Raw genomic sequence first — 57671 nt, forward strand, 5'->3', positions numbered from 1 at the left:
TCCATGATTAACGCACCAACGAAGCCAAGTTTCAGACACAAACGTAAGTGTTACAGTGACAGCAATTGCGTCGTTAACGTTTCTTTAGCTGCCACGACTTGTTTCGGGTTATACACATCATAAAACACGCAGTTTTGAAACCGCGCCTGTTGTTCAATCCCTACATAGCGAAAAGTGACCGTTAATGGCTGGAGTAAATCGTCAACTGTCAGTCCTTGCGTCAGCGAATTCCCGGGACGGTAAGTATCTTCAACCGCTGCCAACGTGGTCACGTAGCCGAAAGATTTGCCAGTCATCAGCGGTACCGGACGGCCCTGCGCATCGGCATCGTAGAACCGGTGTTTTTCGAAAACGTCATCGAGGTAGCGTTTGAGGCCCCAAGGCACAGCGTACCAGTAGAGTGGAAAATACAGTAAAATCAAATCCGCCCACTGAAACTTATGGTATTCCTCGATTAAATCGTAATCGAGCACGTTCGATTGTTTAACTTGGTGCTGCGGACTCAGCATTGTGGCACTGAGATCAACCAGCGCCTGCGTTAATTTACCACGGGCGTCTGGATGGGGTGTATAACCGTTAATCAGTAGAATTTTCACTAAAATCAGTCCTTTAGATAGGTTACTTCCATCATACTCGAAGACCGGTTTTGAGCTCAACTCATTCGACGCCTAACTTTGACTTTTAGGGATCGTCAGGCCTAAAATAAGGCATCATAACTTGGAACGAAAGCGGGGCAAGACGATGAGGATCAACGTGCTACAACATACGCCAAATGAAGGACCGGGGGCCATCAAAGCCTGGTCACAAGCGCATGGTCATCAGATGTATGTGTACCATCCATATCAGTTTAACGGGGTACTCCCTAGTGCGGCTGAAACTGACTTACTGATCATCTTGGGTGGGCCGATGAGCCTAACGATGACTTAACGTGGATCAAACAGGAGCGGCAATTGATTCAGCAATTGCTAGACCGTAACGTCCCGATGTTTGGGGCTTGCTACGGCGCTCAGCAAATTGCGAAAGTCTTAGGCGCACCAGTGACTACAGCGCCCGCAAAGGAAGTGGGCTGGGCACCAGTTTACCTGCAAAGTCACGTGATCCCACAACTCCCAGAGAAGTTAACGGCGCTACACTGGCATCAAGAGATGTTTGGCATTCCGGATGGCGCAGAACTATTATTTAGTAGCGATTTAGTCCGTAATCAGGGCTTTGTGTTCGGTCATGAAGCAATCGGGCTGCAGTTCCACTTTGAACCTGAAGCGGATGACGTGCGAGAAATTGTGGTCAATGACGGCCAGTATGCGGCGGATTCCGCGTTGCACCAGACGCCCGCTGATATTTTAGCTGCGCCAGTGCCGGCAGAAAATCGGCAGGTGATGTTTCAACTGTTAGATTATTTGACGGCGGAATAAGACTAAAAACGAGACGCCTACTGATGTTAAATCAGTTAGGGGTCTCGTTTTTAGTATGGCTAGGTTATGGTCGATAACGATTCATTAATGTTGTGAAGCACCCGTTACAACGTCGGCTGGTAATTCAGCGACCGCCGTTTTCGCCGCAATTGGGCCAAAGGTAAAGATGTCCGCAAGGGAGTTACCGCCCAACCGGTTACCGGCATGCAGGCCACCGGCAACTTCACCCGCAGCGTAAAGGCCACTGATGGCAGTGCCAGATTCATTTAACACGTGAGCTTTGGCATCAATCGTCAAACCACCCATGGTATGGTGAATGGCTGGCATCCGTGGTGTGGCGTAGAACGGCCCAACTTCAACCTTCAAGTCGAAGACGTTCTTGCCGAATTCCGGATCTTCACCGGCGTCAACGTAGCGGTTATAGTTAGCGATGGTGGTTTCTAACGTGGCCGCGTCAACGTGAATCTGATCAGCTAGTTCAGCTAAGGTGTCAGCCTTAAACAAGCGACCATCTTTCACCTGTTGTTCAAGCTGAGCATCGCTAGTGTTGTAAGCCGTGTCCTTAATTTTAGCATCGGCAATCAAGTAGAACAGCCCGCCGTTGTCAAATGCCGCTTGGGCTAAGACGTCCCGTTCAGCGTACTCGTTAACGAATCGCTTACCCTGTTGGTTGACCATCACAAAGTTAGCTGGCGGGCATTGGATGCCGGAGAAGAGTTCGCCGGTTTCTGGGTCAGCGACTGGCATCATTTGGATAAAGCCCATGCCCGTTAAGTCAGCGCCAACGCTTTGGCCTAAGCGAATGCCGTCGCCGGTTTCGGTTGGTGTGTTGGTGGTGGCGATATTATCGGCAACGCTTGACCAGTAGGTGTTGTATTGTTGCACCATCTTGGTGTTGGCACCGAAGCCGCCGGAAGCCAAGATGACTGCTTTGGCGTTAATGGTGATCGTTTGACCGTTGGCTTTCGTCACGATAACGCCGGTTACACGGCCGTCAGCATGTTGCAGGGCAGTGACGGGACTATCAGTGAAAATCTTACCACCGTGAGCCTTAACGTAATCGCTCAAGACGGAGATGTAGGCGAAGCCAGCTTCTTCAACTGGTTTGTGACCCCGGCGCCAGAGCGCGCCAACGGGCATTGTGACTTGGGAGTTATCAAAGGCCACGCCAATTTTAGCTAACCATCTTTGAGAAGCCAGTACGTTATCGGTCAACGTTTTGACCAAATCGTATTTACCGTGAATTCGGTAGCCGTTACGGTCGGTCCGGGTCCCACCTAAGTAGGTCATGATTCGGTGCAGTTCAACGGAATCAAACAGGTAGGCGGGGGTGCCGTTAGCGACTTCCGCTAAGTAAGCCTTGATTTGAGATTGAAGCACTTTAAAGTCAGCTTGGAATTCAGCGTCGATATGATCAATTGGCATGTTGAGGATGTCGGTCAACGTTTGGTCCTCTCCGGGAAGGGCTGCGAACTGTTTTTGCCAGTCGGGGTCAGCGGCGTTCATGGGGCCCCCCGCCCGGACCGTGTTACCGCCAAGTGCGGGGGCCTTTTCAACGAGGACGACTTGTTGACCTTGATCTAAGGCAGTTGCGGCTGCGGACAAACCAGCGCCACCACCGCCGACGACAACGAGGTCGGTGCTGAAGGTTTTATCTTCGGTGTTCGCAGGCGCCACGTATTTATCACGAGCCTTTAATTCGGCTGGGTCGGCACCTGCTAAAGCGGCAGCTTGGGCGACCCCGTCGATGATCCCGTGACTGGTATCGGAAGCCCCGGTAACAGCGTCAACGTTCAAGGTTTGGCCGGCAATTACTTGGTGAGGGAGCCGTTCATAAACGACATCACTGATCCCCTTCGTTTCGCTCTTAGCTTGAATGTCGATGTTTTCGATGCGGTCTTCAGAGAAAGTAACGCTCATGGGGAAGGTGCCGTTGTGCCCCTTGGCGTTAACGGTGTAGGTGCCTGGTTTGAAAGTATTGGTCATATCAATTATCCTTTTCTAGTTAATGTTTGTAGTAAAATAAGGTTAATCATAAATAAAAAGTTTGCTCAACTAATTTCAAATTAAGCATAGCATCGTTAATTAACGGCGGACACTATCGCTTTGGTTGAGGGTCTAACTTTTAGTTGGGGGTGGATTGATGAACACGGATAAATTAAAATACTTCGTTGATAGTGCTGAATTAGAAAGCTTTTCAGCAGCTGCCAATAAAAATTACATTTCGCAAACGGCCATTAGCAAACAGATCCACGCCCTAGAAAAGGAACTGGATGTTCAGTTATTCAACATTGAGCATAACAATATTAAACTCACGCCGGCGGGGACGCTGTTCTATCATAAGCCAAGTCATTACTCAGTGATTTAGCAATTGCCATCGACCAAACTAAGCAATTGAGTCAGTCGACATCGGCGACCCTGCGCATCGGCTTTACCACTAGTTTTGAGTCGATCGTAGCGGATGAGCTATTGACGCCGTTTCAAAAGCAGTTTCCGCAGACCAACCTTTTTCCGGTGCAGCAGACCTACCAACAGAGTCGCGAAGGGCTGTTGAACCAGACCGTTGACGTGGTGATTGCGGTGGACTACGGTATCGGGCACTTGTTATCGGAGGCCTTTATCAAGCAGACGGTGTACGTGAGGGTGAGATGATGATTGGCATCAGTCGCAATCACCCGTTAGCGCAAAAGCAAGTGCTGGACGGTCAGGAGCTAGCCACCGAAACGATTGGCTTTTACAATTTCGATGGCGCAACGCCCGCACCAAACGGGATGATTCCCAACGCCCAGCGAGACGGGTACGCGATTGAAAAAACGAAACGCTTTGATCGACTAGAGGAATTGTTACTCAACGTTTCGTTGAACAACTGTATCACCTTTGTGCCGGAGGGCTTTAGCTACCCCAGCAACCCGAATATCGTGTACCGCAAAATTAAAAATACCAGTCACCGGTACCAAATTTGTGTGGTGGTCAACGAATTAAACACCAACCCCGCCATGCTTAACTTTGAAAAGCAACTCCAACAGACAAGCAACCAAGGAGGAAACGCGTGATGGCAAATACAACGCTGAAACAGCAAATCATCGCCGCCAGTCAACGAGTCGGCATCGATAAAATCGGCTTTACGACAGCAGCCGACTTTGAGCATTTGAGAGCTGGGTTGGTCAAACAAAAGGCCGATGGTCACATCACCGGTTTTGAACACCAGAATCTTGATGAGCGCTTGAATCCAGACCTGATTTTCGATAATCCGAAAACGCTGATTTCAATTGCACTAGCGTATCCGGCACGGTTGAAAAACCAGCCACCACGGACCGGTTTGAAGCGCGGCCAGTTCGCGCGGGCCTCGTGGGGTGAGGACTACCACTTCATCTTGGACGACCACCTAGAAGCGTTGATTGCAGCTATCAAGGCGTTATTACCAGCGGATAGCGACGTTCGGTTCAAACCAATGGTGGACACTGGCGAGTTGATCGACGTTGCGGTGGCACAACGGGCAGGGGTCGGCTTTATTGGTAAGAACGGGTTACTGATTACACCGGAATTTGGCTCATTTGTGTATTTAGGCGAAATCGTCACGAACCTAGAACTGGAACCAGATGAGCCAATGGCCTGCCGGTGTGGCGACTGCACCCGCTGCATCGATGCCTGCCCGCCACGGGCGTTAATGGGCAACGGCCAGTTGAACGGCCAACGCTGTTTGTCCTACCAGACACAAACTAAGGGGCAAATGCCGGATGAGTTTCGGCCGCTGATTCGCAACGTCATTTACGGTTGTGATATTTGTCAGGTTGTGTGTCCGTTTAATCGGGGCGTTGATAATCATCTGCATGAGCGGATGGAACCAGACGTTGAGCTGGTTCGGCCAGAGTTAACCCCGATGTTGACGCAAACCAACCGCGAATTCAAAGAAAGTTTTGGTCCAATGGCTGGGTCGTGGCGAGGTAAAAAGCCGCTGCAACGAAATGCCATTATTGCGATCGCCAACCTGAATGACACCAGCTCACTACCGAAATTATTAGAAGTCATCGAAAACGATCCACGGCCACTAATTCGTGCAACTGCCGCGTATGCGGTGGGGCGGTTGAGTCAACCTGGCAATACCGCTGTGGCTGAGTTCTTACAGGCGGCTTATGAGACGGAGCGGGATAACGGAACGGATGAATCGTTGTTGCAGGAATATGTTCGAGCGATTGAGCAAGTTACGGTGAATGACTGACGTTTGTGTCCAGCATAAGTGTGCGGAGCGAGACGGGTTGAGAGCGTAATGTAAGGGGATTCGGTGAAAGCGCCCGGGCCTGGCGGTTTTATCGAAGCCCCTTACATGCAGCTCTCAGTCTCGCGCAGCACCATTCGGCTTGGTGGCCAGAAAGCGCGTGGTTGACAAGCTCCAGTTACTTCAGGAACCCCGGAAATAGCAGCCTAAGTGGCGCCGAATTTTGTAGCCTGAGAGCGCCGGTTTTCGTGCGGCTTTGGCGAGCGAAGCGATGACAAACAGCCTTCACCCCAATCGTACCCAACGCTTACGCTGGACACAAACGATAGCAAACAAAAAAGCATCACCATTTCGAATTGAATGGCGGTGCTTTTAAATTACGCAACCTGATGATTCAGCGTTTCGCCTTCGACCGTGATGCAGTCTCGGCCAGCATGTTTGGACTGGTAGAGGTAGTGGTCGGCGCGCTTGAAGACGGCGGTTGAGTTGCCGTCTTTTGTTGTCGCCATGGCGAGGCCGAAGGAGGCGGTGATGTTGAATTCACCGCCGTTGAAGCGAACATCCATGTCGCTGAGTAACTGGTGACAAATTAGCGTAATGACCTTCGCCCGGGCTAAATCAGCGCCGGGAAGGATCATGCGAATTCTTCGCCACCGGTTCGGTAGAATTTGTAATTCGGATCTTGACGTTTGAGATAGCTTTGAATCTGAGTGGCCACCATCATGAGAACTTGGTTACCGACTAAGTGCCCGTACGTATCGTTGATGTGTTTAAAATGATCAATGTCCATCACGACTAGGGCTAACTGAGGCGTCTCACTTAACTGCCCATAGTTGTGGGTGAAGTCTTGCCGAAACATCGCCCAGTTACGAACCCGGGTAAGACCATCGTACTGCACTTCGTGGGTGAGTTTGGCAACGACTTGTTGGTCCCGCTGCAAGGATTGATCGTAAACCCAAAGGGCGTAATAGGCCCAGGCAAAACCGATGTAGTTCACGATGGTATCGGTCAACGTTAGACTGGGCGAAATAACGTAAACTCGAGCCCAGAAAACGACGCCAATGATGAGTGGTGGCATCAAAAAGAAGTAGGGGCGGTGCACTAGGTATTTGGAATACCAGTGCTCGCTGTAAACAACGAGGCAGGAGACCAGAAAAATCAGCCAGGTAACCCAGTTAAGGGCATCGCCTGCTAGAAAGAACATTAGCGCGCCCATGCCTTGAATAATCAAAAATTCACTAAGGGTTGGTAGGAGCAGGTTACTGTAAAGCATCAAAATTGCCTGCAGGTTAATGAGCACCCAAAACAGTTGGTGACTGGCAGTCGTACTCAAAAAACCAAGTAGTAGTAATACCAAGCAAACGAAGACGACCAGCGGATAGTCCGCTTTAAGTCGCCCTAAATCACGTTGCTTAGCCACTCGTTGACGGGTAACGGCATCGACTTGAAAGTAAGCCGACATGATACCGAGGGTGCATGCAACCACCAAAAAAACGCTTTCGATATAGTTACCGATCAGCATCTAGTTAACCTCCTAACGCGAGTGCTAATGTCGGATGATGAGAAAATAGCATTCTTGATCTCATCACTACTACTATAGGGCGCGGGTTGGGATAGCGTCAACCATTAAATGCGGCAATTATATTCGATTTTAGGATTCCGTTAAGACTTGTTATAACGGAAAGTAAAACGATTAAACTATCACTTTGGTGAGCGGTGGTTACACCCGAGTGACAACCAAAATCGGCTAGCAGTTAACTGAGCCGATTAGGTGAATTTAACGTTATTATTGTGCGATATAGCGATACTCCTGGGTTTTGCCGCCATAGCCCCAAGCTTCGGAAGCAACGTCGTGCAAAACAACGTAACTGGTTGGCGTCACGTTGCCGTAAAGCTTGGCGAAGGTGTCGAAGACTTGTTTTACAAAGGCGGCCTTTTGGTCTCGGGTATTCGTTGCTTCAGTAATTTTGATTTCAACGTAGAAACTCGTTTGGTTGAGCTGCGTTAGTGATTTACCGCCAACGAACCAGTCACTAGGATCGGTGAATTTAACGTCAACGGCTGCTACTGCCGCGTCTTTACCCAAAACGTCCACGGCAAGTCGGGTAAGGTTGGTTGCAATTTGTTGGCTGGTAATAGTGGTGTTAGCACTCGCGATTCGAACACGTAAGTATGGCATAGTTGAATTCCTCATTTCGTTAAGTAATGGGGTTAGTTTAGTCCCTAAAAAGGGTTCTGCCTATTACCGGAATGTGATATGGTTATCATAAATAGTGATAAGGGGGGCGGCTAACCATGCAACTTCAAGACTTAGAAATTTATCGGCAACTATACGACTTACGGTCAATTAACGTGGTTGCGAAAGCGTTGGGGTTTGCGCAATCTAACATTACGGCGCGGTTGAAGGCCATCGAATCGGAATTTGATGCGCAACTATTTGAACGCAGCTATCAAGGCATCACGCCAACTCAAGCTGGTGAAACCTTCTATCAGTATGCGCTAACGGTGTTGCGGGCAACGTCGGCGGTTCGCAACAAACTCCAATCGGCACCAAAACACCAGCAAATTGTGATTTCAGAGTTATTGTTCAACGAGTTGGTGATTGATCAGCAGCAATTTGATTTAACGCAAAATACCTTTCAAGTTAAGTCGTCTACCGAGATTGAAACGGTGCCAGTTCAGGAGGCGGATCAAGTTATTACCTACGCTCATTTTGAGCAAGCCGACTATCAATGCGTCGCGCAGTCGGCGTTAACGACCGCCTTTTTAGGTCAAAGTGACCAACTACCAATTTTAGTCAATCGAGATACCCGGTGCCCGTTTCGTCGCCGCACGCTGACGGTATTTAACCACGAAGCGGAGCGGGTGATGACGGTTGATTCGTGGGCAGCCATCACTAAATTGGTGGCAACGGGGCGGGGAATCGCGTTGCTACCGGTTAGGTTGATGGCAGCACTTAAGGTGGCCGCAATTGATCAGCGTCGGTTTGAGGTGCCTTACTGGACCTATACCCGAATGAGTTAGTCGCTACTGGAGATAGGGCATCAGGTTGTTAAGGATGATTTGATAACCGTCTGGTAATAAATGAGCGCCGTCAAAGGTCAGTTCCTGGCGGAGGTTGCCGATCTTGTCACGTAACCCGTCACTGGCATCGATAAAGGTGACGTTTGGAAGGCCAGTCACCAGTTGTTGAACCTTTTGATTGGCCGCATCGATCCGGTCATTTGACCGAAATTCAAAGAACTGTTGGTGCTCGTGTGGGTCTTCGCCAAAGTCAGCGACCGCGTTGATGGGGTAGAACGCCATCACGAAGATTTGGGTGTCCGGTAATTCAGCGTGAATGCGGGTCAAGATGGTGGTGTAGTTGGCGAAGAAGGTGGCTTCAGGCACGTTGAATCCAAGGTCATTGGAGCCGATGTTAATGAAGAGGCGACTAGGTTTTAGTGCTAGCACTTGAGTCGTCAGGTGCGCTAATAAGTCAGCCGTAGTGGTCGCGCGGACGCCACGGTTATAAATGTGTTGGGTGAGGTTGAGTTCTTGTTCAGCCTGAAACCGTTCGATCGGAAAAATTTCCATTAGTGAGGAACCAACGAAAACGGTTTGGCCAGGGGTGACGGTTTGGTTAGTCAGGTCGTACTTCGCATAGAGTTGGTTTTGGAAGGTGGTGATTTTTGGATCGAGGTTAGTTAAAGCTTTCGTGTTTTCTGTCATGATAGTTAGTCTCCTTTAAAGTTAGATTATCTAACAGTTAGTCATCATAGCGCTGTGGAATTTGATTGTCAAACAATTAGTTAGACTAACTGTATTTTTAACTAACTTTTTGCTACACTGGAGGTGAGGTGATTCAGATGACAGAAGCACAAACGGCACAGGAAATTAGCACACTATTACGACAAATTACACTGAAAGAACGGGCGTTGGTCAATGACCAGTTACGTCAAACCAACGAGGTGACGGATCAGCAAGCCATGGTTTTACAGCTGATTGGGGCACATCCGGGGATGATCCAACGTGAATTAGTGGACGTGATGCACCGACGCGCGGCAACAGTCTCAGCGTTTCTTAAGAAACTGGAGGAGGCCGGACTAGTCGAACGGCACATTCCGGTGGATAATACCCGGAATAAGATGCTGTATTTAACGGCTGATGGGCAGTCAATCGTTGACCAGTTTCAGGCGGTTCAGCAGATGGTTGATCAGCGCTTGACGCAAGGATTGACGAGCGAACAGCGGGAGACGTTGTTGACGTTGTTGGGGGATGTGAAGCGGGGGTTAGATTAAGCGTCAAGTGTTAATTTGACTTACACCCACCTCTAACAACTATGATTAAGGGGAGAAGGAGTGTGGAAACATGACAGAACTAGAAAAATTAGCTGCCGGTGACTGGTATAACTTTTTGGACGAAGCGGTAGCCGCTAGAAAGGCTAGAGCCGCGCAACTCTGCCAGGAATTTAACGCCATTCCGGCAACCGAACCGGAACGACAAACGGCTAAAGCGCGTGAAATTTTAGGGTCGGCAGGTGCTCACTTGTCCATGCAGGCGACGTTTAACTGCGATAATGGGCAAAATATTCACGTAGGGGACTACTTTTTAAGCAACTACAATCTCACTATCTTAGATATTGCGCCCGTGACGATTGGGACGCACGTGATGATTGGTCCAAACGTTGACATTTATACGGTCAATCACCCGATGACGCCGCAGGGACGTCGGGATTATTTGGCACAAGCGAAACCGGTGACGATTGGCAATGATGTCTGGATCGGCGGTAAAGCGACGATTACGCCGGGCGTCACGATCGGCAATAATGTCGTCATTGCTGCGGGCGCTGTCGTCACAAAAGATGTCCCCGATAACGTTTTGATTGGCGGGGTTCCGGCACGGGTGTTGAAATCGTTAACAACGGATTAACGGCGTATCTTGACAGCTTTGGCGAATTGGCATAGCCTTACAATCAGATTAAAACTTATTTAATAAAGTGTCAGGAAAAGTCTGGAGGAATTCACTATGTTACCATTCGCAAATGATTACGCTCGGGGCGCCCATCCCAAGGTATTGCAACACTTAGTTGATACCAATTTAGATGCCCAACCCGGATACGGGACTGACAAATACACCGCAAGTGCGATTGCTAAAATTCAAGCGGCCTGTGGGATTGATGACGCAGACGTTTACTTCATTTCAGGTGGGACGCAAACCAACGCCATCGTAATTTCAAACTTACTGGCCGATGATGAGGGTGTTGTGGCCGTTGATACCGGCCATATTGCGCTACACGAAGCGGGTTCCATTGAGTATACGGGGCACAAGGTCCTGACAGTGCCACAAGTTGATGGCAAGTTGACTGCCGGTAACCTCCAAACTTACGTGGACGACTTTTATGCTGACGAAAATCACGGTCAGATGGTGGCGCCTGGGTTGGTTTACATTTCCTACCCAACTGAAGGTGGCACATTGTACAGCAAACAAGAACTGACCGAGCTAGCGGAGACCTGCCACGCTAATCAGTTGCCGCTCTTTATTGACGGTGCGCGATTAGGCTACGGTTTAGCGAGTCCGGAAGCGGATTTGACGTTACCAGAAATCGCGGCGTTGTGCGACGTGTTCTACATTGGCGGAACGAAGGTTGGCGCACTATGTGGTGAAGCGGTGGTCTTTACGAAACACAACACACCAAAGCGGTTTGTGACGAAAATCAAGCGGCAGGGCGCGCTGCTGGCGAAGGGCCGGTTGTGTGGCGTCCAGTTTGACGCCCTCTTTACCGACAACTTGTATCTCGATATCAGCAGGCACGCCATTGATTTGGCGATGCAGTTGAAGCAGGCGTTGACAGATAAGGGATACGAATTCTACATTGATTCGCCAACTAACCAGCAGTTTATCGTGGTTGATTCGGCTCAACTAAAGGCGTTGAGTCAGTCCGTTGATTATTCGTTCTGGGAGAAGATCGATGAGACGCATACGGCGATTCGGTTGGCAACGAGTTGGTCGACGACGCAGGCTGAATTGGATGAATTGATTGCAATTTTATAGATAATACTAAAAAACAGGCGCTGCCGTTAAGCAACGCCTGTTTTTATATGCGCTTAAAATCGCTGTCGCCGCCACAACGACAACCGGTGCAAATCCAACTGCATTAATAATAACGCCACAAAAATCAAACTTCCGCCAGTCACCAAATTACTGGTAACCGGTTCAATGCCAACCAGCACGGAAACCAAACTCGCAAACAGCGATTCCGTCATTAGCAGTAGACCAGAGGTGGTCGGGTCCGCAAATTGTTGGCAGAAGATTTGCAGTGTCTGGGCCATGAATGACGCAGTGATGCCCAATGCAATCAAAGGTAAAATGGCGTGTGGCCAATCAATGGCACTATAACTTTGACGTTCGAATAGCAGGGACATGCCACCACTCACCACGATTTGACTCATGGCTAACATGAATGAACTATTAATGGGATTTAATCGGGTACCTAATGCACTGTAATAAACGATCTGCAGTGACACGAAGATGGCTGAACAAAGCGTTAAGATATCACCCAGTTGGAGGTGAAATCCAGTTTGGATGATACCGGTTAGGAAGGTCGTTCCAATCAAACACAGGATAATCGCGAGGATCAGTTTACGTTGCGGGCGTTGGTGTTGCGTGATCCAAACCACGATGGGGACAAACAGCACATAGGTGGCAGTGAGAAATGAGCTGTTGCTGGGCGTGGTGTATTTGAGCCCGGTGGTTTGCAACAGCACGACGGCAACGTTGAGTAGACCGCCGATAGCGCCCAGTTTCACCTCCTGCCAAGTGATGTGGTGAATCGTTTTGTGGAAAAATATGTAGAGGAGTGTGGCGAAAATCAGTCCCCGGCCACCATTGATCAGGCCGGCCGACATGTGGGCATCCGTACACTGTTTGATAAACGTGTAACTAATGCCCCAGATAAAGGCCGAGGTCAACAAGCCGAGGTTGCTTTGCGTTTTGGTGAGCGTCACGGCGACGCCTCCTTTCGTGAGTCTTGCACTATTGTAACAGGTTAGGCATGGGTTTCGGCAACTTATTTTTCAAAAGGAATTGCGAATCATCAGTATTCAAGAAAGCCGAAATCTATGTTAAACTTTCTTCAAATTAGGTTGAAGGTATTAGAGGTTGAGGGGAAACCGAGGTGGGCCAAATGATTGATGGGTTTAAAATGCAGTTTACGATGCCGCTATTGGATGAAGACAGTGGCTATGATTTTGATGATGGCCGATTGAAGAAAAGTGTCCGTATCCCAACCGAAATTCGATACGTGACTAACCGCGATAGTTTCACCATTGGTGACTTAATGACGGTATTTAACATCTCACGCCAGACTGCGGTGCGGGACTTGCATGACATTGAATCACAGGGGATAACGGTGATGCCACAGGCAGGGTATCGGGATCGGTATACGGTGAAAAATCGAAAAAATTCGTTGACGGTTCAACTCCACCAAGATGAAATAGCGGCCATCTTTGTTTCGTTTTTGGCTTCATCGAACGATAACCTACCGTATTTAAAAAGTCGCCAATCACTAGTTGAAAAATTACTGAGTAACGTTCCGGAAAAACAGCGTCATGCCTTGCTGAGCTTACAACAAGTTTTGACGATATCGAACGAAAGTCACGCTGATACAGGCTGGTTTGCAGTATCGGATAAAGCGCCAGTCATGCTGGCACCATTAATTGATGAAATCAGCTATGGGATGGGGTTTGCAACAATCATGTACAGAAAAAAGTTTGCGACCAATGATGAGCAACATCACATTTATGTCCGCCGAATTTTCCAACAATCATCACTGTGGTACGTTGATACTTGGGACCTGACCCGGCAGGCTAAGCGGACTTTTCGGGTTGACCGAATTCAAAGCGTGGCTGCCTATGACTTATCACCAGTGCCAGAACTGATGACACCACCATCTGCGCTGGAAACGACTTTTGATTAAGCGACTAATGTTCAACTCAGGTTAGGGCCAATCGCAATTCAGCGGTTTCAAGAGTTTCGCCAACCAACGGATATGTTGGGGTCGCAAGCACAGTATGAAACGACTGTGGACTTAGCGGATGAGCGTGAGTTGTCCCGATTCGTAGACTGGTTGTTGTATTTGGGCGATGACGTTGAAATTGTGAAGTTGCCGAAACCGATGTGGCGGTTGTTGCGGCAGAAGGGACACCGGTTTGATGAAAAGAAATCATAAAAACACACCTGGTGTAATTCGTTCAAAATTACGCTAGGTGTGTTTATTTAATAGCCAATTAACGTTTAACCGACCGGATGCAGAGCATTGAAATCCCGCCAATCAATGAGAAGATAAAGGAAACAATAAAGATAGCTGAAAAACCAAATACAGAAATGACTAAGGCCGCAATGACAGGCGCAATCGCTTGAGTAACGGTATTTCCTAAGTTATAAACTCCAAGGAAGAAGGCGACTCGGTCTGGGTCAGGAATCACTTCTAGGTTCAACAAATTATCCAGTGAGTTCCAAACGCCCATTCCGATGCCGGCCATGAAGGCGTAGATGATGATCCCGGTGTTATCACGAAGGAGGAATAGTGTAATGGCGCCAATGGCCAAGAAAATGGTTGATAAGCCAACTGGCCATTTTAGCACTTTAAACTTGTCAGAGAGTGGCCCGGCGATGAAGCCCATTAGAATCCCGAAGATCAACATAATGGTATTGATCAATTGAATAGAACTTTGAGTTTGAGAACCTCGGTGAAGAAAATCGGTCATGATGTAGAGGATGTAGCCAGTAATAGCGAAGTTACCAACCCCTTGGAACAGTTTACCAATGAGGGCGAGGTAGTAGTCACGGCCGGTTGACCAACCTGGGAAAACAGAGGTAATTTCTTTTAGACTGAACTTTTGCTTTTCTGGTGCGGCTGTTTCTTCAGTCGTGTCATCAATGTTGCTAGGTTCGTGAACGATTAAAACGGCAACCAAAGTACCGATGAAGGTAAAGATCCCGAAGATAATAAAGCCTAACCGAAATTGACTTAAGAACATCGCCCCAACCACGTTGAAGCCGTTATTGCCAAGGGCCATCCCTAGGCCACCGTAAGCAGAAGAGGCGGTTCCGCGGCTGTCCTTATCCGCAAAGTCGATCCAAGCAACCATTGGGGCAACGATAAAGTTGAGGGCCGCTTGACCAACCATCCAGGCGGTTAATAGGTAGGGAATGTTAGTGGCAAATGACGCTAGAATCATTGCGAGCATGAAGACAAAAGCCCCACCGATGATCCAAGGTGCCCGCTTCCCGAAACGAGATTTAGTACGATCAGATAACATGCCGGCGACCATGTTAGAAATGGCGGCGACGATCATCCCACAGGTGGAGAAGAGGGCGACTAAATTGACTTTATTGGCGGCGTCCAAGTGTTGGAGTAACGCAGGTAGAAACAGACTGTTCATCGCAATGTAAGGTCCCAACCAACTGGCGGGCCCAATGATTAAACCAGGAACTAGACGTTTTAATGAAATCGTTGTTTTTTGCATATTACTCATCCTTTAAGTGTATTGTTTTTGACGGTATAGTAACTAAAATCAGCAAATGATTGGTGCTGGTAAGCATCGACAGCACCGATGAAGTTGAATAGACCAGTGAATCCCCCGATTTCGCCTGGTTCACCGTTGACCCCTTCATCGGAAAGGTAGGTGACATCGATATCTTGGGTAAGTCGTTGCCAATCGGATTGCGAATCTAAACGGTAACTGATTGTTGCGAAACCCATGTGATAGCGGAGTTGAAGTTCAACTGTATCGTTTTTAACGGGAACTTCCGTGAAAATATCATCGGTTCGTTGTCCTAATTTGGCTTGAAGAACGCGAAGGACAGTATGGTCTTCCGTATCATCCTGACATAGGCGGACATACAGCCAGTTATTGGCATCGTAGTACAGTCCCAGACCTGCCGTTTGAGAGTAGTGAACGGGGTGAAATTCTAGTTTCGTTTGAACGGTGTAATCAAGTGAGGTTGCGCGAGTTGCCATGATTGCGGGATCCACTTGGGAGAAGAAGGAATTATCGCCATAGATTCTGAGGTGTCCCGGTCGTTCAGTAGTGTTGACCCAATCGTTAGTTTGTTCACGATATGGGGTCATAAAGTGGGCTGGGACTTGGTTCGTCTCGAACTGATCATTGATATCAAAACTGGCGAAGTCTTGTTGAGTATTAGGATAATCACGAGGTGCGGGCGTGGTTGCCTTGGCAAGATTTGACCCGTCAGCCATTTGTAGCCAACCATCTTGCGACCAGGTCATCTTTTGGAGACTGGTTTCGCGACCGAGTGGATTGAGGCTTGTTCCCGGTAATGGTCGTGACATGAGGTGGGCAACGTACCAGTCACCGCTTGGGGTACTGACTAGGGAGCCATGACCGGATTTTTGAATTGGCGTGTTTGGATTCTGCATTTCAAAGTGCCCGGCGTCTGGATCACCTAATGAAAATAGGTGGTGCGGTGATGAGGTAATGATCGGCTCACCTGAAGGATGTGGGGTGTAAGGGCCAAAGACGTCCTTGGCACGACCGATTTCGACGCCGTGCGCATAGCCAGTACCACCGGCAGCAATCAACAAGTAGTAGTACCCATTGTGCTTGTACAATTGGGGTGCTTCGGCACAACCACGGGTGGTAAAGCCGGTTGTGACCCGGTGCCAATCACCGATAATCCCGCCATTGACTAAATCAATTTCAGCGACAACGATGTGACCAGGCGCTTGGTAACCAGTCCGCGTTTCCCACTCAAGAATGGAAACGTAGTGCCGACCATCATCATCGTGGAATAGAGCGGGGTCAAAGCCAATCGATGTGAGGTAAATGGGTTTTGACCAAGGACCATTAATGCTGTCGGACCAAACCGCAAAGGAATCCGAATTGAATTCACGGCCGGCCATGTTTTGCATGTGTGAGTAGGCTAACCAGAACCGTTTAGATGCTGGGTCGTAGGATAAATGGGGTGCCCAGATACCAGCGGGCGTGTTCGTGCCTCGTAAGTTAACTTCGCCGTGATCGAGCGCATAACCGGTTAGTTCCCAGTTCGCTAAATCAGTTGAGTGAAAAATCTGAACCGCCGGGGTCCAATGAAACGTAGAGGTCGCTAAGTAATAATCGTTACCTACCGGATAATTGATGGATCGGGTGCCATACCTGGAATAATTGGATTGTGAATAATTGCCATAAATTTAATCGACTCCATTCTTAAACGTAAATATTGATATAACAGTATTTATAAGCGATAATGAAAATAAAATGTAACGTTAACTGAACAAGTTGTATGTTAATATGAAAGCGGATACAGTTCAATTTATTACAAGAAGAACGTCAGAATATGAACCTGACTAGGTAAAAAATGTCACTTTGGAGGTTGAGCGAAATTATGACGGATCATCACGAAAACGTGGTTTCAAATTTGGATATTGGGGTTCGTTTCTTTGAGTCAGATGTGACAACGAGTGGCTACGTACCGTTTCACTGGCACAGTAGTATCGAAGTTGTCTGTGTGCTAACGGGAAAACTGACCTTTAAGTTTGATGGGCAATCACACGTGGTGGGGCCGAATCAGTTTATGGTGGTATCATCTGGGGTCGTGCATGATGTGACAAACTTGCCTAACCGGGCGTTTGTCTTGCAGATTCCCCTAAAATTTTTTCAAACGTTTTATCCTGATCCGGAACGGTTACGGTTTGTGCCAACGACTGCTAATCAAGCGGCGTATCATACGGTATTATCACTATTTGATGATCTGTACCGCGTTAAACGTGACCAACAACCGGGATATTTGTTTGATTTCGGCGCCGTTTTGTTGAAGTTGATTAAGACGTTGATTTTAAATTTCACCACGGAGACACCGAACTTACCGCAACGAACGGATGGCATTAAAGAACTACTGGTTTATATTAATCAGCATTACCAGGCCGCATTGAATGAACAGCAGTTAGCCGACCAGTTTGGCTACAACGCCAGCTATTTATCACGGCTATTTAAAAAACAAACTGGCGTCACCATGATTCAGTATATCTACGTGATTCGACTCAATGCCCTTTATCAGGATGTGATCAAGTCGGGGACACCGATTGATAAGCTGTTTGCCAAACACGGGTTAACGAACAAGCGGACCGCGCGTCAATTATTCAAAGAAATGTATGGCGTGCTCCCCAGTGAACTTCGGCGCCAGCAGTTAGCCAAGCAATCGTCGTGATAATTAGGTAAATTAAATAGCCTACCGAATTCTGGCTTAGAATTCGGTAGGCTATTTGCGTCAGAAATATGAGTTACAACTCAATCAACCCCAACTGCAACGCCTTTGCCACCGCCTCAGCCCGGGAAAAAACGCCCAGTTTATTATAAATACTAGTTAAATGCGACTTCACCGTCCGCTCACTCACGTGCAAATCGGCTGCAATTTCCTTACTGTGCTCACCCTGAGCAACCTGCGTTAAAATCGCGTGTTCCCGGGGTGACAGGTCAATTGTGGGTTCAGCAGGCTTGGCAGGCGCAAAGGCTTTCCCGGCGATTCGGGGTTCGATGTAGGTCTCACCCTTCATTGCCCCGCGGATGACGCGAAGAATCGTGTCTTTATCGGCGTCTTTCAATAAGAAGCCTTTGCACCAAGCTGCATAGCTTGCTGAATCGGTTCCTGATCATCAAAGGTTGTGAGCACCACTATGGGTAGGTCTGGGTCAGTATCATGAAGTTGACGCATCATCGCAATGCCGTCCAGTTTCGGCATGCGAATATCAGTGAGGACGAGGTCGGGATGCAGCGAAGCGACCTGTTGCAGACCGGCTTCGCCATCGTTCGCCGTTCCAAGCACGTTGATATCCGAAACCGTTTCAAAAATGAGTTCGAGTCCCGCCCGCAAAATCTGGTGGTCGTCGACAATCAGTAAGTTGATCATGAGTTAGCAAGTTCCTTTCTGGTGGCTGGCATGGTGAGGGTGACGGTGGTCCCTTCGTCTGGCGCGCTAACAACGGTAATGACGCCGTCTAGACGGGTTGCCCGTTCTTGAAGACCCTGTAAACCAAAGTGGCCTGCCATTTTTTTCTTAGACTGCGATGACATGTCAAACCCAGCACCAAAGTCGATAATTTTGAGTTTGAAGATGTCATCGTGGAGGCTACTAGTTAACAGTGCTTGGTCGGTGTTAGCGTGTTTCGCCACGTTGGTTAACGCTTCGGTGACGATCCGCGTAATTTCGGTGAGTTGACTCGGTGAATAGTCCGGGATGTCGTTAATTTTGGTGGTTGTCGTCACTTGGTAGTTTTTTCGAATCGCTTCGGTAACTAAATGCAGTCGGGCTGGCAAACTTTCTTCCGTGGTACTCCGTAGGTCGGTTAAGGTGATTCGCGATTCGTGGAGGGCACCGCGCGCCACGTCGATACTGTTATCAATAATCTCGGCGGTGCGCTCGGTATTTCCCTGTTCCAAAAAACTCTTGGCAGCTTCCAGCTGCATGACCGTGCCCGCTAACCCTTGCGTGAGGGTGTCGTGGAGTTCACGGGCGACCCGTTGGCGTTCGGCGCGGATGGTGGAGGTTTCAACCTGTGTGTAAGCGAGTTGCAGTTCAGTGTACAGATTCTCGACCCGCTCGCGTTCCTGAACCTGGCGTTGGTAGAAGCGCCAGTAGTAGAAGACCATCATCATCACAAACCCGAAGGACTCAAGGGTCACAAGCGCCATCATCCAACCGACCGCAATCGAGTAGGCCCCCCACATGAAGAGGTAAACGGTGGTGACATACCGTAAAATTCTTTTCGAGTTATTGTAAGCAACGATTGATTCGATGGTAAATACGGGGTAGGTCCCAATCATCAACACGGGTGCGCTGGTGGGCATAAATCGAATGTAAATCAGCAGTAGTAGCATGGGACAACCAATTAATAGGTAACGCCGGTGCTGATAAAGTTTGGGTCCAAACCAAATCGTCGCAATCAGACAGACGGTTGCTAGGAGGATAAAGAACGGAATTAAGGATTGATGCGATGGCGCATACCGTGATAGCAGTTGAAATTGTTTGTTTGAAATATGGGTGCGAATCAGCGCAATTGCGCTGGTACTCACATAAACGGCCACAAACCCGATCATGATCATCCAGACGATCAGCGGGCCACGAATCGCGCGTAACGTCTGAATCTTTTGTGCTTCGGTAGGTTGGGTCATGGAAAAGTTCAGCTCCTTCAAATGGTTTAATTGACTCAAATTATACACCAGTTACATATCGCAAAAATACCAGCTTGGGCCCGTCAACGACCGCAAGCTGGTATTTTTGGAATAGATGTTTTGTGGGAGTAAATTAAGTTAGTGCGTCATTGACGAGGGGAGCGCCAGTGACGGTTAATTATTGGTTTGAGAGAAATCGCTTGATGACACTTCATTAACGCAATTGGTTGAGTTTTTGACGGGCATCGCCTCCTTGACTATTTTTGATATTAGTCTGCTGATAAGGCGTCGATTGGGTTCAGCTTTGCGGCACTCCGCTGGTAGCATTGCTGCTAACAAGGAGATAACAAGGGCAATCACGAAGACCGTGACCACGTTACCAATCGTAATTTGAACGAAGGCAAAGTTTGCAATCGAGGCCAGTAAGTGGTTGGTGAGCAGTTCACCGCCAATCGCAACGACTGTGGCTAAAGTGGCACTCAAGACCCCAATAATCAGAGATTCACTGATGAACAGGCGGCGAATGTCTTTTTTACTTTCACCTAATGCACGGAGAATTCCGATTTCCTTAGTTCGGGCGCTAACTGACATATACATCGTGACGATGATCATCAGTGCGGAAACGACTAATGAAATGGCAGCGATGGCGGCCAGAATGTTAGTGGCAAGGTCAACGTAGGTTTGAACTGTACCGATAATCGAGCTAACTGAAGTGGCAGTGAAGAGTCGCTTGCCGTTCATCTTGAGTTGGTTCATCTTCTTGGTGGTGGCGTTCACGTTGTCGAGTTTATCAACGCTCACGGCAACCCCAGAAGCAGTGGTATCGACATTGTTGGCTTTCATAGCCGACGTTAATGTCTTCGTGTTGACGTAGTTATCAAAGGCCATGCCCATGCTGTTGGAGGTGCTGGTGATGCCGGCAACCTTAGCCTTGAACTTGACGGTGACCATCTTGTTATCCTTGTTTAATGTCTTGTAGGACAGGGTGATGGTTTTACCAATTAGAGACTTGTAGTCGTTCTTCGAGAAGGTCTTGGCAACGCTCTTTTTGTCGATCAACACTTCGCCGGCCTTTGGTTTGTGGCCGTACTTGATCGTGTTGGTCGTGGCGCTAGCGTTCCAGTTTTGCAGAGTTGAGATGGTAGCGGTCTTACCGCTGTACTTAGCTGTTACACCACTGGCCGAGTAGACCTTGTCGACTTGGTCGACATGTTTGAGGTTTTTCAGCTTGTTGATTTGTTTATCGGTTAAGCTGACCTTCTTGGTGCTGGTTGTAGCAGCACCACCGGCTGCAGCGGATGGACCAGCTTGTGATGCACCGCCACTGCTACTTGGGGCAGCTTGGGCATCAGCCGCAGCGACTTACTGGTCTTTTGGTAACGACTCACGGAAACCACTTGTGGGTTAACCATGTCGTTGACCTGTTTGTTGATGTAACCCTTGATCCCGTTGCCTAAGCCGGAGAACAGCATCACGGCAAACAGGCCGATGGCGGTCCCTAACACGATGAGGGAGTTGCGCCAGAAGTTGTATTTGAAATGCTTATAGGCGGTTTTGTAGGAAACGGATGCTGGCAGTAACTTAGATTTTAGCCGCGGTGTTTCGTCAGTTGCGTAAGCATCTCGGAGCTTCGTGTCCTTGTCGATTTGGCCGTCTTCCAAGTGAACGATTCGAGTACCGGCGTCAGCCACAGATTGTGAGTGGGTCACGGCAATGACCAAACGGCCTTCAGCGGCGATGTCATCCAAGATTTGGAGCACTTCCTGAGTGTTTTGCGCATCCAGAGCGCCGGTTGGTTCGTCGGCGATGATCACTTTTGGATCACTAGCCAACGCTCTGGCAATGGCCACCCGTTGCTTTTGCCCACCAGATAATTGGTTGGGATACTTGTGCGCTTGCTCCTTCAAACCGACCCGTTCAAGCAACTGCATGGCGCGGGCTTCTCGTTCGGATTTGTTGAGGGTGGTCATATCCAACGGAATGAGCACGTTGTCGATAACCGATAAGTGACTGATCAAATTGTAGGCTTGGTAAATGTAGCCGATGGTATCTCGGCGGTAGGTATCCAGGGCCTTTTCATCGTTGTGGTCAAGGCGTTTGCCGTTCACCGTCACGCTTCCTTGGAACTGACGGTCAAGGCCACCGATGATGTTCATCAAGGTTGACTTCCCACCACCAGATTCCCCGAGGATCGATACGAACTCGCCTAAATCGAAGTTCAGATCGATGCCTTTGAGGACTGGAAACTCCTCTTTCCCTAAATAGTAGGACTTATGAATGTCCCGTAGTTCTAAATAACTCATATAGTGCCTCCCGTTAACTGATTAAGTAGGTCTATCATAACGGGAATGAGATTGGGCAACATCGGTCGAAAGGACATTGTTTGGCTTCCCTTTTGGGCAGAGTGTGAAAAAATGCGTTTAGGACCCAGAATATAAGTAAAGACGACCAGTAATCCCCGGTTTTGGGGGATTACTGGTCGTCTTGGCTTATATGGCCGGGTCCTACATTTTTTCACACGTTTCGGCGTGGTGGCCAGAAGGTGGTTAGGCTGACAAACTTCAGAATCAAAAAAGGAATCCTAAGAATACCAGTTCAAACTAAGCCGAAACAAACGTCACAGCAAAACACGTCGCCAAGTATCACCCAGGATAATAATTAGGCATATCTTGGTCGTCTCTGCTTATATGGCCGGGTCCTGTGGGCCTTCGAACGGATAAAAGCATGACATCAGGATAAAGTGGCTGTTTTCCCAATCGCTAATTCACACGCAACTCATACAACCGCGACTCCCGATCCGGATAAGCATAACGCACCCCCAACTGTTCAGCAGTAATTTGCCGAAATCCCTGCCGCTCATAAAACCGGTGTGACCGATGCTCACCTTCGGGGGTATCGAGGACGATGCGACTAAAACCGTGCGTTGTCGCAAACGCTAAGAACTGTTGGTAGAGCTGCTGTCCCAAGCGCACAGGCTCACCCCGGTATTTCGGATACGTAAAGAACTTCTTCAAAACGGCAGTGTGGGCATCGACTGGCAGTAACGCAATCGTGCCCACCACGTGGTCAGCGTCTAGTGCCAACCAAAAGTCGCCACCACGAGCCTGGTAGTAGTTTTGAATATCGAAAATGTCTGCTTGTTCAGCCATCTTGATGTTGAGGTGCGCCTCGAGATTTTGGCAGTAGTTGATGACGTCGACGATTTCGGCGAGGTGTTGTGGATTAGGTTGATAGGATTGAATTTGCATTGTGAAACCTCCGTTGTGTTTAGCATAGCTTTAGTGTACGCTGAAACCAGTTAGTTGGAAAATTGATAGTTACAATAGTTATTATCAATTATTTTGATAAGAGGGGTAAAGAGATGGAAATTCGAGAACTACTCACCTTTAAGACAATCGTGGCGACCCGAAGTTTTTCGAAAGCGGCTGATCAATTAGGGTATACCCAATCAACGGTATCGATGCAGATTCAGCGATTGGAAGCGGAACTCGGTGCGAAATTACTGACTTATCAACAGCGGCGGGTTCAGGTGACCGAAGCGGGTCAACGCCTATTGCCACTGGTGGAACAAACGCTCACCAGCTTCGATGACGTGGCCCACTGGGCGACCCGAACGCAGGAGATGGGTCGCTTGCGAATCGCAGCACCAGAGTCGCTGACCATTTCGCTACTGGCTGCTAAACTTCAGCACTTTCAGCAGCAGTGGCCACTGGTGGAGTTGCAGTTGCAAAATGCCACTTGCTTGCACAATGAGGCAGCATTGCTGCGACACGATGTTGATGTAGCCTTTATGATGTGGCCGAGTCAACCGGACACTCGTTTAATTGATCATGACCTTGGGTTGCAAGATATCGTCTTGGTGACGAGTCAAGCCAACCAAACCTACGAGGCACTGCTGGCGGATCGAACAGCCACGTTTGTGATCAACGAACCGGACTGCAGTTACCGTAATCAGTTTGAAACCGCACTGTGGCAACAACATCAGCGCAAATTTCGAACGATAATGCTACCAAGTATTGCGGCCATCAAAGCAACAGTCGTTAATGGCATCGGGTTTAGTTATCTGCCACGGAAAATGGTTCAGCAGGAACTAACTGCCGGCGAGTTGTTTGAAGTGTCAACGGACATTGATAACCACGTTCACGCGCATTTATTGACGCGACGTGATCAAGCGGTAACGCCGCAGTTGACGGCATTTTTAAACTTATTTGAACCGATTGCTGAAAAATAGTTGCCCTAGACCCAGCTCAAAGGTTTAAACTAGCTTCAATAACAATAAGGTCAGGTGACAACAATGAAAATCAAAGCCGTTTCCGAACAGTACGACATTCCCGCCGACACCCTCCGCTATTGGGAACGGGTCGGTGCTATCCCAGCGGTTCATCGGGATTCAGCTGGTTATCGCGATTACGATGAAGAAGATCTGGGTTGGGTTTCGTTTGCTAAATGCATGCGGGGCGCTGGCGTTTCAATTGAGTATTTGATTGAATACATCACGCTCTATCCCGGTGGGGAGCGGACGCATCAAGCACGCAAGGATCTCTTGACCGAACAGCTTGAAGTCATTAAGCGGCACTTGGATGAGGTTCAAGAGACTTATGATCGCATCTCGGAAAAGGTTGCCCACTATGATGATCACGTTGAAGGGGCAGCCAAAAAGTTAACGCGGTAGAATTGAAAAAGCGGTATGAACTCTGATGTGGAGGTCATACCGCTTTTATGATGGTCCTAAGCTGGTGAGTTGGCGCTATTTGCTAACCACCGTCTGTGACTTCGGCGCATCATCCCCAGCGCGATAGGCTGCCGCAAACTGTTTCGCAAAATCAGCTAACTTAACCTGACCGTCAAATACGGGGTGTTGCTTGAGATCGGCGTAGAGCTGTTCCGGATGACGTTGATATTGGGTGCTCTTAACGTAAGGGTCAACGATACTGTCCGGCACGCCGTTAGCACGCAAAGAGGCTGCGAATTGGTCATCAGTGATCTCGACCAATTTAAGATCTGGCAACGCCAAAGCCTCGCGGAAAGCCGCAATCATCTCATCGCCCGTAAACGTGTCGCTAACAACGTAACGGATGGTCTTGCCAGCTGGAACATTGGTTAAAACGTCAAAGACGGCTGCAGCGATGTCGACTGGTGAGACGTATTTTCGTTCAACAGTTGCTGGGACGTTGCTGTAGATGGCGTGATCCTTTTTGATGCTTGGTAAATTAGCGTAGAGGTTGTTGTAGAACCCAGTTGGCCGCACGATAGCTAGGTCGATATCAGTCAAACTGGAGAGGACGTCTTCGATGAAGTGGTAGGCGTACAGCGTACCAGCGGGTTCGTCTTGAGCGGCAATGCTGCTGAGGTTAACCACTTTTTTAACACCGGCGTTTTGAATTGCTGACTTGAAAATCTCAGCTTGTTGCTGAGCAGCAGCGAATAGGTCTGGGGCGGTGCCAGAAATCATTAAGTAAACAACGTCACGACCGGTAAATTGTTCAGTTAAGAACGCGGCATTGGTCATGGTACCGACTGCGGCGTGGGCACCTAACGCTTCAATTGTAGCAACCCGTTGAGCGTTAGTCGTGATGACGGTAACATCGTGGCCGGCTTGGATGAGCTTCGGGACGACGATGCGGTTAACGTTGCCGAGGGAACCGAGTAAGGTAATTTTCATTTTGAGGAACTCCTTTGATTTTTAAAAAATAGGTTTATCTTTTTAGAATGTCACTATCATAAAAGATAGAGCTATCTTTGTCAAGCTTGTACTTCCGAAAAAATTGCGTAAACTGGGAGAAACGAACTAACGACCGGATTTTTGGCGATATGATTTTAAGGAAATGTGGGTTAATAACATGCGAAAAAAGGATTTAACGAAAGAAGTACGCATTCAGGATGCGACTGCGGCAATTATCCTCAAAGAAGGGGCGGCAGCCGTTTCAACGGTGAAGGTGGCGAAACGGGTTGGCATTTCTCAATCCAACGTGTACCTCTACTTTAAGAATAAGGATGACTTACTGCTGAGTGTTTATCAGCGCGAGCAAGCACGCATTCAGGCGGCTGGCGATTTGAATCAACTGACGGACAAGACAATCGCGTTACCAGTGCGGTTGCGGCTTTACATGCGCGGTATTTTTGATTACGCCGTTGATCATCCAGAAAGTTTGACGTTGATTCAACAGATTAAATTTTTGATGGGTCAAGATGACGGTAATCCGTTATTAGCAACGGTTCAGGGGACGCAAAACATTGTTGAAACGTTGATGCAAGAAGCTGTCGATGCGGGCGTTATTCGCAACGTACCGGTCAACGTCCACATGTCACTGGTCTTTTCAATGATCCATACCCATACGTTGAACCTGAAACGCGGCTTATATCAGCCAACTGACTACTCGTTTGAAACGTTCTATGACTTACTTTGGTCGGGTATCAAGGGGCCGGCTGCCGATTAAAATCAGCGCTTTTTAATTCGGAATGAGTAGGGTACACTAAGACTAATAAACTTGACGTAGGGGGAAATAAAATGAGCATATCGAAGCGACAGGTTGTGAAATATAGTGTTGTCTTCGCCATCTTTTTGGTTTGTGTAATCTATCCACAACAAGTATTTGGTGCAATCGGCAACTTGTTCAACGTTGTGATGCCATTGATTTTGGGGGCAGCGATGGCGTACTGCGTGAACTTGCTGTGCCGGCAACTTGAAAAGTGGTTCTGGCCACACACCAAGCAAAAGTGGTTAGCGGGACTTCGCCGACCAATCGTGTTAGTGGTATCAATCATTCTCATTCTATTGATCATTAGTGGTGTCTTGCGGTTGGTGATCCCACAGTTCGTGGATGCCATCAGTGGATTCTTCAAGGCGCTGCCAAGTACGATCAACGATGTGAACCAGTGGCTGACGAAGTTCGATCAGAGCACGGCTATCACGAAAAAGTTAGCCAGCAGTCAATTCGACTGGACCTCGATTCAGTCGAAAGTGATGAAATACCTGCAGGTGGGTGCTAGTGGGGTGTTCTCATCTACGGTATCGATTTTCAGCGGTTTGACGAAAGGCTTGATGAATTTTATTTTGGCTTTCATCTTTTCAATTTATCTCATCATGGGTAAGGAAAAAATTGGCCGGACACTGGACCGCTTGATGTTGGCGTTCTTACCGGAAAAATTTGTGACGAAAACGCATTACGTATTGCGAGAAACCAACCAAGTTTTCTCAAGCTTCATTGCCGGCCAGGTGTTGGAAGGCTTCATTCTTGGGACACTATGTATGTTGGGGATGCTGTTATTCCGTTTTCCAGACGCCGTTTCTGTTGGGGCGTTAATGGGGGTCACCGCATTGATTCCAATGATTGGTGCTTGGATTGGTGGGACCGTTGGCTTCGTGTTAATTGCAGTTACCTCACCAATTAAAGCGGTGTTCTTCATTGTGTACATCTTGATTCTCCAACAAGTTGAAGGTAACTTAATCTACCCACGGGTGGTCGGCACGTCGATCGGCCTGCAGGAATCTTAGTCTTAGCAGCCATTACGATTGGTAGCGGCTTAGGTGGCATCGTGGGCATGCTGCTGGGCGTCCCAGTCGCTGCGACGATTTATCGATTGGTGAAGAATGAGTTGTTGAGGAGAGAGGGTGGAGCAAAGCGGTTAGAGACTGGAGCATAGGTTACTTTCACCAGAAACCCCGATTTTGGGGGTTTGTGGTGGAAGTAGCCTATGTGCAAGTCTCTGCTTTGTGGAACCCGTTTAGTCTCGAGGACAGGAAAGCAGTTAAGAAGTATTGATCATAATCTAGAGTCCTTAAGAGAGGGCGGAGCGAAACGGGTTGAAGGTGGAGCCTAAGTTACTTCCAACAGAAAGCCGTGGTTTTCGGCTTTGTGGTGAAAGTGGCTTAGGTGCAACCTTCAGTTTCGCGGAGCCCGTTTAGGCTCGAGGACAGAAACGCGGTTGAAAACTACCAACCACAAACTAACACGCTTGAAAATAATCAACTAAATTAAAAAAGAGAACCTAGTCAACCACCATCGACTAGGTTCTTTTTGGTCAACGATTTTCAAATTACATTTAGTGAAAAAACGCTTGAATGTGATTGTTGTCACGTTGGAAAATATCGAGTTAAATGAACTAAAATCGTTTTTATTATCAATAGCAAGTAACTAATACATTGGTAAACATACGTTAACAGCGTACATTACATTATTCTAATTATTGAGTAATAGCAACAAAATACTTTCAAAAAAAGATTATTTGTGAAGAAAAACACTATCTTTTTGGTCAAAATGGTGCTATCCTTAAATCAACATCAATCGATGTAATTTCGCTGGAGGTGTTCGGTTTGACAGATCGTTTAAAAGGTAAGGTTGCAATCGTTACAGGTGGTACGTTAGGAATTGGCTTAGGCATTGCTAAGCGTTTCGTTGACGAAGGTGCAAAAGTGGTTATTACTGGCCGCCACGCCGACGTTGGTGAAAAGGCCGCTGCTAGCATTGGTGGACCGGATAAGATTCGGTTCTTCAAGCATGATGCTTCGGATGAAGCTGGCTGGGTCGATTTGTTTGACGAAACCGAAAAGGCCTTTGGTCCCGTTTCAACGTTAGTTAATAACGCCGGGATCGCTGTCAACAAGAGCATTGAAAACACGACAACGGAAGAATGGCACAAACTACTGTCCATCAACTTGGACGCCGTATTCTTCGGCACACGTTTGGCCATTCAACGGATGAAGAATAAGAACCTAGGGGCTTCAATCATCAATATGTCTTCAATTGAAGCTTCATCGGTGATCCTAACTTGGGTGCTTACAACGCATCGAAGGGTGCTGTTCGGATCATGTCGAAGTCAGCTGCTTTGGATTGCGCTTTGAAGGACTACGGTGTCCGGGTCAACACGGTTCACCCAGGGTACATCAAAACGCCACTAGTCGATGACTTGCCGGGGGCTGAAGCAGCCATGTCAGAACGGACTAAGACGCCAATGGGGCACATTGGGGAGCCCGATGACATTGCGTACATGTGCGTTTACTTGGCTTCAAATGAATCGAAGTTTGCAACGGGTTCTGAATTCGTTGTCGATGGTGGTTACACAGCACAATAATTAATGGTTAACACGTAGGAGTAGGCGCCGTTAAAGCTGTTGTGAGATGTTAATGAAGTGAATTTCTCAAGAAGTGGATTTCTCAATTGACAGTGGTCAACTGATGGGCGGTGCCCCGTTGGTTGGCCATTGTCACTTATAACAAAGAAGCTCGCCGAATTCGTGATGTCGAATTCAGCGAGCTTTTTGGGTTAGTTTAATCTTCAATCGTAACGCCCAGCGCCAACGCGAACGGCACCGCCTGAAGCGGATCGATTCGGCAACCGCGAACGAGCCGCGGTGTAAACCGGAAATCTTCGATGATGCTGGTCCGAAAATCAACGGACTTTAACGCCGTATCACTAAAATCGGCGCCGGTTAAGTCGCAGCGGTCAAAATTGAGGGCGTGTTTAATCGTTGTGGCTTGATAAACACTTTCCTGCAACCGAGTCGTTTCAAAGTGGCAGTCGTCCAAGTTGGCTTCGGAAAAGTTACAGTAGTCAGCTTGAGCATCGTGGAACGTCACCTGTTTGAGGTGACTGTTGCCAAAGTCGCTGCCAACTAACTGATCCGCTTCAAAGTGGCAGCGATAAAATTGACTGTTTCTAAAATCCGCGTTCAAAAAGCGGCAATGACGAATCGTGCAGTCTAGCCACTCGCCAGCGGAAAAATTCTCCTGCTGGAAAGTACAGTGGTCAAGGATCAAATCGCTTAACTTGATTGCTTCGTGTGCATAGGTAATCGTACAGTTTTGGTAAGTATGTTCTGGTTGGAGATCGTCAAAGGCCAGTGTTTGGTCCTCAACGATGGGGTAATCAGGCATAGGGAAGCTCCTTTAGAGGTAGTTTAATCAAAATGCCGCCACTTCTTGTCCATCAAGAAGCGGGCCACAAACAGGCCGAGTGGCAGGAACATGATCATTAGGCTGGCACGGGTCAGCCAGAGAGCCCCCGTGCCGATGTTGTTGAGGCCAATGGCGTAGATACCGCGGTAGATGTACAGTCCGGGCACCATGATGACGATGGATGGGACCGTTAGTGAGATTCGCGGATAGCCATTGTAGCGGTTAATCGCTGAGGCGAGGAGTCCAGCGACCAAGGCACCACAAAAGGCTGCGGCAGCTGGTGGTAGGGACGTGAGTTGTGTCAGTTCAAGGCGGAGCGTGTTGGCAATGGCGCCAATCACGCCGGCGGTAATCGCCATTTTCTGTGAGCTGTTAAACATCATCGAGAAACCGTAGACCCCCGCAAAACTGGCCGGCAAACGTAGTAATAATAGCGTGAGTGAACTTAAGCCAAGTGGGGCAAAGTCTTCGGGTCGAAAATGCACGCCGAGGGCCACTAACCAGCCGACTAGCGTTGCCACAATGGTGATCATCAAGGCGTAAGTCAGCCGCTCTAAACCGGAGCGCATATCGAGTTTAGAAATATCCAGGAAACTTGTAATGAACGGAAAGCCGGGAATCACAAACAGCATGGCGCCAATGTAGCCGGCCTCGTGGTGACCGGGTACGTGGAACCCAATTTGCAGAAGTTTAAAGGCCAAAAAGTAGCCCAGTCCAGCAACGGCAACCCCAACGGCCAAGCCTGCGATGGTGGTGACGCGGTGTTTACCAATTGCGCCACGGGTCCAGTTACCCAACCCGGCGCCAACGAAGGTGCACAGCATTTCAATCCAACCGCCGCCAAGCAGAAAAATAAAGCCGGCACAGGCAAGGGCGGCAGCTAAACCGCGGATAGCTGGGCTGTAGTGACCGGGACGATTTTGAATTTCATCTAATTTTTGATGAATCTGGCGAACAGTCAGGTCAGCATAATCGGTGTGGAAACGTTTAACGAACTGTTCCAACGTGTATAATTTATCGGTGTTCACGCCGGTGTTGGGCAGTGCGAGCACCTGCGAGTAACTGTGACCGGCATCGAAACAGGTGTAGTTGATGCTGGTTAAGCCAATGTCAGCGGAGCAGGTCAGGTTGAGTTCCCGGGCAACGGTGTTCATGGCATCGCGAACGCGCCAGGCCCCAGTACCACACGACAGCATTTGAATGCCGATACGGCCAACGATTGACGCCCGCGCCTTAACGTGAGCGGCCTTAACGTGTTGGTCCTCATCTTGCGCAAATGACTTCCAGGGAATCGTCATGTGGTGGTGCTGTGAAACGGTGTAAGTAAATTTTGATGGTTTTTGGTTATCCATGTGGCCTCCAATAATAAACGTGTCGTAACTACCAACAGTGTACTACGGAAGCGCCGATGTGGGCAATGGACTAAAAAAGCACGGTGACCACTTAGCTATGTGATCACCGTGCGTTTGATTGATACGGAATTAACTGACTGGCAATAAAAAAGTCTGGTTAATCTGTTTGATTGTTGCGTTTACGGGCGCCATCGCTTCTTCACCATCAATTTGAATGTGTTGTGGTGAGTTCACGAGGAGGTGGAACGTGTCGTGATCAGCAGTGTGGATATTGTGGTTCAGGGAGCGTCCCGCATAAATGGAGCCGATGACTGGAATCAATTTACGCCAAGTCGTTTTTTCAACCATGACGAGGTGGATGCCAGCCTGCGCATTTTGACGGTCAGACAACAACTGGACGCCACCACCGAAGTAGGGGTGGTTGGTGAAGACGCATAAGTAAGCGTGGTCTAGTTGGTGATCTTTGCGGGCCTGCCAAGTCAGCTGGAATGGTTGCTGGTGACGGATGGCCTTTAACAGATTAGCGGCGTATGACATATTGCCAAGCTTCAGCTTATTTAGGAGTCCTTTGATTTTAGAATGGTTGGTTTGGTACACGATATTGGCATCAATGCCGATACCCAGATTATTGATAAACACAATTTCACCTAATTTAGGGTCACTGACAAGGCCAATTGCGGTGGCAGTTGCCTGAGCCGTTAGCAGTTGATTAAGTGCGATTAATGGCTTTTGTGAAATACCGTGTGCCCGCGCAAAGTCGTTGCCAGTCCCAGTTGGAATGTAGCCGACTGGCAGTTCAAGGTGCGCTTGGTGTAAGCCGTTCACAACTTCGTGGAGGGTGCCATCACCGCCGAACACGACCACGATGGTATCGGCAGCGTCAGTCAATTGACTGGCGAGTTCTTGCGCATGACCCGGATACTGGGTGTGTTGCGTATGTAAGGTAAGACAGTTGGGCTGGAGCTGTTCGATCAATTGATCTTGGAGCCGTGCCGTTTTCCCGTTCCCCGCAACGGGATTAATGATCAGTTCGACGTTATTAAGCAAGTGAATATTCCCCCTTATAGAATAGTAATATTCTACTGAAAATTTGGGCGAACTGCAATGCATAACTTAGCCAGATTTGGTCATTTTGTAAAAAATGTTGATGGGGTGAACGGTTTCGACTAAGATTCGGAGCTAACGAAAATCGATAAATGTCGTTAATTTCATTTCGAAATCATTTGTGCTAAGCTACCACTAACGACTAGTAAGCACGAAGAACGAACGAAAGGATCTTGATGGATGAGTAAAACGAAGGAGTCAATTATCGCGGCAACCAAGCAGTTAGTGATCACCTTGCCATTTGATAAGATCACCGTGACGACGATCATGGCGGAAGCGGGAATCAGACGGCAGTCATTTTACGACCATTTCCGGGATAAATACGATGTGTTGGCTGATATTTACCAAACGGAAGTCAACGACGCGGTGCGTTACTGCGGCAACTACCGGCTTTGGCCACAGACTTTACTGGCGATGATGACCTACTTTAATGAGAATCGAACCTTCTACCAACACGTGTTACAGTTGGATGAACAGAATGCGCCCGAAGAAGTCATCGGTGAGCACATCAAGAAGATGGTCGGCGAAATCTTCACGAGCTTAGGCGAGTACGAAAAAATCAGTCTCAACACGGACTACTGCGACTTCTTACGCGAAGTGCTGGGCGAGACGCTGTTTACCTCATTGAAGAAGTGGCTGTATCAAGATCCTGAAGTGTCGTTTAAACAGGAATATGAGTTTTTGAAGTTCTACCTCGAAGATGGCATTAATGGCTTCTTGCTGCGGAGCAAACGAATCGATCGTTATCGTTATATGAGCGCTTGACGGTTACGCTTGTGTCCAGCGTAAGCATTCTGCTGTTCAGTTTGTGAAGTGCGGTGATTTGCTTGAACTGCCGATTCCGGTCAGCGACTAGGTTCCTGCTGTGGGGCCGGTCTGAGCCGAAGGGCGGTCTCAGACCTCGAAGTAAGCCTCGCCAAAACCCACGCGAGTCTTAACTTCGTCCCCGATGATTGGCGGTTGTCGAAAGAGCACCAACAACCACCAATCATCGCGACACAGCATCCACCTATCGCTGACCGAAATCTCATATTGCGCAATTTGGCACTATTGCAGACCATCTCAAGTGCTTAACTGCACGGCTTGCGACAGTATTGCAACGACTGACGTTGAGTCGACAAACGGCAGGATAATCATCAGTCAACGTGATTACAACGGATGTCTGAATGTCGACGTAGCTACATTAAACCTACACAAACGTGATGCACGACCGTCAGATTTAGTATCACGCACTCGTTGATTCATTGCGGTTACTGAACATTGACCACAATCGTTTCTTACAGTTGTTGAGTTACCATCTAGCGTTGCTTATTACGCGGTTTCGTCAGCTTCAGAATGTGACAGTCAGAGATTCTGATTGCCAACAGCGCACCATGCAGCGGGAGGCGGAGGCGCGCGAGGCTCAGCAGTGTCGGTATGACTTAAGCAGTCGTAGTCCGTGGGGTTCGGGCTGCGAGTGCTTTAGTCATACGCGGGTCCGGAGAGATCCGGCATGGCGGTTCTCAGCCATTCCTAGCTCGTAGGCCCGCCACTGCGTTCCAGCCTCGCATAGCGCCGGAGCCTCCCGCGGCATCTTCCCACTATAGAAAACCAGAATCACTTCACAAACTAAACATGCTTACGCTGGACACAAGCGTAAGCACAAAAAAAGACAGACCACAGCGGGTCTGTCTTTTTTATACCAGTTACTTCGTCAATCGAATCGCATCAATCAACATCTTAGCACCGTCAAACATGGCACTCCGGTCAAAGGTCATGCCGGGAACGTGCAAGCCAGGTTTGAGGTCGCAACCAAGGCCAAGCATCGTGGTTTCCTTGGCGATGCCGTCGTAGGCGTAGAAGTGAAAGTCATCGCCACCTTGGGATGGCTTGGCTTCAACGAGGCCGTCTTCACCAAGGACGTTAACGATGGCTTGGCGCATGTTAGCCATGGCAGGTTCACTTGGAATCGAAGCTGGTGAGAGGTCGTTACCGTCAAGGATCACTTTGATGTCGTCAGTTTCGACGCTCTTCATGATGGCGAAGGCCTGTTCTTGCATCTCGTTCATTAAATCGTTGTTCCGCGCACGGAGGTCAACGGCGAAGGTGGCACGATCTGGCACGATGTTGGAAGATTCACCCGCTTGGAACATCGTGGTGATGCAGGAGTAGGGGGTGTCCGTGTCCAGTTTGATTTGTTTGAATTTTTCATTAATGGTGCTAAAGGCATCGATGACGTTGGCGCCTAACCATGGGCGGCCAGCGTGGGCCGTTTTACCAGTGATGGTGACCCAGTAGGTCCGGGTGGCGGCAGCCATGATGATTGGGGCAGCGTGTTTACCAGCGATATCGTTGGCGGCCGCAACGTGCACGCCGTATAGGCAGTCAAGTTGTGGTAGTTGCCCACTCTTGATGACCCGTTCAGCGCCAGTGACCGTTTCTTCGGCGGGTTGGAAGATGACTTTCAACGTGCCAGGTAGTTGGTCAGGATTTTCCGAGAAGTATTTGGCAACGGCTAAAATCATCGTCATGTGAGAATCGTGGCCACAGGAGTGGAAGACGCCGGTTTTGCTTGGTAGACTTGTTTTAAGGCATCGATGTCAGTCCGAAGACCAATCAGTGGTTTGCGGCCGTCGCCAATGGTGGCGAGGAGGCCGGTGAAGCCATCGAAGCGTTCGTAGCTGATGCCCATTTCGTCTAAACGGCTAGCCAGGTAATTAGTGGTGTTGACTTCTTGGAACGCAATTTCGCCACGGTCATGCAGGTAATTGAAGTCCGTCATCATTTGAAGTTCGTCTAGGGTTACTGGGGTTAAGGTTTCGTTAGTAGTTGTCATCATTCAATTTCCTCCTATTGTTGTGGTTACTTGTTGGTTCGATAAGCGTCCTTGAGTGAAATCCCTTGGGCAGCGGCGTAGTTGACACCCTTTAGAGATGGCGTGTTCAACCGGGCGATTTGACCCTGGTTCACTGGTAGGATGGCTTGGTCGTTCATCAAGATTTGACTAGCTTGCTTAAAGTCGTTGTAACGGGCTTGTGCGTTGTTAGAATCAGTCGTGTTAGCTTTCTTGTAGACGGCATCGTAAGCACTACTGCTGTAGTTACCAGCGTTGTTGACGTTGTCAGTGGTTGAAAGTTGGAAGAACTCGTCAAGGTCAGGATATGAGGCGATCCAGTTCGTAAAGCGAGATCGTAGCCTTTCTTTTGTTGCATGGTAGTGATGGCTTGGACCTTTGGTTGAACGTTGATGTTGATCTTCAAGCCCTTGAGGTATTTTTGAGCTGAGGATTGGATAAATTCAGCGGATTGTTTGAAGGCGTCCACGTCGTAGCAGACCAAGTTCAAGGTCATCTTAGACATGCCGAGTTCCTTCATCCCCTTAGCCCAGTACTTCTTAGCTAAGGTTGGGTTATAGTCAACGGATTGTTTTACACTGGCGTCCTTGGCGAAATCCTTCCCATTTGATGTTCTTAGACATTGCTTCTGGCGCGATACCATAAGGCGCCTTAGCACCATTCTTCAACACGTTCTTGGTTAAACTCTTACGATTGATCGTCAGTGAGATGGCCTTACGGATGTTGGCATTGCGAAGGGCTTTTGTCCGGTAGTTGTAGGCGATGTAATCTGTTTCACCACTTGGGTAACTGAGGTAGCCTTATTGTTAGCTTCTTGAGCGGCTTGTTGACCCGCCAAGACGATGTTGTCTAACTTACCAGATTGGTAAAGTGACAAAGCAGTTTCGGGTGACTTAGTGACTAAGAACGTTACCTTATTAAGTTTAACGTTCTTCTTATCCCAGTACTTTGGTTCTTAGTAAGATCCCAACGAGACGAACTCGTGGTCCACTTTTTAACAACGAACGGACCGCTATAAACCGTTTTGTCTGAAGTTGTGCCGTAAGCCTTGCCATACTTGTTGACCACTTTTTGATCTTGTGGCAGGAAGGGAACGGAAGCACAGAGATATTTGAAATAAGGCGTTGCTTGAGCCAGTGTGACTTGAACGGTGGTTTTGTTTAAGGCTTTGATGCCAAGTTTCGATGGGGCTAACTTGCCGTTTTCAATGGCTTGGGCATTCTTAATAGGTAAGAACCGGTAAGCATCGGCTGCCTTGGTTTCAGGGGTTACCGCCCGGCGCCATGCGAAGACAAAGTCGTTAGCGGTGAGGGCATCGCCGTTGCTCCACTTGAGGTTCTTGCGAAGTTTGAAGGTGTAAACCGTCCCGTTTTGAGTTGGTTTAACGATGCTAGTTGCTAAGCCCGGTTCCACCGTGGTGCTGTTCTTCATCCGGTAGAGGCCTTCTTGGGTGTTGTTGACGGTTTCTAGCGCGCCAACGTCGGTGATCATGGTTGAGTCAAATGACGAAATGTCGGCCTGTTCCATAATGGTTGCGGTTTGTTTCGTACCTGAGGTGGACTTGCCACATCCTGAAAGTAGAACCCCGGTTGCTAAAACTGAAATGGTTAATAAAGCAGTGAATGATTTGCGCATATGTGTTGCCTCCTAGTAGTTGTCGTGTCGATGATCGTTATGGGGTGACGCCTAGTGCAGACTATGATGCGCATGATGCCGGCCACCAGCGCAAGTGTTATTAAGTTGTTGGGTAAGACTCGGTTCATCAAAATCATCCTTTCAAAGCTATAAATATTAAAAAGCCCCCTCAATGTCAGTTGACATCGAGAGGGCGATTATTCATCACGGTTCCACCTCTGATTTGTAACCACCTCGCGATGGCTACCTCAGTAAGTTCGTTAAAACTTGGACCGGTAACGGGGTCAAACGGGTGCACTTACTCACTTAGCGCTTCAGTACACCAGCTCTTAGTTGTGGTTCGGTCTCACGTGTATTCTTTCAGCCAAACGAATACTCTCTTAAATGAAGACCTACTTAGACTAGTCACGGCGTTTTCTAATTGCTATTTAATTTAAACTAATCTTAATTTAAAGTCAAGGATAGTTTAAGATTTTGGTTAAAATTCAAAGTTAATGATGTGTGGGAAGGCTGTTGAATCAACGCTAATCGCTAACTTAATCAAATTTAAGATTTATTTTTCAATGGCGTTAAAAGCGCGTAAACTTAACAGTATGATGAGAAGGCGGTGTTGAATGATGACGAAACAATTATTTTTTGATTTTGACGGCACGGTGGCCGATTCTGAACGGGGCACCGTTCGGGCGGTAAAATACTGTGTTGAACAGATGAAATTGAAACCGCTTACGGAAACTGATTATCGATCGTTTATTGGACCAACCATCTATGATAGTTTGGCGCACTTTTATCCGGAGTTGACGCAGGCTGACATTAACCACGGCGCAGACCTGTTTCATGACTATTATCGAGAGGTGTCACTGTTTGATTTGACCATCTATCCCCGATTTTTAGAGACGATGACAACCCTTAAGGAGGCGGGCTTTCAGCTTAACCTGGCTTCCGCTAAGATTCAGGCCCAGTTGGATCGGTTGGTTGCTCACTTTGCGTTAGATCAGTATTTTACCGGTGTTTATGGTGCGATTCCTGACGCCATGAAGAAACCGGCAATTTTAGCGGTCGGTATCGCCGACACTGGCGTTGATCCTAAGGAAGCGTTGATGGTTGGTGACCGAGAGATGGACGTTGAAGGCGGTCATGCGAATCACGTACCGGTGATTGGGGTGACGTATGGTTTTGGGAGTCGTGAAGAGCTTGTCGCGCACCGGGCGGATGTGATTGTGGATCGACCAACAGAAATCATTGAAGCCGTTCAAAAATTGATTGATTAGCTATTTTAATCGAGTTCTTAAAAAAGTAACGCAAAATTGAATATTGGTGGTATACTTATTCAAAACAAACCAAAAGAGGTCACGCTTATGTTTAAAAATGCAATTGTTCGGACACCGGGTCAATCCGTTATTGACGGCATTGACGATTATGCTGATTTAGGAACCCCAGATTACACTAAGGCACTTGCGGAACACCAAGCTTACGTGAAAGCGTTGGAAAGCTTAGGTGTTAAGGTGACGGTCTTAGATGCCCTGGAAGCTTACCCAGATTCTTGCTTCGTTGAGGATCCAGCGGTGGTGGTAACTGGTAAATTTGCAGTGATCACCAACCCAGCTAAGCAGTCACGGAATGGCGAACGTGAAGCCATTAAATCCGCCATTCAAGCGAACTATTTAGCAGAACAAATCTTTGAGATCACTGCACCAGCGACCCTTGAAGGTGGCGACGTGATGCAGGTTGAAGATACGTTCTACATTGGTCTGTCAGCCCGGACGAACCAAGCCGGCATTGACCAATTTACGGCGATTGCCAAACAGTTTGACATGGCAGTTGTTGCGGTACCGGTTAAGCAGGTGCTGCATTTGAAGACCGGTGTGACTTACATGGGCAACAACCAAATGTTAGTTTCAGGTGAATACATTGACCACCCAGCATTCGCAGCTTTCAAGCAACTGAAGGTACCAGCGGGTGAAGACTACGCAGTTAATTGCATCCAAAATGGCGACAAAGTATTAATGCCAGCAGGTTTCCCAGGTGTTAAAGCCTTATTAACGGGTGCCGGCTTGTCAGTGGTTGAGGCTGAAATGTCGGAGTTTGAGAAGATTGACGGCGGGTTGACTTGTTTGTCGTTGAGATTTTAGAGAGCGCAAAAAAAGCGTTTAGAGCATGAAATATAAGGGCGGCCCCAGTAAAACTACCGGTTTTTGGTTGTTTTACTGGGGCCGCTCTTATATGCAACGCTCTGCCTTTTTTTGCGCATTTCGGCGTGGTAGCCTAAAAGAAGCAACGTTGGCAAGCTGCACAATATAACCGATTATTTGGAAAAGTAAAGCTGACACAGAGCCGAAACAAACGTAATAGCGAAGCACGTCGCCAGCCTCGCATCATTACATTAAAGCGGGGCCAACACGCTATCTTTACATCACTTAGTATCAAAGACCTGCAATCAGTCAAGCTAAAACAACTACGATGAATGTACAAATAAATCACAAACCGCCACCAATTTAGCAGAATTTTTACCAAATGAGTGGGCTTGAGGGCTGATTTAAATTAAACAAACGACTAGACGACAAGAGCGATTTAACCGAATAATCAAGTTAAGGTTCGAAAAAAAACTAAAATATACATTATTTAACCAAATTAATGCATAAAATAAATTGACCACCCACCTGAACCGCCAACTATAATTTCGAATACGTAAAAATCAAGCACCTAATACTGCTTACAATTGAGTACCGATTGCTGGAACCAACCAATCACTTAATTTGCCACTCAAAAAAGTTAACCCGCTTTCATTTGACCACTTTAACTAAAAAGTAGTATTTTCATGTCTACTATCAAAAAATCAGTGAAAACGCATTGCTTTCTCGGTAAGAGTTAGGTACACTGAACGAACTGGTTAATATGAATTGTGCACAACTTGACGATACTGTATTAACAATGGCTGAGGTTGAGCATGATGGTAACCGTTTAGTGACCACCCAGCAATACCTAACGAATAAACGAATTGAATACCCGGTCATCATTAGCCGGGATCTTGGGGGGACTAGCGTGATAATACAACGCTAGTAAGTGCTGGTCATCAGCGGTTACTAGAGGCTAACTATCGCGTTTTTTCGTGTGAACAGGGGAGGGACTAGGATGCAGCAACGTAACTGGAACGGGTTGATCATCATCATCTTTTTACTAACACTGGTTAGCAGTGGGTGGCTTTCAAGCGTTCACGCGCAAGCTGAAACGACAACTGATCAAGCACCAAGTGAACGAGATAAAACTAGTTTAGGTTACCTCGTTACCCATAATTATGCGCTGGGAGCGGCGTCTAACTTTAACCTGTTTGCAACGAATAACTACGTTCAGGCGAATAGCGTTGATAACGCCCGAATCGCGGCCAATCACTTTCAACTGAACAACTGGGAAAAGTCGATTGGCTGGAATCAACAAGTTGATGGGATGGACTCGCACATGCTGGTGGTGAATCAATTAGCGGACGATTCAAATACGCTGTCGACCCGGCTAGCGACCGACCAAACTGCCGGCGTTTTTGCAGCTGAGGCCGACGATACCAAGTCGTTGACGAACACGGCCGGTCAAGCAATCAAACCGGACGCGCTCAGTTCGGTGACGGACTTTGCTGATAATGGCATCAGTTCATTTGAAGATGCCGCCAAACAGTTATCGGATTTAAGTGATTTTTACAATTCACCTGAACAGCTAAAGGCAACCTTTTCCAGCGATTTTCTAAACATCAAGGATATTCCCGAAAGTGAGATTAGTGGGGTCAGGGGATTGATACCACGATTACCGATTCGGGCCAACACCAATTACTTGTCGTGAACATCCCAGTCACCGAAGCGAAACAGCTCCGGAAAAACTACACGGATATCACCATTAACATTGATTACATTACGAAGGAAAAAACGGAACCGGTCGTGATTTTGAATTTTCCAAAATTGACCGATACATTGGAATTTTACAGCAGTAACGATACGGTTAACGTCACGTACGGCCCAGAAGGCGACCAGACCCAGATCAAAGATAAAAACCATTTGTTATTAAACTTTGACCGGTTATCGACCCTCGGATTTAATAACAAGTTCGTTGGTAGTGTCATGGCGCCAAATACCGACGTGACGATTCACAATTTGAACACCAACATCACGGCGTTAGCGGCCAAAAACATTGCCGTGGACAGTTCGGTCAACACGGATGGCGCTCAAGGCGTTTTCAACCCGACCGACTTTAGTGATCCGAAAAACGCTGCGGATAATACCGAAGAAACCAAAAAAGTTAACGCTACTGCCCGGTGGAAGGGCGCTAGCGGGGATCAATCCAGTTTGTCATTTGACCAACCCGCGGTACTGGATACCCAGTTTGGGTACTACGACGCAACCGACTACTACGTGAGTTGGCAGGGGTATAAGAATGCCAAACTATATGTGTCGGGCGATAATCAAAAAACTTGGCGGTTGCTGAAAAATAGCCAGCAACCGGCCGTTAGTGGCGAAGGCGTTTTTGATTCAACCACTAACGGGACGGCGTTTTATCCCAGTCGAGGTATCGCTATCGTTCAGTCGGTAGCGGATGGCCGCATCACGTTTAGTACGGCGACCACCCGAACGATTGATTTTGCGTTGGCGACCGATAACCCAGGGACTAGTGGTGTGACGAAACTTTGGTCAAGTAACATCACGTATAATTTGGCGCCGTTTAAGTTATCGGTACCCACTCAGGTTGCCTTTGACCAAATTACGAGTGCGAATGCCAGTGACTTGACGGTGGTGCCAAAAGTTGCGCCACAGGTCATGGCGGTTAACGCAAGCCATGTGCCGTATCAGCTGTCGGTTAAGGGGGATGCCAGTGTGGCGGAACCAAAAACGGCCGACCAAAACGTTTTTTTAGGATCAAATCAGTTCACGTATCAAGATGATGGGCTAGTGGCGTTGATGACCGATGCGAAACAGTTGCTTAGCGTGACGCCCACCGCTAGTGATGCCGCCGATTCGTATAACACTAGGCTTCGAGCGGCAGCCTTAAACGAAACCACGAGTAATCTAAACGGGTTTCAACTTTAAGTGCCATTAGCCATGCAGCAAATTCATGCCAGCGTTGGGCTAACGTGGCAGTTAACTTTAACAGGTCAAACCATTAATTAACTACTTATATCATTTTAGGAGGATTTTAATTATGAAGCAGTCAGTATGGTTAGGATTAGCAAGTATCGCAATTTTAGCAGGTTTAGGGGTAACGGGGATTACCGCGCATGCTGATGACATTAGTGCAACGACGTCTCAGACAACAGCCGGTACCAGCAAAGCCACGTTTAACGTTGAAGACGGCGACTTATCAATTGGTAAGATTGACTCGGATACGGCGTTTGATTTTGGGTCGTACAAGTTGTCCGATTTTGGTAAAAACCAAAAGTTGATCCTAAAGTCGAGTTCCAATCTACCAAAAATTAGTGTGACAAACTACAACACAACGGTTAGTGGTTGGACTTTAACGGCCAAAGCAGATCCGTTTAAATCTACAGATGGGAACGTCACTTTGGATAACGTCGTCTTTAACCTAGGACTAACGGGTGCAACGACTAAGGAGAGCAACCTCGATGACGCTGAGGATACTTATACGGGTGCCGATGCGGGTAAGGCTGCCAAGGCAGCCAGTGCGACAGATATCATGGGTGTTAGCGCAAAGGTGTTGAGTGGCTCACCAGCGTTAGGGGTATCAACGGCGAGTGTTGATTCATCAGCAACTAACCTAGACATTTCAGGGGTTGGTTTGGCACAATTAGCAGGTGCTAAAAATTACCAGTCAACGGTAACTTGGACGTTGAACCAAACCCCAACGGCCGCCGCTGCGGAATAAACAATCGGTAACTGAATCGGCGTTAACGCTGGTTTTCGTCATGATAACAGGAGTATAAGATGTTAAAAAAATGGTTTTTGGTCCTTGCGGTGCTTGCTGGGATGGTTGGCTTGTCAGGGCAAACTGCACAAGCTGCTAGCACGACTAGTGGGATGGGCTTTAGCGTTAAGCCGTTACTCATCAGCACCAGATTAATCGGGCAGCCGGGTATTTTCAATTACTCGTCAAACCCGGTCAAACGGAACGGTTGTCGTTAAAAGTACACAACCAAGCGGATAAAAGACGTAAGATTCAGGTGGCGCCGGTAAGTGCGTACACGAACGATAACGGCGTGATTGCCTATAAGCCAACCGTTAAGGCCAAGCTGGTTGCTAAGCAGTCACAGTTCGCACGGTTGGTATCGGCAGCGCAAACCGTAACGTTGGCGCCAAATGCAACCCGCACGGTAACCTTTACCGTGAAAACTCCAAGTGGCCATTTTAGCGGGTTGATCGACGGTGGCTTTCGGGTTCGAGCATTAGGCGAAACGACCACCACTTCCGTTAAGAAGGGGTTCAGTATTCAAAACCGGTACGAAACGGTTGTTGGTGTCACGTTACAACAACGCAAGCAAGCCGTTTCACCGGTCGTACAAGTTGGGACCATTAAACCGGCCAAGGTCAACGGTCAATTAGTGGCGTTAGCGAACGTTCAAAACATTGAACCAGCACTATTTGGTAAAATGACGATTGATGCGAAGGTGACCAATGACGCTAACCAGACGGTCGCACATCACAAGCAAACCGACCTTGCATGGCGCCTAACTCGGCGTTCAACTACCACATGGGCTGGCAACCGAAAACGATTAAACCCGGGAAATACCACTTGGCATTAGTGGCCACTTCCGGCACGCAACGTTGGACGGTCAACCGGGACTTCACGATTACCCGGGCACAAGCTTCGACGTTAAATCCAAAGACGGCGATGTCTTACTGGTGGCTCTGGCTCATCATTGCTTGATCGTCATTGTAGCAATTTGGGCGATTTTACGACATCGGCAACAGAAACAGCAGTAATGTGAAGCTTCTTCATATGAATAAAACGTATGAAACAATCCTTGGCTAAGTTTCAACGGATAAGTAAAGGCCCCGTAGATTTCTAATTTTGAAATCTACGGGGCCTTTGCCTAATTTGGTTGCATAAGATGTTACGCTTTTTTGAAGTGGACGATTGCCTTGAAATCAGCAATTAGTTTACTTTGTATGATGACATGTTTTAGTGATAGCTGTTGTCGTTTGTGTCCAGCGTAAGCATATTTAGTTCGTGAAGTACGATGATTCTGGTTTTCTATAGTGGGAGGCTGCCGCGGGAGGCTCCGGCGCTATGCGGGGACTGGAACGCAGTGGCGGTCCTACGAGCTAGGAATGGCTGAGAACCGCCATGCCGGATCTCTCCGGACCCGCGTATGACTAAGGCACTCGCACCCCGAACCCCACGGGGCACGATTGCCCAAGTCATACCGACACTGCTGAGCCCCGCGCGCCTCCGCCTCCCGCTACATAGTGAGTTGTCGACAACTACAACAGCTAACTACCACATGCTGAAGTTGACGAAACTGTATGACCACAACGTTCGATCATAACCCAACAACTGCAAGAAACGATAGTAGTCAATGTTCAGTAACCGCAACGAGGCAACGATTGCGCATTATTAGATTGGCCAGTCGTACGTCGCGTTTGCGTTGACTTAATGCCGTTACGTTGTCATTCTGCGTCGCTGTTAATTCTTCGCGATTCTGAAACGTTAGCTGATGATCAATTCTGTCGTTTGCCGAATCAGCGTTAGTGTTATTGTAATACCGCCGCAAGTTGTCCAGTTAAGCACTTGAGATGGTCTACAATAGTGCCTGCCTGCACATGGTGAGATGGAGGTAAGCGACTAGGTGTATGCTGTGTCGCGATAATTGGTGGTTGTTGACAATCTTCCAACAACCGCCAATTATCGGGGACGAATCTAAGACTCGCACGGGTTTTGGCGAGGCTTAGATTCGAGGTCTGAGACCGCCCTTTGGCTCAGACCGGCCCCACAGCAGGAACCTAGTCGCATACCGGAATCGCCAGTCCACGCAAATCACCGAACTTCACAAACTAAACAGAAGAATGCTTACGCTGGACACAAACGACAGTCAAAAAAGCCCTTGAACGTTTTTCTCCAAGGGCTTCTTATCGACGATTGCAACGACCGCTAATCGGTTGACTTCAACCGCGCATACTCGTAATTAACGAGACCGGATGGTGAAATCGAAAAGCGACTGACGCGGTTATTTAGCAGGTAGGCTTGACCAGCTTGGAACACACCGGCGGATGGGACTTCCTTTTCCATGAGGTAGCGTTCGGTCCGCTGAATCATTTGCCAACGTTTGGCCGGGTTGTTACTATTAGCCTGATTGATCAAACGATCCGCTTTATTGCTGGTGTAGCCGGTAATATTGAGTTGGCTACCGGTTTTATAGAAGGTGAGGAAGTTGTAAGGATCTGTATCGGCTGGGGTCCAGGTTGAGAACACCAATTGGTATTTACCCGCTGCTTCCATGGCGACCCGTTTGGCAAGTGACACGGTTTTAATGGTGATTTTTAGGCCGGGTAGATTATGCTCCAACTGGCCCTTCAAGAAGCTGGCACTGACTTTAGCGGTGTTATTATCCGCTACGAGGAGGGTCAACGAGACGTGTTGGGTGCCGAGCTGTTTTTTCGCGATAGCCCACTGTTGGCTGGCCTTGGTTAAGTTATAGGTTTCCAGATTACCAGTATCGGTTCGATAATCGACCCCCTGAGGTGATTTGGCGAGATTCTTGGGAATCAGGCCATTGAGCGGAATGGCACCATCTTTTAGTTTACTTTGCGTTAGCAGATGCTTGTCGTAAGCTTGCGCGATCGCTCGACGAAGGTGAACGTTAGTGGTGTCTCCCATGCTGGTGTTAAAAAAGATGTAAGCGGAGGTTAACGTTGACATCATTTTCAGATTATTAGAGTTGGTGTAGTGGGAAACGTCATCAGGAGAAAGTGGCGCATAGTCAAGCTTGCCGGCTGTAAATTGGTCGGCTAATTTTTTGGCATTAGCGGTTACCGAAAATTGACTTGATTCAATTTGACGTGGTGACTAAGGCGGTAATCAGGTTCTTGACGTACGACCAATCATGGTCAGTCGCGCCAGACCAGCCGCTGATTTTGAACGGCCCGTCTGACAGGACGTGAGTTGCGGAATTGCCGTATTCGGCACCTAATTTTTTAGCAAATTGCTGATTGATCGGTAGCGTTGGGGCATCGGCAAGCAACTGATCCAGATAAGGGGTTGGGGCGTTGAGCTTAACTTGAAGGTGGTTTTGGTTGATGGCCTTCACACCAAGCGCAGTGACTGGTTTAGTACCGGTTCGAACGCTTCGCCATTTTTAAGAAAATCCATCCGGGAAGCGTTTCGCGAATTAGTTTTCGGGTTAGCTAATCGGCGCCATGCATAAACGAAATCGCCAGCGGTGACTCGGTCACCATTGCTCCACTTGAAGTCGCGAAGTGTAAAGACGTAGGTTAAGCCATCCTTACTTTTCGTGGGGTGACCGTCACTGATTGCCGGCGTGATTTTATTTTGGCCATTATAACGGTATAAGCCAACTAGGGTAGATACGAGCGCTTCGTATGCTTCATGGGAGGTGTAGGTGCTACTATCAAGGGTTTCAATGGGCGTGCTCGTTCCTACGCGGAGGGTGGTCGTGTGAACAGCTTGGGTACTATCAGGAATGTCTCGAATATAAAATCCGGTGGTAAGCATGACGACAAGGCCAACAGCGAGGCTGATTTGAAGTGTGGTTTTAAGTTGCATGAGCGCAAAGTCCTTTCGTACCGAATTGATGAGTGGCAAAGTGACCCCATGATTCGGACTAAATATAGGTATGTATATTCTTATTCTAAGCCTTGACTTATGATTCGCAAATGATAAATAATAAAGACAAACTATTTTTTTACGGAGGCCGACATGTTTGACTGGGGTAATTGGGTCATCCAAACAGTCATCGCGGCGTTTTTTATCTCTGGTTTCGTGGTGTTTAGTAACCAGGGACTCGCCGCTCTTGAAAATAAACGAAAACAACTCGGCTTCCTGACCAATTTCAGGGAACCGGTCGTAGCGACCAGCTTCATCTTTGCGATGGCAGGTTTTTGCGAACTTGCGCAGTACTGGAATCCAAGCAATGAGGCTGCCTATTTGAACTGGGCACTCTACATTTTATTTATGCCGCTATTACGAAACGTTGTTCGACCGGTGGAATACAGCATTCGTTGTTTAGGAATCCTCGTGTTTTGGATTGCAAATAACAACGTCCGCAACCCGCTGTTCTACCTATCATTGGTTTTCATTGCCGTGATACTGGGCTTTATTTACCGGTGGCGGCGTGAAATTAACCGTAGTTGGTTGATTCGAATGGAAGTTGTCCTCTGGATCGCCTTAGATTTTTGGCTTCAGCAGACGCAAATGACGGTGATTTCAGTCGCGATGAGTGTGGTCATGTTTTTGCTGGTCAACATCTTCACCATGTTCTACTGGTCGTCCGAACGAATCACGGAATTGGAACGGCATCAGTTGGAACAACGGGTCAACCGCGATGAACTGACCCGAGTTGGGAGTTTCTTTGCGTTTAAGAGTGACAGCTTGACTAAGATTGGCATCGCGAGAAGTGAGGATGCACCGTTAACATTATTAATGTTTGATATTGACTACTTTAAGGCGGTTAATGACACCTACGGCCATATGGCTGGAAACCATATTTTGGCGAAGACGGCGATGTTAATTGCGACTGAATTGAAACAGTATCCGCAGCTACAACCGAGCTTCTACCGAACTGGTGGGGAAGAGTTCAATATTATCTTCATGGCGGATGCTGCTGATACGTTATTTGCAGCTAAAGCGATTCAAAAACGCATTCGCCAGCACCAATTTCACTTTGAAAACCAAACGATTACGGTGACGTTGTCGATGGGCGTCACGGCACTGACTCGAGACGATATGAGTTTTGAGGACGTGTATGAGCGAGCAGATCAGAATTTGTACCTATCTAAGCAGGGCGGTCGCGACCAAATTACGGTTGAAGGGCAGTCAATTGCTTAGACTGGGAAGTTAGAGGAGCCATATGATGCTTATCATCATACGGCTCCTTTCAGTTAGAATCGAAATTGAGGAGAGTATGAGATGCGCGGATGGGGTATAGTGAGTGGTTTAGTAATGCTATTGTTAACGGGCTGCGGTGCTAAAACGACCGCCACCCAGCAGTTAAACTGGGGTGAAAAAGCGCCGTTGCAGACGATTGATCCAGCTAAGGTGGCCGATGTGGTCAGCAGTACAACGGTGAATAACTTGGATGAAGGCCTGTTTCGAATTGGCCAGAATGCCAAAGTAAAACCCGGGGTTGCCCAACATTACAAGGTTTCAGCAGATGGTAAAACGTGGACGTTTCAGTTACGGAAAACGGCAAAGTGGAGTAACGGCGATCCCGTGACGGCGCGGGACTTTGTTTACGGCTGGCGACGAACGGTGACGCCAGCGACTAAGTCTCAATATGCCTACCTTTTTGACCACGTTGCGAATGCAACGGCAATTACAGCCGGTAAGAAGCGGCCTAGCCAGTTGGGCATCAAAGCAGTTGGTCAGCGAAAGTTAGTGGTGACGTTGACGCGGGCGCAACCGTATTTTAAAACGCTATTGGGCACCGCTGCGTTCTTCCCGCAGCATCAAGCAACGGTCACTAAATACGGTCGCAAGTACGCCACCCGCGCCAATCGCGCAGTGTACAACGGTCCTTTTAAACTCGTGAAGTGGACCGGGACCGGCAAACAGTGGACGTTACAGCGCAATCCGAAGTACTGGGATGCCAAAGCAGTTCGGCTACACCAGGTGAACGTTTCGGTCATGTCAGATCAACGCACTTGGCTGAATCAGTATCAGGCTGGTAAAGTGGATGCGGTGACGCTGGATGGCACCCAGTATGCTCAGTACCGAAACTCAAAGGACGTGCACCTTCGACGGGGTGCGGCAACGTTCTTTTTGGAAATGCAACAACGGCATGGCCTATTGAAACAGCGACGAGCGCGGCAAGCATTATCCTTGGCAATTAATCGTCGGGAACTTGTGAAGAACGTGTTAGCGGATGGCTCAGCAGTGCCAGCTGGGTTTATTCCCAGAGGATTGATGCGGTATCGGGGAACCGACTTTGCGGCGGCCTCGCGGGTGCCGCAAGCGACTGCCACGAATTTAACGAAGGCCCGGCAACTTTGGCGCCAAGCGTTGAAAGCCAGTGGCCGGTCACACGTTACGTTGTCACTATTGGCGGATGATACGCCAGTGGGGAAAGCGACCGCGGAATTTTTGCAGAGTGAATTGGAACGGTTGCCAGGCTTAACGGTCAAACCAGTGACGGTGCCGTTCAACGTTCGGTTAAGTCGGTCGCAAGCGGGGCAATTTGATCTACTCGTGAATGGCTGGATCGCCAACGTCCCCGATGCCAGTTCGTTCAGTAATTTGATGACGACAACGAACAGTTACAATCATGGTGGTTGGTCAAACGCCGTGTATGACCAAGCAGTCAAACAGGCTGATGTGCAAGACGCTAACCGACCGGCAGCCCGGTGGCGGGATTTAGTGACGGCTGAAAAACAACTCATGACGGATCAGGGTGTGATTCCACTGTATCAGCGGGTGCAGGCCCAGTTAGTGCGACCACGAGTGAAGAGGTTAGTTTACTTCCCGTTGGGGGCGCAGTGGGACTTTAGTGAGAGTGTGATTACTCGGAAATAGTATTTTGTCCGATTACGTTTCAAAAGATAGACGAATCCCCCTACAGGTTTCTAGTTAAAAGAAGCTTGTAGGGGGATTTGTTTGTTTAGTGGACACGCAACTATAACTCTGGTAACAATCGATGCGTAAAGAACGTGCCTTGCCCAATGTGAATGCCGATGCTTTGCGCCAGTGCCAGATCCTTAGTTGTTTGCATATTCTTCAAAGTCAAGTAGACGTGGTGTTGGTCGGCCAGTTGTTTAAGGGCGAACAATGACTGCTGACTAGTTTTAGCTATCCCATGTTCATCGTGGCAGAGTCGGTAGGTGATGCCATCGACCTTTGACAGGAATGGAGGCAGATCAGTTAAGGCAGTCGTTGCGTCATCCACTAAGATGGTAAGCTTGAGGTGCACTTGGTGGTAGCGTGGAATGGCCTGTTGAATCTCGGTTAAGTGGTCCAGGTCAAGTCGGAATAACACGACAGCTTCGTTGATCCATGCGTGGTCGGTGATTGCTTGGGCAATTTCGGTCGTGATCGCTGGATCGATGAAGCGACTCGTTGGCGTGTAGATCACGACCTGATCCGTGTTTGTGTGTCGCAATGAGGTCATTAGAAACGACATAAAGACCTGACTGGATAAAATTGATTGCGGCAGAAGCTGCCAACGTTTCGCTTCGTTGTTAAAATGCTGGGTGGAAACTTCGGTACCTAAACTTGCTTGGTGATCCAAATCAACGATGGGTTGCGCCACGAGCGCCCAGAGAAAGTTAGTAATTGGGCGGTCGCTTTGCCACAGGGTGTGACCGTCTTGGGTGATGGTATCACGACCGCGGTGCTTAGATTGATAGAGATTATCATCGACGCGTTTATAAAGGGTATCGGCAGTGTCGGTGAGCCGTCTAAATCCCGTCAGGCCAGCAGACAGTGTTACGGCAATGTCATCATCACCGACCGTGAAGGGGGTGCGTCGAATGGCCTGCCAGCAGTCCTTTAAGATGGGAAGAATGGCATCAGGCGCTTGATCTGGAAAAATGAGGTTAAACTCTTCGCCACCAGTTCGATAAACCTGATAGGTCACGTTGGGATGCGTACTTAGCGACTGCTTTAGCCGGGTCAAAACGGCAGTCAAAATGATATTGCCAGCCAGATGGCCGTAGCGGTCGTTAATGGTTTTGAAGTGGTCAATATCAAGCATCGCTAAGGTTAATGGTGTCTGATTCTGGTGTGCCTGACTGATATAGTGTTGAATATCACGCCGAAAAAGGGCGTAGGTTTTAGCATTCGTTAGCGCATCGAAGTTTGCTCGTTGTTCAAGCCGGTCATGTTGACGATCCTGACGATACAGGGACAACCAGTAAAAGTAGTTGAAGAGGTTGATCAGCATGAACGTTGCAACTAGTCCCAGTGTGGTGAGGGTAAGGGTTCGGATGCTGGTGATCCAGTAGGCATTTGAAATCACGAGTGCAACAGCGCCATTAGCAGCGGCGTTATAGTGACAAATCGTTTGCCAGCGGTAGATGACCGCCATTGTGATGATTGCAACGGCGACACCGACCAATAGTGGCGTTAACGAACTGCCAAGGTGGTTGAAGACCCAAAAGGCCAGCAAAGCGCCACATCGAAACAGGTACCCGGAGCGGGTCACGTGGTCATCAAGAAGTGGGAACACGAGGACAAAGAGTTGGATGTTTTCGTAAATGCGATAATTGCTGGGATCGACCCACAATGCGAATTGAAGGACAATGGCAATGAAGAGCATTAAAAAACTGAGCCGTTGCCGCCGTTTTGTTGGTGAAACGCCGGTATGGTTCATTGCAGTGTGCCAGATTTGATTGTAGTAGGTAATGTAGCCAACGATAAACAGGATGGAGGTCGAGAGGTCGGCTAACCAGCGGAAGAATCCCATAAGTGATGACGTCCTTTGCGTGCAAAATAACGACGTTCAAGTTGAGCGCCGGTGATGAAGTTACAAGTAATAGATAGTGTCACAAGTATAGCATGAATTAGTTAAAATACAGAACTGGATAAGATAAAATAAACTCATCGTTAAACTTAAATCAGGGCTAACGGCATTGTTTAAGTCAGGTTAAGCAGGAATTGAAGTATACAACGGTGTGTGCCCAAGCCGGACGAGTCTTCACAATTGCTATGGAATCAGGTACTATAAACAGAGTATCTACTTTGTAACGGAAAGGTGATTGAAATGGCGCACTGGGAATTATGGATCGTCCACCTGCTGCTATCGGTCGGGATGATTACCGGCTACATTGTTTATGCGGGCTATGGCTGGCAGTTAGTTAGTGGCCGCTATCAAGCGCAATGGACGGCACGGCTATCTCAGAACGCGATCCGGCTAGTTTTGCCGCTGATGAATCTGGTGGTTGTCGTGCTCATGATGATTGCCAAAGTCAGTCATGCAACCAGTCCGCGATTTTTTGATAACGTGGCGTTTGTCATTTTAGTGGCGGCGTTGCTAGATGATCACCTGAAGATCAGCGACTATTTGCTCAGGGTCCTGATGTTGTTGGGTTTCTTTGGCCAACAGCTCATTATTGGCCACGAAACAGTGCTTAGTATCTGGTTGAATATCGCTGCGCTAGTGGTTGGACTCGGGTTAGTCCGGGTCTTTCAGCCCGTGATGCGACGCCATTACTCATTGCACTTACTGTTAATTTTGGGCGCTTGGGCGATTTTCTGGTTGCCACAGAGTAACGTTCGTGCCGAGGCATTATTGCGGTCATTGTTAACGTTGCTGGCAATGATGACGAGTATTTTCTTTTTCTGGCGAGATTGGGAACGCCGGCACCGCGATCAGCAACGGCTGGAGAAACGCGCGACAATTGATGATTTGACGCAAACGCTGAGTTTTTCTCAGTTTAGAGAAGATTTAATGGTGGCTGCGGATACGGTGAGCACCCAATCACAACTCACGATGCTCGCAATGGTGGACATTGATTATTTCAAAGCCGTCAATGATGATTTTGGCCACTTAGCGGGTGACCGAATGTTGCAGGAAGTGGCGGCAATTCTCAAAAGTCAGGCGGCCAGTCAGTCGTTTCCGGCGACCGTCTACCGAACCGGTGGTGAAGAATTTAGTCTATTAATGACGGTGACCCACCAAGATGAAGCGACAGCGTTAGTTCAGGATTGTTGGCAACGAATTCGAGAACGGCGGTTTCAGTTTCAGCAATCACAATTGCGATTGTCGATTTCGGCGGGCGTGACCCAGCTAAGACCTGATGATCGTGCAATTGATGATGCCATTAAGCGCTCTGATGACAGCTATATCTATCCAAACGTCGGGGACGAGATACCGTTACCATCGATGGTCAATCATTGGCGACAGTGGATCACCAGACGTTGATGAACGTTTACGATTACTATTCTCAGCCGGTTGTTGAGTTAGCAACGGGTGAGACCAAGGCCAACGAACTCCAGATTCAACTTTTTGACCAGCAGGTGGGTTATTGGCAGCAGGTACTGGTATTTCCAACGATTAGCGAGGTGCTCCTTGAAATGGCGCAAGCGACGATTGATAAGTTGCCGGGCGATGTCATTTTAAGTTTATCGGATGAGCAATTTTTAGATCCACGGTTGGCGGATGCGCTGATTCAATTTGCGAACGCGCAGTATCCGAAACGGTTGGTGATTCAGGTAAAACAACTTGGAAAGACGGATGCGTTTAAAGCACAGCTGCGACGTTACCGATCCCAACATATCTGGTTATTATCGATGCCGTGGTTGGACGTGCTAACCTCACCTCGACGAGCAATGTTGCGCCGGGCTTTACCAGAGGTGAATGTGGTTAAGTTTGATTTGCAGAAACTTCGGGATCAGTATCCGCAACGCAACGATGTGATTCAGTTCATCCATGAGTGGCAGCAATTAACCACAGAGGCCGGCGTACGGCTGATGCTTTCTGGAATCGATAGCGTCAATGATGAGCAGTTTGCTAAACAACTGGCGATTAATTACGTCCAAGGCAATTTCTATGCACAACCGGAATTACCACGATTATAAGTGATTGGTATAGCATCGATGACGGCCGTGATGGCAACGATTATCAACCGTTGTTGGGCCAAATTGTTATTAGTGACAAATGAACGTGAAAAGCCTAATTAATTAAAGTTTTATTGGCCTGAATGAAGACACATGTTAGAATATAATTATGGTTAATGGTTGGTTTTGGTATCCGGGTTCTTTTGTATCCTGAGCTGAATACCGGTTGTTAATTGAAATGGTCTACCATTAATTGATCGTGTGATAACGAGATTGCTAGTGCTTTGAAAAAAGACGGCATCATTTAGAAAGGAAGTGAGGGCGCCGTGTTCACGTTTTTTAGACAACCAAAGTTTTCGGGTGTTACAGCGGATAATCAACAACCAGTTGGGTATGAGCTATTTATTCGTGAGTATCAGGATCATCGCTGGGTACTACCAACCGATTTCGATGCCATTACGGCAACTGAAATTGAATCCTTGTTAACCACCACCCTCAGTCAGGTTCCTGAAACGATTCAATTGATCTCGTTTAATCTGGAGCAGTCTCAGTTTATTCAGTCCGAATACGCTGAGATGGTTGCACGGGTGCAAGCGACAACTTCAGTTAAAATTTATACGGAGTTAACAGAACGCTCGAATCCGCAAGTAACAAGCGACCAATTATTAGCAGGAGCAAAGCGGTTTTCAGCGTTAGGACTACTGGTATGTATTGATGACGTTGGGACGGGCGTGAACACCTTGAACTTAGCCCTTAAGCTCGATGAGTATGTGAACGAGTACAAGTTTGCCTTTCAAAATTTACGGCCCTTTAACGCAATCGACGACATTGCCGATCAGTTGGATTTTTGGTACCAATTTGCACAGGAACAGCACAAGACGATTGCCATTGAAGGCGTGGAGAGCAAAGCGGAACTGGAGCAGGTGCGCCGCGACTACCCGTGTGAAATTATTCAGGGTTATTATTTAGGGAAGCCCACGCGACTACTGGCTGAACCGCAAATTTCGGTATTTGATGATTATGAGTAATTGCAATTATAATAAAAACGGCATCCAGAATTCCCGTTTCGGAGCTCTGGATGCGTTTTAAATTGGTTTATAATGAAGCGATTAGTCAGCCAGTTTGGCTAATGCGTCAATTTGATCAAAAAATGCATCGGCATGAACGTTGGTGACAAAGGTCACGTCACGACCAGTTTCACTGATGAAAGTTCGGCCCGCAGCCGGCCCTTCGGCAATCACATCACTCTTAATTGGTTTTGAATCAACGAGTTCAGGGTAGCGACTGACTAAGGTTGTCAAACGTCCCAGAGGTAGTAGGTCGAGTTGGCTTCAAATGAATGAACTAGCGAGTATCCCTGACCGATGAGATCAATAGCCGGGTAGCGCCGTTGGGTTGCCCAGCGTGCTCGCAATTCTGGGGTCAATGGGACTTGATCAGTACTATCAAGACTGACGACCGTGATGTTAAGTGGTGATTCCCAGACGGCTTTAACGGCCTCCGCGTCCCAGTAGGCGTTCCATTCCATCGTGCCATCCTGTTCGGGTTCGGCAACGTTGCCTGGTTATTCATCGCGCCGCCCATCCAAAAGAGGCGGTCAATGTTATCGACAATGGTTGGATCAACGGCAAGTGCCCGAGCAAGATCGGTTAAAGGACCGGTCATCACGAGGGTAACGGGTTGCGCCGACGCTTTGATCTTAGTAATCATGTCGAGGTGAGCGGGTTGATCTGCCAACGGTGTTTTAGGCGCACCATGTTCGTTTAAAATTGGAAAGTCATCGAATGAAAAGGCACTTAGACGCCATTCTTTCGGAAATTGGTGAACGGCCCGAGAATTTGATCTTGCAACGGCCGTTGGCTTGCGCCCCTCGTGGCCGAACCGGTCGATAATTTTTCGGGAAGCCGATGAAGCCGGTTCCACGTAACCATCGGCATCGATTACGCCAACCCCCAGTAAGTTCACATCTGGCATTTGAAGTAATAGTAGTAAGGAAACTAAGTCATCGACGTTGCCGTCGTGGTCAAAATAAACGTTGCGCATAGTGTGCCTCCTAGCAGTTTTGTTTTAGTATGACTAAAAAGCTAGTCATGGTCAAGCGGGTGACAAGCTAGCTCATCAATCTACAAGTAGGCAGTATCAAAAATCAATCAATTACCATTAACTAATAATCAACCTAGACTTTAAAAAATCTCAGTGTTAGCAAGGTTTACGTCTTTATTTACAGTCGTTCAATTAGTAAAGCGCTTACCGAAAAAAGACTAAGTAACAAAAAAAGTTAAAAAAGTCCTTGCTAATCGAATAAGGGATATGTATAATAAACTGTGAACGTAAGTTGTGTTTAATTAATTAAATAAAATTGCTCAGCACTAAAGTCAACATTTTAGTGACACGACCCGGACAGGAGAGAGACCTGGCCGGGTCGTTGTGCTTTCAGGGCTATTTTTTAAGAAATTGAATGCAAACTTCATAACTAAATTACCTTTTGTAAAGTTGTTCCAACACTTGTAGTTAAATGGTGACCCCCCAGTTAACTGTAACAAATTCGGCCGACGATTTTCGTCGATTAAAGAGTGGCTCTTCAGGTTCATTGATCGTGGTAATTGACGATGTCTCCGTCAATTGTCCTCAATACCCAGACCTGAAAAGCGGTAATAACCTCAAATTTGTAATTTAAAGAGCGATTAATAAACTAAAAAACGACCCATTACGAGTGTTATATGTCGTAGTGGATCGTTTTTTGTTATTTTTTAAAAAAAAAATTCACTGAAAACTTCACAGAATCTTCATATTTGACCAAGCAATTTAGAAACCATCAAAACTGACTTAAACGTTGATATAACAATGCTTATAGTCCGGGGAATTGTTGAAATGCTTCAAGTACCATTTTCACAAAGATTTTGGCTCATTTTTTGTAACTTTGCTGTAATGGTAATCGCCGAAAGCCCATGATAGCATACTGTTGTTGTGTTACTTATTGGGGGGTCAATAACCAACTACACGGGGACAACTTTATTTTGTTTCACCTGTTTCATATGGGAAGTACATTACATCTATAATGTACGATTGATTTTGGAGCTGAACGAAAAAGCTGATAGTAAATAACTCTGGTTTTAATAAAAGGAGACCTATCAGTTCATGAAGAAACGTTCATTAAGTTTATTAATCGCAGTCGCAGCAGTTACTTTAATTGCAGTTTTGAGTTTTGTATCACCAGTTCAAACTAAGAGTGCCACTCGTGCTCAAATCACTACCGATGTTGATGCAACGGAAGCCGTTAAGCACGATGTTCAAGCTGCTAAAACCGTATCATTGAAGAGTATGTCATACGCTATCAAGGGTAGCGGTTCAACTGCTTCAACACCAGCTGCAAAACGTTGGACTAGCAAGACGATCACTTACAAGATCAGTGGTAGTTCTTCTTACTACAAGGCTGTTTGGAACGCCGCAGTTAGTCACTGGAACAAAGCCGGTGTCGTTAACTTGGTTCCTACTACTGGTAAGGCTGACATTAACTTGGCTACTAGCAACGCACCTAAGAGTGCCGCAGCCGGTGTCGTTGGTGTAACTTACTCGTCATACTACAGCAACAAGTCATTAAACGGCTTGAAGGTTTTGGCAAGTGCTAAGTCATACGTTTACCGTGATGTTTCAACGAAGTACCACTACTCACAAGTTGAACGGGCCCACGTTGCTGAACATGAATTGGGCCATGCTTTAGGGTTGGAACATGCAACACCAAAGCACGCTATCATGTACTACGCAACTCGTGATCAAACCATTACCACTTCTGATGTTAAGGGTTTGGCTCAAAGCTACAAATAAGCTGATATTTTTGAAATAAAGCGGATCGTTAGTCTAATCTAGCTCAGGGGTGAGATGGATTAACTAGGATGCGACAAGCAAACGGTTAGAGACAGCCGGGTTGTTTGAAAGAAATAAGCGATAAAACCTAATTTTATTAGGTCTAAAACAATAATTCAAAAACGGGACTCGAATTTCTAAATCTGAAATTTGAGTCCCATTTTTGGATTATCATGATTAATGATTAATTGATGACAACCAATCGAAAACTTCTTGGGTACTAGCAACAATAACATCAGCGAGTTCTTTAGCGTTAAAGGCGTTCGTTACCCAAGCCGATACGGTGAGGAGAATCTTATCGCTAAAATGCCATAGTAAATGCCGTAACCATCTTCGCTAGTCGGGGCAAATGAAAAATTATCGATGATGTCATAAGGAATTCCAGTTGTTGAGAAAAAATCCGTTTGAAGTTGCGCTAACAAGTCGCTATTAAAAAATGCAGCTGCGGCCGGAAAAGCGTTCGCACCCCCATTCGCTAACATCATCTCTCGTAGGCCAAGGAGGTGACGTTCAACGCCGAAACCTTGTTGTGC

At 47.8% G+C, this 57671-nt stretch carries 52 protein-coding genes, 8 pseudogenes and 1 other annotated feature (1 of these 61 running past the window's edge); of the genes and pseudogenes, 31 read left to right on the forward strand and 29 right to left on the reverse strand.

Annotated elements, in window-relative coordinates:
- Window positions 1-50: 50 nt before the first annotated feature.
- Window positions 51-596, reverse strand: coding sequence for an NAD(P)H-dependent oxidoreductase (locus JCM2765_RS01905; RefSeq protein WP_162231386.1), 546 nt, complete (start codon window positions 594-596; stop codon window positions 51-53).
- Window positions 597-741: 145 nt separating this feature from the next.
- Here JCM2765_RS01905 and JCM2765_RS01910 point away from each other — a divergent pair.
- Window positions 742-1412 (forward strand): annotated as a pseudogene (locus JCM2765_RS01910) (type 1 glutamine amidotransferase).
- Window positions 1413-1496: 84 nt separating this feature from the next.
- Here JCM2765_RS01910 and JCM2765_RS01915 read toward each other — a convergent pair.
- Window positions 1497-3386, reverse strand: a pseudogene (locus JCM2765_RS01915) (flavocytochrome c); the annotation flags it as partial.
- A gap of 169 nt (window positions 3387-3555) precedes the next feature.
- On the opposite strand from JCM2765_RS01915, the gene JCM2765_RS01920 reads away from it, so the two are divergent.
- From JCM2765_RS01920 to queG, 4 genes are read left to right on the forward strand one after another with little or no spacing between them, the layout of a single operon-like run.
- Window positions 3556-3780 (forward strand): LysR family transcriptional regulator, encoded by a 225-nt coding sequence (locus JCM2765_RS01920; protein WP_054733088.1) that lies wholly within the window; start codon window positions 3556-3558, stop codon window positions 3778-3780.
- 26 nt (window positions 3781-3806) lie between these two features.
- Entirely contained in the window at window positions 3807-4064 is a 258-nt protein-coding gene (locus tag JCM2765_RS01925; protein WP_156301638.1) for a LysR substrate-binding domain-containing protein, read from the forward strand.
- Window positions 4061-4465, forward strand: a complete 405-nt coding sequence (locus JCM2765_RS01930) for a type 2 periplasmic-binding domain-containing protein (protein WP_054733090.1) — start codon at window positions 4061-4063, stop codon at window positions 4463-4465. The genes JCM2765_RS01925 and JCM2765_RS01930 overlap by 4 nt, the downstream gene beginning before the upstream one ends.
- A complete protein-coding gene (gene queG / locus JCM2765_RS01935; protein ID WP_082404949.1) occupies window positions 4465-5631 on the forward strand; it encodes a tRNA epoxyqueuosine(34) reductase QueG in 1167 nt (388 codons plus the stop codon). Before JCM2765_RS01930 ends, queG begins: the two co-directional genes overlap by 1 nt.
- Before the next feature lie 374 nt (window positions 5632-6005).
- On the opposite strand, the pseudogene JCM2765_RS18615 reads toward queG, so the two are convergent.
- Together JCM2765_RS18615 and JCM2765_RS01950 are read right to left on the reverse strand one after the other, a co-directional pair.
- Window positions 6006-7150 (reverse strand): annotated as a pseudogene (locus tag JCM2765_RS18615) (GGDEF domain-containing protein).
- A gap of 264 nt (window positions 7151-7414) precedes the next feature.
- Window positions 7415-7807, reverse strand: coding sequence for a tautomerase family protein (locus JCM2765_RS01950; protein WP_054733100.1), 393 nt, complete (start codon window positions 7805-7807; stop codon window positions 7415-7417).
- Between the two features lie 116 nt (window positions 7808-7923).
- Here JCM2765_RS01950 and JCM2765_RS01955 point away from each other — a divergent pair, with 116 nt between their 5' ends.
- Complete coding sequence (locus JCM2765_RS01955) at window positions 7924-8652, forward strand: LysR family transcriptional regulator (RefSeq protein ID WP_054733103.1); 729 nt, start codon at window positions 7924-7926, stop codon at window positions 8650-8652.
- Between the two features lie 3 nt (window positions 8653-8655).
- Here JCM2765_RS01955 and JCM2765_RS01960 read toward each other — a convergent pair whose 3' ends face one another.
- The gene (locus JCM2765_RS01960) at window positions 8656-9339 is read right to left on the reverse strand and encodes a GDSL-type esterase/lipase family protein (protein WP_054733107.1); all 684 of its coding nucleotides are present in this window, start codon (window positions 9337-9339) and stop codon (window positions 8656-8658) included.
- 137 nt (window positions 9340-9476) lie between these two features.
- Here JCM2765_RS01960 and JCM2765_RS01965 point away from each other — a divergent pair, with 137 nt between their 5' ends.
- The 3 genes from JCM2765_RS01965 (at window position 9477) to JCM2765_RS01975 (ending at window position 11661) form a co-directional block, all read left to right on the forward strand.
- The gene (locus JCM2765_RS01965) at window positions 9477-9908 is read left to right on the forward strand and encodes a MarR family winged helix-turn-helix transcriptional regulator (protein ID WP_057151967.1); all 432 of its coding nucleotides are present in this window, start codon (window positions 9477-9479) and stop codon (window positions 9906-9908) included.
- A gap of 70 nt (window positions 9909-9978) precedes the next feature.
- Window positions 9979-10539 (forward strand): sugar O-acetyltransferase, encoded by a 561-nt coding sequence (locus JCM2765_RS01970; protein WP_054733114.1) that lies wholly within the window; start codon window positions 9979-9981, stop codon window positions 10537-10539.
- A gap of 96 nt (window positions 10540-10635) precedes the next feature.
- On the forward strand, window positions 10636-11661 hold the full coding sequence (locus JCM2765_RS01975) for a threonine aldolase family protein (protein ID WP_054733116.1): 1026 nt from the start codon (window positions 10636-10638) through the stop codon (window positions 11659-11661).
- 53 nt (window positions 11662-11714) lie between these two features.
- Here JCM2765_RS01975 and JCM2765_RS01980 read toward each other — a convergent pair whose 3' ends face one another.
- Window positions 11715-12614: a DMT family transporter gene (locus JCM2765_RS01980; protein ID WP_054733118.1), complete on the reverse strand. Its 900-nt coding sequence runs from the start codon at window positions 12612-12614 to the stop codon at window positions 11715-11717.
- A 179-nt stretch (window positions 12615-12793) separates the two neighbouring features.
- Here JCM2765_RS01980 and JCM2765_RS01985 point away from each other — a divergent pair, with 179 nt between their 5' ends.
- The gene (locus tag JCM2765_RS01985; RefSeq protein ID WP_156301639.1) at window positions 12794-13585 is read left to right on the forward strand and encodes a helix-turn-helix transcriptional regulator; all 792 of its coding nucleotides are present in this window, start codon (window positions 12794-12796) and stop codon (window positions 13583-13585) included.
- A gap of 129 nt (window positions 13586-13714) precedes the next feature.
- Window positions 13715-13837, forward strand: coding sequence for a hypothetical protein (locus JCM2765_RS18620; protein WP_263849282.1), 123 nt, complete (start codon window positions 13715-13717; stop codon window positions 13835-13837).
- Between the two features lie 58 nt (window positions 13838-13895).
- On the opposite strand, the gene JCM2765_RS01995 is transcribed toward JCM2765_RS18620, so the two are convergent.
- Together JCM2765_RS01995 and JCM2765_RS02000 are read right to left on the reverse strand one after the other, a co-directional pair.
- On the reverse strand, window positions 13896-15137 hold the full coding sequence (locus JCM2765_RS01995) for an MFS transporter (RefSeq protein ID WP_054733126.1): 1242 nt from the start codon (window positions 15135-15137) through the stop codon (window positions 13896-13898).
- A gap of 5 nt (window positions 15138-15142) precedes the next feature.
- Window positions 15143-16818 (reverse strand): annotated as a pseudogene (locus JCM2765_RS02000) (glycoside hydrolase family 43 protein).
- Between the two features lie 198 nt (window positions 16819-17016).
- Here JCM2765_RS02000 and JCM2765_RS02005 point away from each other — a divergent pair.
- Entirely contained in the window at window positions 17017-17838 is an 822-nt protein-coding gene (locus JCM2765_RS02005) for an AraC family transcriptional regulator (protein WP_054733128.1), read from the forward strand.
- Window positions 17839-17911: 73 nt separating this feature from the next.
- On the opposite strand, the gene JCM2765_RS02010 is transcribed toward JCM2765_RS02005, so the two are convergent.
- The 5 genes and pseudogenes from JCM2765_RS02010 to JCM2765_RS02030 form a co-directional block, all read right to left on the reverse strand.
- Window positions 17912-18232 (reverse strand): response regulator transcription factor, encoded by a 321-nt coding sequence (locus JCM2765_RS02010; RefSeq protein WP_054733131.1) that lies wholly within the window; start codon window positions 18230-18232, stop codon window positions 17912-17914.
- Window positions 18229-18537 (reverse strand): response regulator, encoded by a 309-nt coding sequence (locus JCM2765_RS02015; RefSeq protein ID WP_054733133.1) that lies wholly within the window; start codon window positions 18535-18537, stop codon window positions 18229-18231. The genes JCM2765_RS02010 and JCM2765_RS02015 overlap by 4 nt, the downstream gene beginning before the upstream one ends.
- Complete coding sequence (locus tag JCM2765_RS02020) at window positions 18534-19799, reverse strand: sensor histidine kinase (RefSeq protein ID WP_054733135.1); 1266 nt, start codon at window positions 19797-19799, stop codon at window positions 18534-18536. The genes JCM2765_RS02015 and JCM2765_RS02020 overlap by 4 nt, the downstream gene beginning before the upstream one ends.
- A gap of 269 nt (window positions 19800-20068) precedes the next feature.
- A pseudogene (locus JCM2765_RS02025) lies at window positions 20069-22102 on the reverse strand (ABC transporter ATP-binding protein/permease).
- A gap of 456 nt (window positions 22103-22558) precedes the next feature.
- Complete coding sequence (locus JCM2765_RS02030) at window positions 22559-23047, reverse strand: GNAT family N-acetyltransferase (RefSeq protein ID WP_054733138.1); 489 nt, start codon at window positions 23045-23047, stop codon at window positions 22559-22561.
- A gap of 113 nt (window positions 23048-23160) precedes the next feature.
- Between JCM2765_RS02030 and JCM2765_RS02035 the strand changes: the two genes are divergently transcribed.
- Both JCM2765_RS02035 and JCM2765_RS02040 read left to right on the forward strand, forming a co-directional pair.
- Window positions 23161-24030, forward strand: a complete 870-nt coding sequence (locus JCM2765_RS02035) for a LysR family transcriptional regulator (protein WP_054733141.1) — start codon at window positions 23161-23163, stop codon at window positions 24028-24030.
- 63 nt (window positions 24031-24093) lie between these two features.
- On the forward strand, window positions 24094-24471 hold the full coding sequence (locus JCM2765_RS02040) for a MerR family transcriptional regulator (RefSeq protein ID WP_054733144.1): 378 nt from the start codon (window positions 24094-24096) through the stop codon (window positions 24469-24471).
- 75 nt (window positions 24472-24546) lie between these two features.
- Here JCM2765_RS02040 and JCM2765_RS02045 read toward each other — a convergent pair whose 3' ends face one another.
- Entirely contained in the window at window positions 24547-25461 is a 915-nt protein-coding gene (locus JCM2765_RS02045) for an SDR family oxidoreductase (protein WP_054733147.1), read from the reverse strand.
- Between the two features lie 178 nt (window positions 25462-25639).
- On the opposite strand from JCM2765_RS02045, the gene JCM2765_RS02050 reads away from it, so the two are divergent.
- The 3 genes and pseudogenes from JCM2765_RS02050 (at window position 25640) to JCM2765_RS02060 (ending at window position 28871) form a co-directional block, all read left to right on the forward strand.
- Window positions 25640-26236: a TetR/AcrR family transcriptional regulator gene (locus JCM2765_RS02050; protein ID WP_054733150.1), complete on the forward strand. Its 597-nt coding sequence runs from the start codon at window positions 25640-25642 to the stop codon at window positions 26234-26236.
- Window positions 26237-26307: 71 nt separating this feature from the next.
- Complete coding sequence (locus JCM2765_RS02055) at window positions 26308-27294, forward strand: AI-2E family transporter (RefSeq protein WP_225351919.1); 987 nt, start codon at window positions 26308-26310, stop codon at window positions 27292-27294.
- Between the two features lie 819 nt (window positions 27295-28113).
- Window positions 28114-28871, forward strand: a pseudogene (locus JCM2765_RS02060) (NADP-dependent (R)-specific alcohol dehydrogenase).
- A gap of 196 nt (window positions 28872-29067) precedes the next feature.
- On the opposite strand, the gene JCM2765_RS02065 reads toward JCM2765_RS02060, so the two are convergent.
- The 3 genes from JCM2765_RS02065 to JCM2765_RS02075 form a co-directional block, all read right to left on the reverse strand.
- Window positions 29068-29673 carry a pentapeptide repeat-containing protein gene (locus JCM2765_RS02065; protein ID WP_054733153.1) on the reverse strand — a complete coding sequence of 202 codons (606 nt, stop codon included), beginning with the start codon at window positions 29671-29673 and terminating at the stop codon, window positions 29068-29070.
- 23 nt (window positions 29674-29696) lie between these two features.
- Window positions 29697-31046, reverse strand: coding sequence for a threonine/serine exporter family protein (locus tag JCM2765_RS02070; protein ID WP_054733156.1), 1350 nt, complete (start codon window positions 31044-31046; stop codon window positions 29697-29699).
- Between the two features lie 129 nt (window positions 31047-31175).
- Window positions 31176-32093, reverse strand: a complete 918-nt coding sequence (locus JCM2765_RS02075; RefSeq protein ID WP_054733159.1) for a diacylglycerol/lipid kinase family protein — start codon at window positions 32091-32093, stop codon at window positions 31176-31178.
- 237 nt (window positions 32094-32330) lie between these two features.
- On the opposite strand from JCM2765_RS02075, the gene JCM2765_RS02080 reads away from it, so the two are divergent.
- Window positions 32331-32915 (forward strand): TetR/AcrR family transcriptional regulator C-terminal domain-containing protein, encoded by a 585-nt coding sequence (locus JCM2765_RS02080; protein ID WP_054733161.1) that lies wholly within the window; start codon window positions 32331-32333, stop codon window positions 32913-32915.
- 920 nt (window positions 32916-33835) lie between these two features.
- Here the strand turns inward: JCM2765_RS02080 and JCM2765_RS02085 are convergent.
- From JCM2765_RS02085 to JCM2765_RS02100, 6 genes are all read right to left on the reverse strand, one after another.
- Entirely contained in the window at window positions 33836-34660 is an 825-nt protein-coding gene (locus tag JCM2765_RS02085) for a M20/M25/M40 family metallo-hydrolase (protein WP_054733164.1), read from the reverse strand.
- Entirely contained in the window at window positions 34657-34968 is a 312-nt protein-coding gene (locus JCM2765_RS02090; RefSeq protein WP_054733167.1) for a hypothetical protein, read from the reverse strand. The genes JCM2765_RS02085 and JCM2765_RS02090 overlap by 4 nt, the downstream gene beginning before the upstream one ends.
- 23 nt (window positions 34969-34991) lie before the next feature.
- Entirely contained in the window at window positions 34992-35126 is a 135-nt protein-coding gene (locus JCM2765_RS18625) for a hypothetical protein (RefSeq protein ID WP_263849287.1), read from the reverse strand.
- A complete protein-coding gene (locus JCM2765_RS02095) occupies window positions 35123-35626 on the reverse strand; it encodes a hypothetical protein (RefSeq protein ID WP_054733170.1) in 504 nt (167 codons plus the stop codon). Before JCM2765_RS02095 ends, JCM2765_RS18625 begins: the two co-directional genes overlap by 4 nt.
- Entirely contained in the window at window positions 35544-35747 is a 204-nt protein-coding gene (locus JCM2765_RS18945; protein WP_082404952.1) for an ABC transporter substrate-binding protein, read from the reverse strand. The genes JCM2765_RS02095 and JCM2765_RS18945 overlap by 83 nt, the downstream gene beginning before the upstream one ends.
- Before the next feature lie 145 nt (window positions 35748-35892).
- Window positions 35893-36618: an ABC transporter substrate-binding protein gene (locus JCM2765_RS02100; RefSeq protein WP_054733173.1), complete on the reverse strand. Its 726-nt coding sequence runs from the start codon at window positions 36616-36618 to the stop codon at window positions 35893-35895.
- 186 nt (window positions 36619-36804) lie between these two features.
- Window positions 36805-37036, reverse strand: a binding site (T-box leader).
- Between the two features lie 196 nt (window positions 37037-37232).
- On the opposite strand from JCM2765_RS02100, the gene JCM2765_RS02105 reads away from it, so the two are divergent.
- The 7 genes and pseudogenes from JCM2765_RS02105 (at window position 37233) to JCM2765_RS02135 (ending at window position 43473) form a co-directional block, all read left to right on the forward strand.
- Window positions 37233-37886 carry an HAD hydrolase-like protein gene (locus tag JCM2765_RS02105; protein WP_054733176.1) on the forward strand — a complete coding sequence of 218 codons (654 nt, stop codon included), beginning with the start codon at window positions 37233-37235 and terminating at the stop codon, window positions 37884-37886.
- Window positions 37887-37973: 87 nt separating this feature from the next.
- A complete protein-coding gene (locus JCM2765_RS02110; RefSeq protein ID WP_054733179.1) occupies window positions 37974-38747 on the forward strand; it encodes a dimethylarginine dimethylaminohydrolase family protein in 774 nt (257 codons plus the stop codon).
- Window positions 38748-39747: 1000 nt separating this feature from the next.
- On the forward strand, window positions 39748-40443 hold the full coding sequence (locus JCM2765_RS02115; RefSeq protein WP_054733182.1) for a hypothetical protein: 696 nt from the start codon (window positions 39748-39750) through the stop codon (window positions 40441-40443).
- On the forward strand, window positions 40440-41681 hold the full coding sequence (locus JCM2765_RS02120) for a hypothetical protein (protein WP_054733185.1): 1242 nt from the start codon (window positions 40440-40442) through the stop codon (window positions 41679-41681). The genes JCM2765_RS02115 and JCM2765_RS02120 overlap by 4 nt, the downstream gene beginning before the upstream one ends.
- Window positions 41682-41793: 112 nt before the next feature.
- A complete protein-coding gene (locus JCM2765_RS02125) occupies window positions 41794-42474 on the forward strand; it encodes a WxL domain-containing protein (protein ID WP_054733188.1) in 681 nt (226 codons plus the stop codon).
- Window positions 42475-42533: 59 nt separating this feature from the next.
- A complete protein-coding gene (locus JCM2765_RS02130; protein WP_054733191.1) occupies window positions 42534-42731 on the forward strand; it encodes a hypothetical protein in 198 nt (65 codons plus the stop codon).
- Window positions 42665-43473: pseudogene (locus JCM2765_RS02135) on the forward strand (WxLIP family cell surface protein). Before JCM2765_RS02130 ends, JCM2765_RS02135 begins: the two are co-directional and overlap by 67 nt.
- A gap of 1224 nt (window positions 43474-44697) precedes the next feature.
- On the opposite strand, the gene JCM2765_RS02140 reads toward JCM2765_RS02135, so the two are convergent.
- The 3 genes from JCM2765_RS02140 to JCM2765_RS02150 are packed head-to-tail and all read right to left on the reverse strand — an operon-like array spanning window position 44698 to window position 46329.
- The gene (locus tag JCM2765_RS02140; RefSeq protein ID WP_082404955.1) at window positions 44698-45600 is read right to left on the reverse strand and encodes an ABC transporter substrate-binding protein; all 903 of its coding nucleotides are present in this window, start codon (window positions 45598-45600) and stop codon (window positions 44698-44700) included.
- A complete protein-coding gene (locus tag JCM2765_RS02145) occupies window positions 45596-45853 on the reverse strand; it encodes a hypothetical protein (protein WP_054733199.1) in 258 nt (85 codons plus the stop codon). The genes JCM2765_RS02140 and JCM2765_RS02145 overlap by 5 nt, the downstream gene beginning before the upstream one ends.
- Entirely contained in the window at window positions 45850-46329 is a 480-nt protein-coding gene (locus JCM2765_RS02150; protein WP_054733201.1) for an ABC transporter substrate-binding protein, read from the reverse strand. The genes JCM2765_RS02145 and JCM2765_RS02150 overlap by 4 nt, the downstream gene beginning before the upstream one ends.
- A gap of 153 nt (window positions 46330-46482) precedes the next feature.
- On the opposite strand from JCM2765_RS02150, the gene JCM2765_RS02155 reads away from it, so the two are divergent.
- Window positions 46483-47610 carry a GGDEF domain-containing protein gene (locus JCM2765_RS02155; RefSeq protein WP_054733203.1) on the forward strand — a complete coding sequence of 376 codons (1128 nt, stop codon included), beginning with the start codon at window positions 46483-46485 and terminating at the stop codon, window positions 47608-47610.
- A 99-nt stretch (window positions 47611-47709) separates the two neighbouring features.
- Entirely contained in the window at window positions 47710-49293 is a 1584-nt protein-coding gene (locus tag JCM2765_RS02160) for a peptide ABC transporter substrate-binding protein (RefSeq protein ID WP_225351920.1), read from the forward strand.
- Window positions 49294-49393: 100 nt separating this feature from the next.
- On the opposite strand, the gene JCM2765_RS02165 is transcribed toward JCM2765_RS02160, so the two are convergent.
- The gene (locus tag JCM2765_RS02165) at window positions 49394-51181 is read right to left on the reverse strand and encodes a bifunctional diguanylate cyclase/phosphodiesterase (RefSeq protein ID WP_054733209.1); all 1788 of its coding nucleotides are present in this window, start codon (window positions 51179-51181) and stop codon (window positions 49394-49396) included.
- 297 nt (window positions 51182-51478) lie between these two features.
- Between JCM2765_RS02165 and JCM2765_RS02170 the strand changes: the two genes are divergently transcribed.
- The 3 genes from JCM2765_RS02170 (at window position 51479) to JCM2765_RS02180 (ending at window position 54302) form a co-directional block, all read left to right on the forward strand.
- Window positions 51479-52639 (forward strand): GGDEF domain-containing protein, encoded by a 1161-nt coding sequence (locus JCM2765_RS02170; RefSeq protein WP_054733212.1) that lies wholly within the window; start codon window positions 51479-51481, stop codon window positions 52637-52639.
- A complete protein-coding gene (locus JCM2765_RS02175) occupies window positions 52621-53295 on the forward strand; it encodes an EAL domain-containing protein (protein ID WP_054733215.1) in 675 nt (224 codons plus the stop codon). The genes JCM2765_RS02170 and JCM2765_RS02175 overlap by 19 nt, the downstream gene beginning before the upstream one ends.
- A 305-nt stretch (window positions 53296-53600) precedes the next feature.
- On the forward strand, window positions 53601-54302 hold the full coding sequence (locus JCM2765_RS02180) for an EAL domain-containing protein (RefSeq protein WP_054733218.1): 702 nt from the start codon (window positions 53601-53603) through the stop codon (window positions 54300-54302).
- 81 nt (window positions 54303-54383) lie between these two features.
- Here the strand turns inward: JCM2765_RS02180 and JCM2765_RS02185 are convergent.
- Window positions 54384-55317: pseudogene (locus tag JCM2765_RS02185) on the reverse strand (nucleoside hydrolase).
- 1095 nt (window positions 55318-56412) lie between these two features.
- On the opposite strand from JCM2765_RS02185, the gene JCM2765_RS02190 reads away from it, so the two are divergent.
- Window positions 56413-57099, forward strand: coding sequence for a matrixin family metalloprotease (locus JCM2765_RS02190; protein WP_054733221.1), 687 nt, complete (start codon window positions 56413-56415; stop codon window positions 57097-57099).
- 305 nt (window positions 57100-57404) lie between these two features.
- Here JCM2765_RS02190 and JCM2765_RS02195 read toward each other — a convergent pair whose 3' ends face one another.
- Window positions 57405-57671: the end of a choline/carnitine O-acyltransferase gene (locus JCM2765_RS02195; RefSeq protein WP_054733223.1), read on the reverse strand. 1395 nt of this gene lie beyond the right edge of the window; 267 of the gene's 1662 nt are visible here — the last part of the coding sequence; its start codon lies off the right edge, out of view; the stop codon is at window positions 57405-57407.

It is taken from the genome of Secundilactobacillus similis DSM 23365 = JCM 2765 (assembly GCF_001311075.1).
Classification (GTDB): domain Bacteria; phylum Bacillota; class Bacilli; order Lactobacillales; family Lactobacillaceae; genus Secundilactobacillus; species Secundilactobacillus similis.

Bases quoted from the DNA above. Each gene is read 5' to 3' on its own strand.
- JCM2765_RS01920 (WP_054733088.1), top strand. From the start codon at position 3,556: ATGAACACGGATAAATTAAAATACTTCGTTGATAGTGCTGAATTAGAA.
- JCM2765_RS01930 (WP_054733090.1), top strand. From the start codon at position 4,061: ATGATGATTGGCATCAGTCGCAATCACCCGTTAGCGCAAAAGCAAGTG.
- queG (WP_082404949.1), top strand. From the start codon at position 4,465: ATGGCAAATACAACGCTGAAACAGCAAATCATCGCCGCCAGTCAACGA.
- JCM2765_RS01950 (WP_054733100.1), bottom strand. From the start codon at position 7,807: ATGCCATACTTACGTGTTCGAATCGCGAGTGCTAACACCACTATTACC.
- JCM2765_RS01955 (WP_054733103.1), top strand. From the start codon at position 7,924: ATGCAACTTCAAGACTTAGAAATTTATCGGCAACTATACGACTTACGG.
- JCM2765_RS01960 (WP_054733107.1), bottom strand. From the start codon at position 9,339: ATGACAGAAAACACGAAAGCTTTAACTAACCTCGATCCAAAAATCACC.
- JCM2765_RS01965 (WP_057151967.1), top strand. From the start codon at position 9,477: ATGACAGAAGCACAAACGGCACAGGAAATTAGCACACTATTACGACAA.
- JCM2765_RS01970 (WP_054733114.1), top strand. From the start codon at position 9,979: ATGACAGAACTAGAAAAATTAGCTGCCGGTGACTGGTATAACTTTTTG.
- JCM2765_RS01975 (WP_054733116.1), top strand. From the start codon at position 10,636: ATGTTACCATTCGCAAATGATTACGCTCGGGGCGCCCATCCCAAGGTA.
- JCM2765_RS01985 (WP_156301639.1), top strand. From the start codon at position 12,794: ATGATTGATGGGTTTAAAATGCAGTTTACGATGCCGCTATTGGATGAA.
- JCM2765_RS01995 (WP_054733126.1), bottom strand. From the start codon at position 15,137: ATGCAAAAAACAACGATTTCATTAAAACGTCTAGTTCCTGGTTTAATC.
- JCM2765_RS02005 (WP_054733128.1), top strand. From the start codon at position 17,017: ATGACGGATCATCACGAAAACGTGGTTTCAAATTTGGATATTGGGGTT.
- JCM2765_RS02015 (WP_054733133.1), bottom strand. From the start codon at position 18,537: ATGATCAACTTACTGATTGTCGACGACCACCAGATTTTGCGGGCGGGA.
- JCM2765_RS02020 (WP_054733135.1), bottom strand. From the start codon at position 19,799: ATGACCCAACCTACCGAAGCACAAAAGATTCAGACGTTACGCGCGATT.
- JCM2765_RS02030 (WP_054733138.1), bottom strand. From the start codon at position 23,047: ATGCAAATTCAATCCTATCAACCTAATCCACAACACCTCGCCGAAATC.
- JCM2765_RS02035 (WP_054733141.1), top strand. From the start codon at position 23,161: ATGGAAATTCGAGAACTACTCACCTTTAAGACAATCGTGGCGACCCGA.
- JCM2765_RS02040 (WP_054733144.1), top strand. From the start codon at position 24,094: ATGAAAATCAAAGCCGTTTCCGAACAGTACGACATTCCCGCCGACACC.
- JCM2765_RS02045 (WP_054733147.1), bottom strand. From the start codon at position 25,461: ATGAAAATTACCTTACTCGGTTCCCTCGGCAACGTTAACCGCATCGTC.
- JCM2765_RS02050 (WP_054733150.1), top strand. From the start codon at position 25,640: ATGCGAAAAAAGGATTTAACGAAAGAAGTACGCATTCAGGATGCGACT.
- JCM2765_RS02055 (WP_225351919.1), top strand. From the start codon at position 26,308: ATGAGCATATCGAAGCGACAGGTTGTGAAATATAGTGTTGTCTTCGCC.
- JCM2765_RS02065 (WP_054733153.1), bottom strand. From the start codon at position 29,673: ATGCCTGATTACCCCATCGTTGAGGACCAAACACTGGCCTTTGACGAT.
- JCM2765_RS02070 (WP_054733156.1), bottom strand. From the start codon at position 31,046: ATGGATAACCAAAAACCATCAAAATTTACTTACACCGTTTCACAGCAC.
- JCM2765_RS02080 (WP_054733161.1), top strand. From the start codon at position 32,331: ATGAGTAAAACGAAGGAGTCAATTATCGCGGCAACCAAGCAGTTAGTG.
- JCM2765_RS02085 (WP_054733164.1), bottom strand. From the start codon at position 34,660: ATGACGATGATTTTAGCCGTTGCCAAATACTTCTCGGAAAATCCTGAC.
- JCM2765_RS02090 (WP_054733167.1), bottom strand. From the start codon at position 34,968: ATGATGACAACTACTAACGAAACCTTAACCCCAGTAACCCTAGACGAA.
- JCM2765_RS02095 (WP_054733170.1), bottom strand. From the start codon at position 35,626: ATGGTATCGCGCCAGAAGCAATGTCTAAGAACATCAAATGGGAAGGAT.
- JCM2765_RS02100 (WP_054733173.1), bottom strand. From the start codon at position 36,618: ATGCGCAAATCATTCACTGCTTTATTAACCATTTCAGTTTTAGCAACC.
- JCM2765_RS02105 (WP_054733176.1), top strand. From the start codon at position 37,233: ATGATGACGAAACAATTATTTTTTGATTTTGACGGCACGGTGGCCGAT.
- JCM2765_RS02110 (WP_054733179.1), top strand. From the start codon at position 37,974: ATGTTTAAAAATGCAATTGTTCGGACACCGGGTCAATCCGTTATTGAC.
- JCM2765_RS02115 (WP_054733182.1), top strand. From the start codon at position 39,748: ATGCAGCAACGTAACTGGAACGGGTTGATCATCATCATCTTTTTACTA.
- JCM2765_RS02125 (WP_054733188.1), top strand. From the start codon at position 41,794: ATGAAGCAGTCAGTATGGTTAGGATTAGCAAGTATCGCAATTTTAGCA.
- JCM2765_RS02130 (WP_054733191.1), top strand. From the start codon at position 42,534: ATGTTAAAAAAATGGTTTTTGGTCCTTGCGGTGCTTGCTGGGATGGTT.
- JCM2765_RS02150 (WP_054733201.1), bottom strand. From the start codon at position 46,329: ATGCAACTTAAAACCACACTTCAAATCAGCCTCGCTGTTGGCCTTGTC.
- JCM2765_RS02155 (WP_054733203.1), top strand. From the start codon at position 46,483: ATGTTTGACTGGGGTAATTGGGTCATCCAAACAGTCATCGCGGCGTTT.
- JCM2765_RS02165 (WP_054733209.1), bottom strand. From the start codon at position 51,181: ATGGGATTCTTCCGCTGGTTAGCCGACCTCTCGACCTCCATCCTGTTT.
- JCM2765_RS02170 (WP_054733212.1), top strand. From the start codon at position 51,479: ATGGCGCACTGGGAATTATGGATCGTCCACCTGCTGCTATCGGTCGGG.
- JCM2765_RS02190 (WP_054733221.1), top strand. From the start codon at position 56,413: ATGAAGAAACGTTCATTAAGTTTATTAATCGCAGTCGCAGCAGTTACT.